Origin of the sequence: Microlunatus parietis (genome assembly GCF_013407955.1) — a bacterium.
GTDB classification, from domain to species: domain Bacteria; phylum Actinomycetota; class Actinomycetes; order Propionibacteriales; family Propionibacteriaceae; genus Microlunatus; species Microlunatus parietis.
In genome coordinates this window covers 5805481-5861589 of sequence record NZ_JACCBU010000001.1, presented here as the reverse complement: position 1 = coordinate 5861589, position 56109 = coordinate 5805481, and the positions used below count along the sequence as shown (strand labels likewise).

General features: G+C 70.2%; 58 protein-coding genes (2 of these 58 cut by a window edge). 24 read left to right on the top strand and 34 right to left on the bottom strand.

What is annotated here, in order from left to right; translation table 11 throughout:
• Positions 1-297 carry the 3' portion of a MarR family winged helix-turn-helix transcriptional regulator gene (locus BKA15_RS28295; protein ID WP_179756650.1) on the top strand. It extends 156 nt beyond the left edge of the window, so the window shows 297 of its 453 coding nt (coding positions 157-453); its start codon lies beyond the left edge, outside the window; the stop codon is at positions 295-297.
• A 2-nt stretch (positions 298-299) separates the two neighbouring features.
• The gene (locus BKA15_RS28290; RefSeq protein WP_179756648.1) at positions 300-722 is read left to right on the top strand and encodes an ester cyclase; all 423 of its coding nucleotides are present in this window, start codon (positions 300-302) and stop codon (positions 720-722) included.
• An 18-nt stretch (positions 723-740) separates the two neighbouring features.
• Here the strand turns inward: BKA15_RS28290 and BKA15_RS28285 are convergent, their stop codons facing one another.
• The 5 genes from BKA15_RS28285 to BKA15_RS28265 form a co-directional block, all read right to left on the bottom strand.
• The gene (locus BKA15_RS28285; protein ID WP_179756646.1) at positions 741-1259 is read right to left on the bottom strand and encodes a hypothetical protein; all 519 of its coding nucleotides are present in this window, start codon (positions 1257-1259) and stop codon (positions 741-743) included.
• Between the two features lie 109 nt (positions 1260-1368).
• The gene (gene coaD / locus BKA15_RS28280) at positions 1369-1833 is read right to left on the bottom strand and encodes a pantetheine-phosphate adenylyltransferase (protein ID WP_179756644.1); all 465 of its coding nucleotides are present in this window, start codon (positions 1831-1833) and stop codon (positions 1369-1371) included.
• A 5-nt stretch (positions 1834-1838) separates the two neighbouring features.
• The gene (gene rsmD / locus BKA15_RS28275; protein WP_179756643.1) at positions 1839-2426 is read right to left on the bottom strand and encodes a 16S rRNA (guanine(966)-N(2))-methyltransferase RsmD; all 588 of its coding nucleotides are present in this window, start codon (positions 2424-2426) and stop codon (positions 1839-1841) included.
• A 13-nt stretch (positions 2427-2439) separates the two neighbouring features.
• Positions 2440-4680 (bottom strand): ATP-dependent DNA helicase RecG, encoded by a 2241-nt coding sequence (locus BKA15_RS28270; RefSeq protein WP_179756641.1) that lies wholly within the window; start codon positions 4678-4680, stop codon positions 2440-2442.
• Positions 4677-6167, bottom strand: coding sequence for a DAK2 domain-containing protein (locus BKA15_RS28265; RefSeq protein ID WP_179756639.1), 1491 nt, complete (start codon positions 6165-6167; stop codon positions 4677-4679). The genes BKA15_RS28270 and BKA15_RS28265 overlap by 4 nt, the downstream gene beginning before the upstream one ends.
• A gap of 158 nt (positions 6168-6325) precedes the next feature.
• Between BKA15_RS28265 and rpmB the strand changes: the two genes are divergently transcribed.
• Entirely contained in the window at positions 6326-6514 is a 189-nt protein-coding gene (gene rpmB / locus BKA15_RS28260) for a 50S ribosomal protein L28 (RefSeq protein ID WP_179758754.1), read from the top strand.
• Positions 6515-6659: 145 nt separating this feature from the next.
• Here the strand turns inward: rpmB and BKA15_RS28255 are convergent, their stop codons facing one another.
• From BKA15_RS28255 to BKA15_RS28235, 5 genes are all read right to left on the bottom strand, one after another.
• A complete protein-coding gene (locus tag BKA15_RS28255; RefSeq protein WP_179756637.1) occupies positions 6660-7325 on the bottom strand; it encodes an aminoglycoside phosphotransferase family protein in 666 nt (221 codons plus the stop codon).
• Positions 7322-8311, bottom strand: coding sequence for a phosphotransferase (locus BKA15_RS28250; RefSeq protein WP_179756635.1), 990 nt, complete (start codon positions 8309-8311; stop codon positions 7322-7324). Before BKA15_RS28250 ends, BKA15_RS28255 begins: the two co-directional genes overlap by 4 nt.
• Before the next feature lie 2 nt (positions 8312-8313).
• Complete coding sequence (locus BKA15_RS28245; RefSeq protein WP_179756633.1) at positions 8314-9153, bottom strand: NAD-dependent epimerase/dehydratase family protein; 840 nt, start codon at positions 9151-9153, stop codon at positions 8314-8316.
• Complete coding sequence (locus BKA15_RS28240) at positions 9093-10778, bottom strand: ribonuclease J (RefSeq protein ID WP_179756631.1); 1686 nt, start codon at positions 10776-10778, stop codon at positions 9093-9095. Before BKA15_RS28240 ends, BKA15_RS28245 begins: the two co-directional genes overlap by 61 nt.
• A gap of 2090 nt (positions 10779-12868) precedes the next feature.
• Positions 12869-13417: a GNAT family N-acetyltransferase gene (locus BKA15_RS28235; protein WP_179756629.1), complete on the bottom strand. Its 549-nt coding sequence runs from the start codon at positions 13415-13417 to the stop codon at positions 12869-12871.
• A gap of 23 nt (positions 13418-13440) precedes the next feature.
• Between BKA15_RS28235 and BKA15_RS28230 the strand changes: the two genes are divergently transcribed.
• On the top strand, positions 13441-14391 hold the full coding sequence (locus tag BKA15_RS28230; RefSeq protein WP_179756627.1) for an aminoglycoside phosphotransferase family protein: 951 nt from the start codon (positions 13441-13443) through the stop codon (positions 14389-14391).
• Here the strand turns inward: BKA15_RS28230 and BKA15_RS28225 are convergent.
• Positions 14375-14854, bottom strand: coding sequence for a DUF3291 domain-containing protein (locus tag BKA15_RS28225; protein ID WP_179756625.1), 480 nt, complete (start codon positions 14852-14854; stop codon positions 14375-14377). The genes BKA15_RS28230 and BKA15_RS28225 overlap by 17 nt on opposite strands.
• Positions 14855-14886: 32 nt before the next feature.
• A complete protein-coding gene (locus BKA15_RS28220) occupies positions 14887-15513 on the bottom strand; it encodes a helix-turn-helix transcriptional regulator (RefSeq protein ID WP_179756623.1) in 627 nt (208 codons plus the stop codon).
• A gap of 57 nt (positions 15514-15570) precedes the next feature.
• Between BKA15_RS28220 and BKA15_RS28215 the strand changes: the two genes are divergently transcribed.
• Positions 15571-15876, top strand: a complete 306-nt coding sequence (locus BKA15_RS28215) for a glycosyltransferase family 2 protein (protein ID WP_179756621.1) — start codon at positions 15571-15573, stop codon at positions 15874-15876.
• A 113-nt stretch (positions 15877-15989) separates the two neighbouring features.
• Here the strand turns inward: BKA15_RS28215 and cds1 are convergent, their stop codons facing one another.
• Positions 15990-17084 carry an L-cysteine desulfhydrase Cds1 gene (gene cds1 / locus BKA15_RS28210; protein WP_179756619.1) on the bottom strand — a complete coding sequence of 365 codons (1095 nt, stop codon included), beginning with the start codon at positions 17082-17084 and terminating at the stop codon, positions 15990-15992.
• 209 nt (positions 17085-17293) lie between these two features.
• Here cds1 and BKA15_RS28205 point away from each other — a divergent pair, with 209 nt between their 5' ends.
• A complete protein-coding gene (locus BKA15_RS28205; protein WP_179756617.1) occupies positions 17294-18367 on the top strand; it encodes a 3-deoxy-7-phosphoheptulonate synthase in 1074 nt (357 codons plus the stop codon).
• Here the strand turns inward: BKA15_RS28205 and BKA15_RS28200 are convergent.
• Both BKA15_RS28200 and dapB read right to left on the bottom strand, forming a co-directional pair.
• Complete coding sequence (locus BKA15_RS28200) at positions 18351-19073, bottom strand: LmeA family phospholipid-binding protein (protein ID WP_179756615.1); 723 nt, start codon at positions 19071-19073, stop codon at positions 18351-18353. The genes BKA15_RS28205 and BKA15_RS28200 overlap by 17 nt on opposite strands.
• Positions 19074-19084: 11 nt before the next feature.
• Positions 19085-19828 (bottom strand): 4-hydroxy-tetrahydrodipicolinate reductase, encoded by a 744-nt coding sequence (gene dapB, locus BKA15_RS28195; RefSeq protein WP_179756613.1) that lies wholly within the window; start codon positions 19826-19828, stop codon positions 19085-19087.
• A gap of 202 nt (positions 19829-20030) precedes the next feature.
• On the opposite strand from dapB, the gene BKA15_RS28190 reads away from it, so the two are divergent.
• The 5 genes from BKA15_RS28190 to BKA15_RS28170 all read left to right on the top strand — a co-directional run bounded on the left by BKA15_RS28190 (position 20031) and on the right by BKA15_RS28170 (position 25539).
• Positions 20031-20639, top strand: coding sequence for a PadR family transcriptional regulator (locus tag BKA15_RS28190; RefSeq protein ID WP_179756611.1), 609 nt, complete (start codon positions 20031-20033; stop codon positions 20637-20639).
• Between the two features lie 8 nt (positions 20640-20647).
• Entirely contained in the window at positions 20648-22453 is a 1806-nt protein-coding gene (locus BKA15_RS28185; RefSeq protein ID WP_218871609.1) for a sulfatase, read from the top strand.
• A gap of 194 nt (positions 22454-22647) precedes the next feature.
• Positions 22648-23610, top strand: coding sequence for an MFS transporter (locus tag BKA15_RS28180; protein WP_179758753.1), 963 nt, complete (start codon positions 22648-22650; stop codon positions 23608-23610).
• A 5-nt stretch (positions 23611-23615) separates the two neighbouring features.
• A complete protein-coding gene (locus BKA15_RS28175; protein ID WP_179756607.1) occupies positions 23616-24446 on the top strand; it encodes a TIGR03619 family F420-dependent LLM class oxidoreductase in 831 nt (276 codons plus the stop codon).
• A gap of 7 nt (positions 24447-24453) precedes the next feature.
• Complete coding sequence (locus BKA15_RS28170) at positions 24454-25539, top strand: dienelactone hydrolase family protein (RefSeq protein ID WP_179756605.1); 1086 nt, start codon at positions 24454-24456, stop codon at positions 25537-25539.
• Positions 25540-25603: 64 nt separating this feature from the next.
• Here the strand turns inward: BKA15_RS28170 and BKA15_RS37410 are convergent, their stop codons facing one another.
• The 6 genes from BKA15_RS37410 to BKA15_RS28145 form a co-directional block, all read right to left on the bottom strand.
• On the bottom strand, positions 25604-25837 hold the full coding sequence (locus tag BKA15_RS37410; RefSeq protein ID WP_376766818.1) for an AAA family ATPase: 234 nt from the start codon (positions 25835-25837) through the stop codon (positions 25604-25606).
• Positions 25838-25921: 84 nt separating this feature from the next.
• On the bottom strand, positions 25922-27184 hold the full coding sequence (locus BKA15_RS28165) for a M16 family metallopeptidase (protein WP_312879457.1): 1263 nt from the start codon (positions 27182-27184) through the stop codon (positions 25922-25924).
• 59 nt (positions 27185-27243) lie between these two features.
• Complete coding sequence (locus tag BKA15_RS28160; protein ID WP_179756601.1) at positions 27244-29463, bottom strand: polyribonucleotide nucleotidyltransferase; 2220 nt, start codon at positions 29461-29463, stop codon at positions 27244-27246.
• A gap of 284 nt (positions 29464-29747) precedes the next feature.
• Positions 29748-30011, bottom strand: coding sequence for a 30S ribosomal protein S15 (gene rpsO / locus BKA15_RS28155; protein ID WP_376766844.1), 264 nt, complete (start codon positions 30009-30011; stop codon positions 29748-29750).
• A gap of 363 nt (positions 30012-30374) precedes the next feature.
• Positions 30375-30719 carry a type II toxin-antitoxin system PemK/MazF family toxin gene (locus BKA15_RS28150; protein WP_218871608.1) on the bottom strand — a complete coding sequence of 115 codons (345 nt, stop codon included), beginning with the start codon at positions 30717-30719 and terminating at the stop codon, positions 30375-30377.
• Positions 30707-30916, bottom strand: coding sequence for an antitoxin MazE family protein (locus BKA15_RS28145; RefSeq protein WP_179756597.1), 210 nt, complete (start codon positions 30914-30916; stop codon positions 30707-30709). Before BKA15_RS28145 ends, BKA15_RS28150 begins: the two co-directional genes overlap by 13 nt.
• Positions 30917-31038: 122 nt before the next feature.
• Here BKA15_RS28145 and BKA15_RS28140 point away from each other — a divergent pair, with 122 nt between their 5' ends.
• Positions 31039-33108: a HelD family protein gene (locus tag BKA15_RS28140; RefSeq protein WP_179756595.1), complete on the top strand. Its 2070-nt coding sequence runs from the start codon at positions 31039-31041 to the stop codon at positions 33106-33108.
• A 62-nt stretch (positions 33109-33170) separates the two neighbouring features.
• A complete protein-coding gene (locus tag BKA15_RS28135) occupies positions 33171-34709 on the top strand; it encodes a glucoamylase family protein (protein WP_179756594.1) in 1539 nt (512 codons plus the stop codon).
• Between the two features lie 38 nt (positions 34710-34747).
• On the opposite strand, the gene BKA15_RS28130 is transcribed toward BKA15_RS28135, so the two are convergent.
• From BKA15_RS28130 to BKA15_RS28115, 4 genes are all read right to left on the bottom strand, one after another.
• The gene (locus BKA15_RS28130) at positions 34748-35170 is read right to left on the bottom strand and encodes a hypothetical protein (RefSeq protein WP_179756592.1); all 423 of its coding nucleotides are present in this window, start codon (positions 35168-35170) and stop codon (positions 34748-34750) included.
• 99 nt (positions 35171-35269) lie between these two features.
• Positions 35270-35836 (bottom strand): hypothetical protein, encoded by a 567-nt coding sequence (locus BKA15_RS28125; protein ID WP_179756590.1) that lies wholly within the window; start codon positions 35834-35836, stop codon positions 35270-35272.
• A 16-nt stretch (positions 35837-35852) separates the two neighbouring features.
• Positions 35853-36113 (bottom strand): hypothetical protein, encoded by a 261-nt coding sequence (locus BKA15_RS28120; RefSeq protein ID WP_179756588.1) that lies wholly within the window; start codon positions 36111-36113, stop codon positions 35853-35855.
• Positions 36114-36165: 52 nt separating this feature from the next.
• Positions 36166-36774 (bottom strand): TetR/AcrR family transcriptional regulator, encoded by a 609-nt coding sequence (locus tag BKA15_RS28115; protein WP_312879455.1) that lies wholly within the window; start codon positions 36772-36774, stop codon positions 36166-36168.
• Positions 36775-36905: 131 nt separating this feature from the next.
• Between BKA15_RS28115 and BKA15_RS28110 the strand changes: the two genes are divergently transcribed.
• Positions 36906-37628: an NAD(P)-dependent oxidoreductase gene (locus tag BKA15_RS28110; protein WP_179756584.1), complete on the top strand. Its 723-nt coding sequence runs from the start codon at positions 36906-36908 to the stop codon at positions 37626-37628.
• Here BKA15_RS28110 and BKA15_RS28105 read toward each other — a convergent pair.
• The 3 genes from BKA15_RS28105 to BKA15_RS28095 all read right to left on the bottom strand — a co-directional run bounded on the left by BKA15_RS28105 (position 37606) and on the right by BKA15_RS28095 (position 40479).
• Positions 37606-38589 (bottom strand): helix-turn-helix domain-containing protein, encoded by a 984-nt coding sequence (locus tag BKA15_RS28105; RefSeq protein ID WP_179756582.1) that lies wholly within the window; start codon positions 38587-38589, stop codon positions 37606-37608. The genes BKA15_RS28110 and BKA15_RS28105 overlap by 23 nt on opposite strands.
• A 39-nt stretch (positions 38590-38628) precedes the next feature.
• Complete coding sequence (locus BKA15_RS28100) at positions 38629-39615, bottom strand: alpha/beta hydrolase (RefSeq protein WP_179756580.1); 987 nt, start codon at positions 39613-39615, stop codon at positions 38629-38631.
• 108 nt (positions 39616-39723) lie between these two features.
• Positions 39724-40479, bottom strand: coding sequence for an SDR family NAD(P)-dependent oxidoreductase (locus BKA15_RS28095; RefSeq protein WP_179756578.1), 756 nt, complete (start codon positions 40477-40479; stop codon positions 39724-39726).
• Between the two features lie 95 nt (positions 40480-40574).
• On the opposite strand from BKA15_RS28095, the gene BKA15_RS28090 reads away from it, so the two are divergent.
• The 3 genes from BKA15_RS28090 to BKA15_RS28080 are packed head-to-tail and all read left to right on the top strand — an operon-like array spanning position 40575 to position 43119.
• Complete coding sequence (locus BKA15_RS28090; RefSeq protein WP_179756576.1) at positions 40575-41186, top strand: TetR/AcrR family transcriptional regulator; 612 nt, start codon at positions 40575-40577, stop codon at positions 41184-41186.
• Positions 41187-41196: 10 nt separating this feature from the next.
• Positions 41197-42066: a phosphotransferase gene (locus BKA15_RS28085; protein WP_179756574.1), complete on the top strand. Its 870-nt coding sequence runs from the start codon at positions 41197-41199 to the stop codon at positions 42064-42066.
• 27 nt (positions 42067-42093) lie between these two features.
• Positions 42094-43119, top strand: a complete 1026-nt coding sequence (locus BKA15_RS28080; RefSeq protein ID WP_179756572.1) for a BUD32 family EKC/KEOPS complex subunit — start codon at positions 42094-42096, stop codon at positions 43117-43119.
• Positions 43120-43179: 60 nt separating this feature from the next.
• On the opposite strand, the gene BKA15_RS28075 is transcribed toward BKA15_RS28080, so the two are convergent.
• Entirely contained in the window at positions 43180-43698 is a 519-nt protein-coding gene (locus tag BKA15_RS28075) for a GNAT family N-acetyltransferase (protein WP_179756570.1), read from the bottom strand.
• A gap of 204 nt (positions 43699-43902) precedes the next feature.
• Between BKA15_RS28075 and BKA15_RS28070 the strand changes: the two genes are divergently transcribed.
• From BKA15_RS28070 to BKA15_RS28040, 7 genes are all read left to right on the top strand, one after another.
• A complete protein-coding gene (locus tag BKA15_RS28070) occupies positions 43903-44829 on the top strand; it encodes a 1-phosphofructokinase family hexose kinase (RefSeq protein WP_179756568.1) in 927 nt (308 codons plus the stop codon).
• Positions 44826-46208 carry a sulfatase family protein gene (locus BKA15_RS28065; RefSeq protein WP_179756566.1) on the top strand — a complete coding sequence of 461 codons (1383 nt, stop codon included), beginning with the start codon at positions 44826-44828 and terminating at the stop codon, positions 46206-46208. Before BKA15_RS28070 ends, BKA15_RS28065 begins: the two co-directional genes overlap by 4 nt.
• Complete coding sequence (locus BKA15_RS28060; protein WP_179756564.1) at positions 46205-46867, top strand: DsbA family protein; 663 nt, start codon at positions 46205-46207, stop codon at positions 46865-46867. Before BKA15_RS28065 ends, BKA15_RS28060 begins: the two co-directional genes overlap by 4 nt.
• Complete coding sequence (locus BKA15_RS28055; protein WP_179756563.1) at positions 46864-47694, top strand: cytochrome c biogenesis CcdA family protein; 831 nt, start codon at positions 46864-46866, stop codon at positions 47692-47694. Before BKA15_RS28060 ends, BKA15_RS28055 begins: the two co-directional genes overlap by 4 nt.
• Positions 47695-47757: 63 nt before the next feature.
• A complete protein-coding gene (locus BKA15_RS28050; protein ID WP_179756561.1) occupies positions 47758-48282 on the top strand; it encodes a M15 family metallopeptidase in 525 nt (174 codons plus the stop codon).
• A 9-nt stretch (positions 48283-48291) separates the two neighbouring features.
• Positions 48292-48981, top strand: coding sequence for a response regulator transcription factor (locus tag BKA15_RS28045; protein ID WP_179756559.1), 690 nt, complete (start codon positions 48292-48294; stop codon positions 48979-48981).
• A complete protein-coding gene (locus BKA15_RS28040) occupies positions 48974-50083 on the top strand; it encodes a sensor histidine kinase (protein WP_179756557.1) in 1110 nt (369 codons plus the stop codon). The genes BKA15_RS28045 and BKA15_RS28040 overlap by 8 nt, the downstream gene beginning before the upstream one ends.
• A gap of 767 nt (positions 50084-50850) precedes the next feature.
• On the opposite strand, the gene BKA15_RS28035 is transcribed toward BKA15_RS28040, so the two are convergent.
• The 5 genes in view from BKA15_RS28035 to infB are tightly spaced (at most 10 nt apart) and all read right to left on the bottom strand, a layout consistent with a single transcriptional unit that may run on beyond the window.
• The gene (locus BKA15_RS28035; protein ID WP_179756555.1) at positions 50851-51753 is read right to left on the bottom strand and encodes a bifunctional riboflavin kinase/FAD synthetase; all 903 of its coding nucleotides are present in this window, start codon (positions 51751-51753) and stop codon (positions 50851-50853) included.
• Positions 51750-52709, bottom strand: coding sequence for an ion transporter (locus tag BKA15_RS28030; RefSeq protein ID WP_179756553.1), 960 nt, complete (start codon positions 52707-52709; stop codon positions 51750-51752). Before BKA15_RS28030 ends, BKA15_RS28035 begins: the two co-directional genes overlap by 4 nt.
• A 10-nt stretch (positions 52710-52719) precedes the next feature.
• A complete protein-coding gene (truB, locus tag BKA15_RS28025) occupies positions 52720-53655 on the bottom strand; it encodes a tRNA pseudouridine(55) synthase TruB (protein ID WP_179756551.1) in 936 nt (311 codons plus the stop codon).
• Positions 53630-54067, bottom strand: a complete 438-nt coding sequence (gene rbfA, locus BKA15_RS28020; RefSeq protein ID WP_179756549.1) for a 30S ribosome-binding factor RbfA — start codon at positions 54065-54067, stop codon at positions 53630-53632. The genes truB and rbfA overlap by 26 nt, the downstream gene beginning before the upstream one ends.
• Positions 54064-56109, bottom strand: the 3' portion of a protein-coding gene (gene infB, locus BKA15_RS28015) for a translation initiation factor IF-2 (RefSeq protein WP_179756547.1). Its footprint extends 1011 nt past the window's final position; the window shows 2046 of its 3057 coding nt (coding positions 1012-3057); its start codon lies beyond the right edge, outside the window — the gene reads right to left on this strand; the stop codon is at positions 54064-54066. Before infB ends, rbfA begins: the two co-directional genes overlap by 4 nt.

The following is a 56109-nucleotide window of genomic DNA, read 5'->3' as shown; positions in this document are numbered from 1 at the left end:
CTGGCAGCCGTACTGGAGGTCAGCCCGCGGAACGTCACGGCGCTGGTGGACGGGCTGGTGGCCAGCGGGCACGTGAGCCGGGACCGGCATCCGGAGGACCGGCGCGCGTTCCTGATCACGCTGACCGAGCACGGCTCGGCAGCGATGGCCGCGATGGCCGTACGGCACGAGGAGTTCGCGGAGGCCCTGTTCGGACCGGTCTCAGCCAGGGATCGAGCCGCCACGGCACGGGCGCTCGATCACGCGAGGACCCGGCTCGCCGCACTCATGGATGAACACCACAGAGAAGGAAGTTGATCATGACCACGACGACCACCGACCGCAACGCCGAACTGCTCCGGCAGGCGTTCGATCACCTGAATGCACGAGATTTCGAGGCCTGCAACGCCCTGATGGTCGAGGACTTCGCGATCAACATCGCCGGGGCACCGAGCCCGCGCTACGGGCTGGACACCTGGCGGCAAGGGATCGAGATGGCGATGCAGGCGTTTCCGGACCTCCGCGCCGAGGTCAAGGACTGCTTCGCGGCCGGCGACCGGGTGGCCGTCCGGCTGGTCTTCCACGGGACGCACACGGGTGAGTTCCTGGGGATTCCGGCGACCGGTCGCGCGGTGAGCTACGACAGCAACGAGATCTACCGCGTGGTCGACGGCAAGATCGTCGAGGAGTGGATCTGCTCGGACCTGGCCAGCCTGATGAGGCAGCTCACCGCGTCCGAGTAAGCGATCAAGGAGGGAGGGTCAGCCGGCGCTCTGGATCCGCGGCATCTGCATGGTGTGCTGCGTCTGGTCCGCGTCCAGGTCGCTGCGCTCGGCCAGCCGGAGCCGGGCGGTCTTCACCTGGCTGGTGGTCTTGTGCAGGACGGACTCGAAGCTGGCCATCCGGGAGTCGATGAAGCCGTCCGTCTCCCGGCGCAGCGCCTCGGCCTCGGCCTCGGCCTCGGACCGGATCCGGTGCGCAGTCTCCTCGGCGACCCGGACGATCTCGCTGTGCTGGGCGAGCTCGAGGGCCTTCTCGCGGGCGTCCCGGATCATCCGGGCCGCCTCGGCCTCGCCCTCGGCGATCTTGGCGTGGGACGCGTCGATGACGGCCTGCGCCTCCTCGATCTCGTCCGGGAGGTGTTCGATCACGTCGTCGATGGCACTCAGCACCTCGCCGCGGTTGATCACGCAGGACGCGGACATCGGCATGGCCCGGGCCTGGGCGATCATCTCGCGGAGCAGAGTGAGTTTCTCCTCCACCGTCTCTCGATCAGCCATGATCCCCCTTGCTCGCTTTCGACAAATGACCACTCAACATGCAAACGAGCAGAGTCCCCCGACTCGTGCCCACTGTGATGGTACGCCCGTTTCGGCCGGGTCGCGCCATTCACGCCAACCGGTCGACCACCGGCCGTGGGACGAACGCCGTCACGTCACCACCGTAGCCGGAGATCTCCCGGACCAGGGACGACGAGACGAAAGACCACTCCGGCGCCGACGGCAGCAGCACGGTTTCGACGCCGGTGAGCCGGCGGTTCATCTGGGCCATCGGGAACTCGTAGGTGAGGTCGGCGCCGGTACGGACACCCTTGACGATGGTGCCGATCCCGCGCTGCCGGCACAGGTCGACCAGCAGGCCGGTGAACTGGATCGCCTCGACGTTCGGCAGGTCCCGGCACGACTCGGCGACCAGCTCGACCCGCTCCTCGACGGTGAACCGGCCCTTCTTGGCCGGGTTGTGCCCGATCGCCACGATCAGCTCGTCGAACATCCCGGCCGCCCGGCCGATGACGTCGAGATGCCCGAGCGTGATCGGGTCGTAGGAACCGGGGCAGACCGCGCGACGTACCACGCTCCTCACGCTACCGGTCGGCTGAACGTGGACAGCACGGTCTCGCCGTAGCGCCGCGTCCCGACCTCGGTGTACGGGCTCGGCGGGGTCAGCTCGGGCGAGCGGCGGGAGCGTTCGACCACGATCAGTCCGTCGTCGGCGACCCAGCCGTGGCCGACCAGGTCCGCCAGCACGGCGGACAGGTCCGGGCTGCCGAGTTCGTACGGCGGATCGACGAAGACGAGGTCGTACGCCAGCGGCGCCGGACCCTTGACGACCTGCTCGACCCGGCCGGCCCGGACCGCCGCCCGGGCGCCGAGGGAGGCGATGTTGGACCGGATCACGCCGCGCACGGTCCGCTGATCGGCCTCGACCATGAGCACCGGATCGGCGCCGCGGGATGCCGCCTCGAGCCCGACCGCGCCGGAGCCCGCGTACAGGTCGAGGAAGGAGAGCCCGGCCAGCGACTCCCCCGCGTCACCGCCGGCCCCGGCCCAGGACGCGAGCATCGCGAACAACGCCTCGCGCGCCCGGTCCGTGGTCGGCCGGGTCCGGTCGCCGACGGGATGCTTGAGCCGGCGGCCGCCGTACCGTCCGGCGACGATCCGGCTCATCCGGCGAGCGCGTTCATGTGCGGTCCAGCCAGTCGCCGGCGGCGCGCCGCTCGACCTGGGCGACCAGGTCGGCCAGGCCCGGCCGCTTCAGCTCGGGGTCCTTGGCCAGCTCCCGTTCGGCCAGCTCGCGGGCCCGCTCGATCAGGTCCCGGTCGTCCAGCACCCGGAGCAGCCGCAAGCTGGACCGGACGCCGGACTGGCTGGCGCCGAGGACGTCGCCCTCGCGGCGTTGCTCGAGGTCGATCTGGGCCAGCTCGAAACCGTCCCGGGTCGCGGCCACCGCGGCCAGCCGCTCCCGGGCCGTGGTGTCCGGCGGAGTCCGGGTCAGCAGCAGACAGACACCCGGGTGCTCGCCCCGGCCGATCCGGCCGCGCAGCTGGTGCAACTGCGAGATGCCGAACCGGTCCGCGTCGCAGATCACCATCACCGACGCGTTCGGCACGTCCACGCCGACCTCGATCACCGTGGTCGAGACCAGCACGTCGAGGTCACCGGCGGCGAAGGAGCGCATCGTCTCGTCCTTCTGGTCCGCCGGCTGTTGGCCGTGCAGCAGCCCGACCCGCAGGTCCTTCAACGGGCCGGCGGTCAGCTCCTCGTACAGGTCCTCGGCGGCGATCGCCGGCTCGGCGTCCTCGGGGGTCGGCAGGTCCTCCCCCGTCCGGCCGCTCTTGCTCTCGGCCGAGATGCGGGCACAGACGATGAACGACTGCCGGCCGGCCGCGGCCTCCTCGACGACGCGCTGCCAGGCCCGGTCCACCCAGGCCGGCTTCGCCTTGGCGTCGACCAGCACGGTGGAGACGTCGGCCCGCCCGGCCGGCACCTCGGTCAGGGTCGACACCTCGAGATCGCCGAAGACGGTCATCGCGACCGACCTCGGGATCGGGGTGGCGGTGAGGACCAGCACATGCGGCCGCAACTCCGCCTTCGCGGCCAGCGCGGCCCGCTGCTCGACGCCGAACCGGTGCTGCTCGTCGATCACCACCAGGCCGAGGTCGGCGAACTGGATCCGCTCGCCGAGCAGGGCGTGGGTGCCGACGACGATGCCCGCGTCGCCGGAGGCCGCCCGAAGCATCGCCTCCCGCTTCTGGGCGGCCGACATCGAGCCGGTGATCAGCGCGACCTCGGTGCCGCCGGCCGCCCCGGCGAGCAGCCCGCCGCCGTGGGCCAGGTCGCCGAGCAGCTTGGTGATCGTCTGGAAGTGCTGGGCCGCCAGCACCTCGGTCGGCGCCAGCAGCGCGGCCTGGCCGCCGGAATCGATCACATTCAGCATCGACCGCAGCGCCACGACCGTCTTGCCCGAGCCGACCTCGCCCTGGAGCAGCCGCTGCATCGGGTAGGGCCGGCTGAGCTCCTCCATGATCACGTCGGAGACCTCGGTCTGCCCGTCCGTCAGCCGGTACGGCAGCCGGGCGTCGAACGCGTCCAGCAGTCCGTCCGCCCGCCGCGGTCTCGGGGTCGCGCCGTGCGACCGGGCGTCGGCCCGGCGCCGGGCCATGGTCAGCTGCAGCGCGAAGGCCTCGTCGAACTGCAGCCTGCGCCGGCCGTCCGCCGCCTCGGCCTTGGTCGCCGGCCGGTGCACCGCGCGGAACGCATCGGTCAGGCCGATCACGCCCGCCTCCAGCCGCAGCGCCGGCGGCAGCGGGTCCTCGACGTCGTCCAGGAAGTCCAGCGCCAGCCCTATGGTCGCGGCGATCGACCAGGTCGGCAGCTTCGCCGTCTGTGGGTAGAGGCCGAGCAGCTTGGTCCCGGTCACCTTGGCCAGATCGGCGTTGCGTTTCGCGCCGGCGATCACTGCGCCGTTCTCGTCGATGATCACGAAGTCGGGGTGGGCCAGCTGGAGCGCACCGTTGAACTCGCGGACCTTGCCGGCGAAGATGCCGCGGGCGCCGGGCTGCAGCACCCGCTGCCAGTGCATGATCAACGGCGGCTTGCCGAAGAACGCGAGCTTGAGCCGGCCCTTCCGGTCGGTGATCGTCGCCTCCAGCCGCGGCTTCCGGGCCGAGTAGCCGGGGCCGCTGTCCAGGTTGTACGCCCGCGCGTCCAGCACCTCGGCGACGACGGCCACCTCCTCGCCTGGGGTGAGGGCGGACAGCTCACTGAGCTCCGTACCGTCCATGTAGCGGCGCGGCATGTGCATCAGCAGGTCGCCGACGGTGTTGATCTTGAGCTTCTCGAACGGCGTCGCCTTGCCGATCACGGACGACAACTTCGTCTCCAGCCGGGCGAACGTCTCGGTCTGCCACTCCCCGATCATGGTTCGACCCCGATCAGGAAGGCGTCGCCGCGATGCCGGCCGGTGAGCAATTCGACCTCGGCGCCGGGATAGGCGGCGGCGATCCGGCGGCCAAGATCGACATTGAGCGACGCGGCGGACGGGTCGGCGATGACCGTGATCAACTCGGCCCGGCCCGCGGCCAGCCTGGTGATCATGGTCCAGGCATCGTCGGCCGAGCCCGCCGATCCCGTACGCACTCGGGAGGCGGCGCTCCGCATCGCCGCAGCGGCCTCGGCAAGCCCGGCGGTCGGCTCGTGCACCGCGAGCGCGGAAAGTGCCGGCACCGACCCCTCGCAGCGGACCAGCTCGACCCGGCGGTCCCGATCGCCGATGTCGATCGCCGTCCGGGCGGCCGGCTCGGCGACCCCCGGCAGCACGATGACGGCCTCGGTCCCGGTGCGGGCCAGTGCGGCGGCCAGCCGGGCCGGCAGCGGCTCGGCCGGGTCGGAATCGTCGTACGGCAACGGTTCGCTGCCGTGGGCCCGGACCAGGTCCTCCTGCCCGGGATCGTCGATGATCACCAGCGGCCGGCGTCCGGACGGCGCAGGCTGCTCAGCGAGCGGTGTCACCCGGAGCGCGCTGACCGTGCCAGCGGCGAGCCCGGGCGCGATCGCCCGCGCCGGCCGGGTCAGGTGGGCATGGACCTTGGCCGTCCGGCTCGGCGCCGAAGGAGAACCAGCCCCGGTGGTCACGACGACCACGCTAGCGGCGAGCTCGGACAGTCGGTTCCGGAGCCGGTCCAGCGCGACCGCGTCGGCGCCGTCGAGCAGGTACATCACCTCGTACTCGCACGAAACGGCCGGGCCGGCCGCCGGCGTGCCGCGCTCGGCCGTGGGAGCCGGCAGCGGCTTGGCCCGGTCGCCGCCGAGCGTCTCGACCAGCGCCCGGAGCAGCAGCAGATAGGCCAGCCCGCCGGCGTCGACGACCCCGGCGGCGCGCAGCACCGGCAACTGGTCGGTGGTCCGCTCCAGGGCCTCGCTCGCCGCCCGTTCGGCGGTCCGGGCCACCCGCAGCGGATCGTCTCCCGCCCCGACGGCCGCGTCGGCGGCGGCCGCCGCAACGGTCAGCACGGTGCCACGGACCGGTTCGGCCACCGCCGACGTCGCCATGGCACTCGCCTCCCGCAACGTCGTGGCCAGCCAGCGGCCACAGCTTCCGCCGGATCCGAGGTCCGCCAGCCGGGCGGCGGCGACCGCGATCATCTGGCCGATCACCGCACCCGAGTTGCCGCGCGCCGACACCACCGCGGCGCCGGCCAGCGCGTCCGGCCCGGCCACTGCGGCGTCGACCACGGCGGTCAGGGTGAGCGTGACGTTGGTCCCGGTGTCCGCGTCCGGTGCCGGGAAGACGTTGATCGCATCGATCGCCGGCGCCGATGCGGCCATCAGGTCCCGGGCACAGCGGAGCCAGTCGACCAGAGCGGCGTAGGCCGGCTCTGGCACCATGGGCCGTGATGGGATGGACACGCTCCTCACCTTATTGAGCCGGTCGCGGCAGCGGCGGCTTCCACGCAGGCGAGGGCTCGATTCGCTCTGGCCTCGGGCGATCGGGTACGATTCAGCGGTTGCCCGAGAGGGCCGACCGCTTCGCTGACCGTACCGAGAACGTTTGTGGGAGAAATCCAGTGGCTGCCGTATGTGACATCTGCGCCAAGCGCCCCAGCTTCGGCAACAACGTGCCTTGGTCGAAGAAGAAGACCAAGCGTCGTTGGAACCCGAACATCCAGCGGGTGCGGGCCGCGGTTCCCGGCGGCTCCACCAAGCGCGTCAACGTGTGCACCTCCTGCCTGAAAGCCGGCAAGGTCGCTCGCTGACCCCAGCTTCATCATCAGGCCCGTTCCGTTCGGAGCGGGCCTTTTCCTTGTCAGGGGACTCCAGGACGAGGTACGGGCTCGCGGTCAGTGGAGCAGACCTTCCGAGATCGCCAGGCGGAAGTCGTAGTTGCGGGTCCGCGGCACGTCACGGCGGCTCAGGTCCCACAACAAGGCGGTCACGGCCCGGGCGTGAACGCAGCGGCGGGTCAGGCTCGAAGTGCAGGATGTTTCCCTGGTGGAGATCGCCGTGCATCATGGTCGCCGTCCGGTCTTCGCCGAGATCACGTACGGTCTCGAGGGCGGCACCGAACACCCGCCCGGTCAGCGGGAACCCGGCGGCCCGATGATCATCGTGCAGCTGGTGCTCCCACTCCGCGGTGGTGTCGGCGAGCCGGTTCATTCCGTCGGGCGCGGGCACCGCCAGCCGGGCCGACAGCTCACCGCCGATCGTGATTCCCTCGTCGACGCCGACGTCGAGCTGCCGGTCCCCCACCCGTTCGAGCAGCAGCGCGAAACCTTCCGGATCGCAGTCGAGCAACCGCACCGCGCCGTCGCCGTTCCACAGCCGGAGCGCCTGGTGCTCGTCGGCGTTGCCGGGATGCGGTGGGGAGATCTTGATCACCGCGGGCCCGTACGGCGAGCGGACCGGGATCACGATGGCCACGCCGCCCGCACCGACCTCTCCCTCGAGCTCGCAGTCCCAGCGAGCGAGATAGCCGCGGGCGAGGTCGGGGAACCCGGCGACCCAGTCCGCGACGCCGTCGACGTCCTGCCGTGCCAGCTCGACGAACCGTTCGGGAATCTTGATCATGCGGCGCCGCCCAGCCCGGCGAGTGACTCGGGATAGCCCGCGTGCCGGCGCAACTCGTCGTCCGGCATGTAGGGGATCAGCCGGTGCCACGAGTTGTAGCGGTGCAGCCGGGCGACGGTCAGGGCCGGCCCGATCAACTCGCGCAGCTCGTGCGCCGGTGCCAGCGCGGTCCACCCTTCGACGTAACGTTCGACCAGTCGCCGGATCCGCGGGTCGTCCCGGCTGCACTGCCAGGCTTGGGCGATCCGGTGCAGCGCCACGTCCAAGACACAGAACGGGTGGCTCCACACGGCGTCACCGAAGTCCAGGAACCGGAGAGCGCCGCCGGGCGATGCGACGGTGTTGGACGGCTGGACATCGTTGTGCTGCAGGGAATCCGGCAGCGGCAGCCCGGCCAGCCGTCGCGCCGCCTCGGTGATCACCGCGCTGTTCCGGCCCGCCGCGGCGATTACCTCCGGTCCGACCCGGGACGGATGATCATGAGGCAACCTGGTGAGCTCGCGTAGTTGATCTTCGAAGTGCTCCGCGGCCCGGGACACCGGCAGGGCCGCCAGCCCGGTCCCGACAAGATCATCGCGATGCCCGGCCAGGGTCCGCTGCAGTTCCCCGTACTCGACGAGCACCCGGCCGTACGTCTCGTCCGTCACGTCGCGTCGCTCAAGCGTCGGACCGCCGTCCGGGGTCAGCAGCCAGCCGCGATCGGCGTCGACGGCCAGCGGCTCGAGCACACGTCCCGGCACCAGCTGAGCGAGTCGCTCCACCAGTCCGGCTTCGAAGCGAACCGGCGGGCAATTCTCCTTGAACCAGTAGCCTCCGCCGCTCGTCGGCACCGTGAGATGCACCGACCAGGGCCGAAGCCGCGCCGGTTCGATCGGGCCGGTCTGCCGCAGGCCGGCATCGGCCAGCCGCGCCGCGATCCAGTTGTCGGCCTGCGCACGCCAGGCTTCGCTCCCCCACCGCGTGATCAGTGCCGACCCGCCGGACACGGTCACTGGTCCGGGTCGGCGAGCCAGAGCCGGCACCGTTGCGGTTCCGGTGCACCGCCGGGCAGGCCGTCGCCGGAGACCCGCACCCGCGGCTGCCAGCCGAGCTCGCGGCCGGGACCGACGTCGTAGCGCGGATTCGGGCCGTCGGAGGCACCGAAGTAGCTGCCGAAGCGGCGGTCGGTCTCGAGCGAGGCGGTGACCAGGGTGCGCAGGTCCTCGTCGGCGAGATAGGCGCCGGCGTCCGGACGCCAGGTCAGCGGGTGGCCGACCAGGGCGAACCGCAGGCAGACGACGTGGGCGTCGGCGATCTCGTCGGCGTACAACCGGGCCTGCACCTCCATGGCACCCTTGCTCGCACCGTACGGGCAGCACGGCCGGACCGGCCAGGACGGGTGCACCGGCCAGTCCGCCGGCGAGTTGTAGCCGCCGCAGGCGTGCACCGAACTGGCGATCACCAGCCGTGGCACGCCACGCCGTCGGGCCGCCTCCAGCAGGGTGGCGGTGCCGCCGACGTTGACGTCGTACAGGTCCGCCGGGTCGGCGCCGGGGCTGGCCAGCCCACCGAGGTGCACGATCGCGTCGACATCCTCGGTGAGCTGGTCCACGTACCCGGCGTCACGCAGGTCACCGGGCAGGAAGGTCTCCCCGTCGACCGGTGGCGTCGGCGGCTGCCGAAGATCAGCCAGAACGACCTCGCCCCGGTCCCGCAGCAGTGGGCGGAGCAGTTGCGCGACCACGCCGGCGCCGCCGGTGAGCAGCAGCCGACCGTGCGTGATCATGGTCAGGTCGGAATGATCAGCGGAATGATCATCGGCCGGCGACGGTGGGTGTCGCTCACCCACTTGCCCAGCTGCCGGCGCATCACCTGCTGCAACCGGTGTACGTCCTCGACCCCGTCGCGCAACGCGTCCTCGAGCGCGGTGACGATCAACGGCCGTACCTCCTCGAAGACGCTCTCGTCCTCGACGAAGCCGCGGGCGTGGATGTCGGGCCCGGAGATGATCTTCTGCGCATGGGTGTTGACGACCGCGATCACCGAGATGAACCCTTCCTCACCGAGGATCCGGCGATCGGTCAGGGCGTCCTCGCTGATGTCGCCGACGGTGGAGCCGTCGACGAAGATGTAGCCGGCGTCGATCTTGCCGGTCACCCGCGCGACGCCCTTGACCAGGTCGATCACGGTGCCGTCCTCGGCGATGATCGTCCGCTCGGACGGTACGCCGGTCGCGATGGCCAGGTCGGCGTTGGCGATCAGGTGCCGGATCTCGCCGTGCACCGGCATCACGTTCTTCGGCTTGATGATGTTGTAGCAGTAGAGCAGCTCGCCCGCGGACGCGTGGCCGGACACGTGCACCAGCGCGTTGCCGCGGTGCACCACCTGGGCGCCGAGCCGGCTCAGCCCGTTGATCACCCGATAGACGGCGTTCTCGTTGCCGGGCACGAGCGAGCTGGCCAGCACCACGGTGTCGCCCGCCTTCAGGCTGATCACCGGATGCTCCTTGTTGGCCATCCTGGCCAGCGCGGAGAGCGGCTCGCCCTGCGACCCGGTGGAGATGATCACCACCTGATCCGGTCGGTAGTTGTCGATGTCCCGCAATTCGATCAAGGTGTTGTCCGGCACCTTGAGATAGCCCAGATCGCGGGCGACACCCATGTTGCGCAGCATCGAGCGGCCGACGTACACCACCTTCCGGCCGTGCAGGACGGCCGCGTCCATCACCTGCTGCACCCGGTGCACGTGGGAAGCGAAACAGGCGACGATGACCCGTTGCTTGCTGGTGCTGAAGACCCGCTGCAGTGCCGGGTTGATGTCCTTCTCCGGCGTGGTGAACCCCGGCACCTCGGCGTTCGTCGAGTCGATCATGAGGAGGTCGACGCCTTCCTCACCGAGCCGGGCGAAGGCGCGCAGGTCGGTCAGCCGGCCGTCGAGCGGCAACTGGTCCATCTTGAAGTCGCCGGTGTGCAGGACCAGGCCGGCGGGAGTCCGTACGGCGACGGCGAGGGCGTCCGGGATCGAGTGGTTGACCGCGATGAACTCGAGCTCGAACGGCCCGGCCGTGAACCTGCTGTTCGCGCTCACCTCACGAGGATGCGCGCCCCGGATCCGGTGCTCCCTGATCTTCTCCTGGACCAGCGCCAGGGTCAGCTTCGACCCGATCAGCGGAATGTCCGGCCGCTGTTTGAGCAGGTACGGAACCGCACCGATGTGGTCCTCGTGCCCGTGCGTGAGCACCAGCCCGACGATGTCGTCGAGCCGATGGGCGATCGCGTCCAGGCCGGGCAAAATCAGATCGACACCGGGATGATCGTCCTCGGGAAACAGCACTCCGCAATCGATCAACAAAAGCTGGCCGCCGTACTCCAGCACGGCCATGTTCCGTCCGACGTCGCCGAGGCCGCCGAGCGGGATGATGCGCAGACTTCCCGACTTCAACTTCGGCGGGGTCTGCAAACTTGAGGCTGCCACAAGGACGAACGTTACAAGAAGCGGAGTATCCGGCGAACCAGCGGGACCCACGGCCCGAGCGCGCGGGACGAGGCGAGGTCGGCGGGCGAGACGAAGCGAAGCCGGCAAGGCAAAGGCCCGAGCGGGCCAAGGAGAGGCCCGGGAGCGAGGCGAGGCGACGCGGTCGCGCGGGCAAGCCGGGTGGGCGCGACGGCCGAGCCGCGCAAACCGGACCGAGGCAAGGCAAGGCCGGCGAGCCAGGACAAGACAGACCGCTCGCGCTGGGCAAGCGCGGACGGGCGCGGACGGCCGAGCGAGCAAGCCGGCGCGAGGCAAGGCGAGGTTGGCAGGGCGAAACGAAGCAAAGGGCCAAGGCAAAGGCCGGAGCGGGCAAGGGGAGGCCCGAGAGCCAGGCGACGCGACGCGGTCGCACGGGCAAGCCGGGGCGGGCGACGGCCGAGTCGAGCAAACGCGGCGCGAGGCAAGTCGAGGGCTGCGGGCGAGACGAAGCGAAGCCGGCAAGGAAGGCCGGACCGGACAAGGCGAGGGCTGCGAACAGGGCGAGACGAAACGTCGCCTGGCAAGCCAGGGCGGGCTCGACGGCCGAGCAAGCCGGCGCGAGGCAAGGCGAGGTCGGCAGGGCGAGTCGAAGCAAAGGGTCAAGGCAAAGGCCGGAGCGGGCAAGGGGAGGCCCGAGAGCCAGGCGACGCGACGCGGTCGCACGGGCAAGCCAGGCAGGCGCGACGCCCGAGCCCAACAAACCTGCGCGAGCCAAGGCAAGACCGGCCAGCCAGGACGAGACGGGGCGGTCGCGCGGGCGAGCCGGGGCGGGCACGAGGGCCGAGCGGAGAGTTCCGGCGTGAGGCGCAGCAGCCGGAGCGAGACGGTCAGCGCGAGGCGCTCGCTGGCGCTGGACGAGCATCCGCACACACGCCCGGTCCTGACCGGGGAGCGAAATGCTGTGGCTTTTCGACAGGGAGCGATGAAGCCGGACCACACCCCGAGCTGCGATGGGGCCTGGGCCTTCGACAAGCTCAGCCCGAATCGACGCGGCCGGCGTTGCCGAGGTGCGGGCGCAGTTCACTGAGCGGATTTGACTCACTGAGCGGACGGTTTGACCTCGGTTTCGGCGGGTTCTGCCGGTCAAGCGGTCCGCTCGGTGATGGTGAGGCTGCGGTGGTGAGGCGACAGTCGCGGTATGCGGATGCGGAGGTCGGGGTGTCGCGATTTCTCTTCGCATCAACGGCTACAACGTTGTACCGGCCCGTTGCGGTCGACATCAAGAGGTTTCGCGACATCACCCGGGCAGGAACAGCGGCCGGTGGTCCGGGGTGCCGGCAAATGACGGGCAGCGGTGGGTCCGGCTCAGGGAGCGGGTGAGCGATGCGTGTTAGGCCCGGGTCGCTCCATGCGCACCGAGTCGGGATCCATCGCTCAAGTCCGCCGGGCCGGACCGTTGATCATGGTGGCCGGTGGCCGGCGTCCGGCAATTCCCTGCCCCGTCCGTCCAGCCAGATGCCCGCGTAGCTCGGGTCGTTGACTCATCCGAAGATGCCCGGGTGGAGGTGAGTTTGCCGCGGCGCTCGACCGACGACCTCCGGTCCAGAGGTCACTCTAGAACCGCCGGCCGCCCCCAACGGCCCGCCTTCACGCCGAGCGGGACGAGCTCGGGCGGGCGGTCAGCGCCGGGGATGGCTGGCCCAGGACGAGCGTCCACACGACGCTGGCCCAGACCGGGAGCGGATGGTTGGGCACCTCGACAAGGGGCTGATGAAAGACGAACCGCGCTGGGGCTTAGCCCTTCGACAAGCTCACCTCAGGCCTCACCGCGACTTCGACCCCGACACCAACAACCCGCGAACCGCACCCGAACACCCAACCCAACCCAACACCCAACCCAACGCCGCGGGGGCCTGCGGGGGCTCGGCCCCCGCATAGAAACAACGAACCCCCTAAGGGAAGCCGCAAACCGCGGCGACCACAGGGGGTTGGGGTGAGTCCGCGGTTACCTGCTCGGGGGTTCAGGTAACCGCGGACTCGTGATGAGGATCTTGCCAGTTCTCTTGAGATCGCACAAGTGGCAATCTTGAGCAATTCCTGAGCCGCTCGGGTCACTCCTCGGCGATGGCCGCGTGCAGCCGGATCTGCTTGATCCGAACGGCCTCGTCGTCGGTGCCGATCTCTCGATGGCCGCCGTCCGGAGCCCAGCCGGCGGCGGTCAGGAAGCTCCGGAAGTCGTCCTGGGTGGTCATGATCCAGAGCGTGGCGCGGGTGAAGCCGTCGGCCCGCAGCGTGTCGACGGCGGCGTTCAGCATTCGCGAGCCGTGGCCGCGGTTCCGGGCGGCGGGGTCGATGGCGAATTCGTCGATCAGGCCGTCGCCGGCGGCGTCGGCGTCCGGGTCGTCGCTCGGCCTGGTGGTCGCGAACCCGGTCAGCCGGTCGGACTCCACCGCGACCAGGACCCGGCAGCGGGCCTGCGGCGGCCGGGCGATCGCGGTGTGCCAGGCTTCGGTGGCCTGCTCCTGGCTGATCGCGTCGAGCATCGGCTGGGCCAGTTCCGGACCGAGTTGATCAAGCCAGACGCGGCGCTGGATCTGGGCGATGGCGTCGGCCTCGCCGGGCAGCGCCAGTCGGACCGAATCGGCGATCTCGTTGTTCACCAGCCCGACGCTACAGTGACGCGGTGACCGGATCCGACGCCGACCTCGGCCGACCACCGTGGGAGCTTCCGGAGACCTACCGGGAGCAGGTCGCCGCCATGCCGGGCTCGGCCGACTGGCTGCCGACCCTGCGCGACATCGCGGCGCGGTACGCCGAGCGCTGGGGTCTGTCCCCGGACGGCCCGGCCATGCACGGCTGGATCTCGCCGGCCTGGCCGGTGGTCGATTCCCACCAGCACAAAGCTGTGCTCAAGATCACGCCACCGGTCAGCTGGATCGACGGCGAGGCCGCCGCGCTCGAAGCCTGGTCGAAGCAAGATCATCGCGACGGCGAGCCGAGGATGATCATCCCGGCGGCAGTGGCGCCCGAGGATCGGGTCGTCCTGCTCCCCCGGCTCGATCCGACCCGATCGCTCGAAGATCATCCGGACGTCGACGAAGCGGTCGAGATCATCGGCCGGATCCTGGCCAGCATCGCCGGCACGCCACCGGTACCGGGCCCGGGCACCCTGGCCGCCGAGCTGGATCAGATCGCGGACGGCCTGGCCGACGACGGACCGGTGCCGGCCGACCAGCTGGATCGGGCTCGCCGAGCCATCGCCGAGTTGCGTGATCATCTTGGGACCACCCGACAGACCCTGTTGCACAACGATCTTCACTTCGCCAACGTCCTGCACGCCCGGCCCGGCGACAAACCCGCATGGTTCGGCATCGACCCGTTCCCGCTGATCGGCATCGGCGAATGGGAGGCGATCCCGCTGCTGCGCAATCGGTGGCCGGCGGCGGCCGCGAGCGGCGACCCGGACCGTTCACTCCGGCGCCGGGTCGATCAGCTCTGCGAGATCACCGGGTACGACGCGGAACTGGTCCGCCGTTGCGCCCAGATCGTCGCCGTGTCGAACCTGCACTGGATCCTGCCGGACCGCCGTGATCATCTGCACGCCTCGGCGTACTTGATCATGGCCGGTTGGTGATCACCTCGGCCGCGGCCGGCGGATGGATCTCCCGGAACGAGAACGCCTCCGGCGTCGACCCGTACTGCCGAAGCAACGCGAGCCGCCGTACCGCGTCGTCGACGGTCGGCAACTGGCCGACCGGCAGCCACCACAGCACCGTCGAGGGTTCGCCCGGGCGCGGGCGTTCGAACCAGTCGGTACGGCGGCGCAGGTAGTCGAGATGATCACTGCGGAACACGTAGTTCCGCAGGGATTCGACGTCCGTCCAGACCGAGAGGTTGATGATCACGTCGGCACCGAGCGGGCGCAGCGACGTCGCACTTACCGCCGAGTCGTCGACCAACCGCCAGACGTAGCCCGGTGAGCGTTCGGCGAGGGCATTGATCGGCGCCAGGTTGGCCGTGAAGTCGATCATGCGGGGGTCTTCGAGCGGGAACTTCAGGGTGCCGACGTTCAACTCGGCGAGGTGGTGGCTGCTCACCGCTTCACTTCAGCACACCAGCAATCTCTATGTCAATCAGTATTAGTTTTAGAAATCGCCACGCAGCACAGGCCGGGCCTGGCGTCCATTGCGGCTTCGAAACCGGTCCCTTCGAGCAGCCCCTCGAGCAGGCCGAGATTCATCCCGCAGACCAGGGGCGGATAGGCCTCGGCCAGGACGTGGAAGGGACAGTTCCGCAGCCGCAGGACGCCCTCGTCGTCGAACGGCTGATAGCCCCGGGCGACCAGCAACTCGATCACTCCGGTGTCGGGCTCGCGCAACGCCCGGCCGCGGGCCCGAGCGGCCTGCTGCAGCTCGATGTCGAGGCGGGCCTCCTCGGCCACCTCGGCCAACAGGTCCGCGGCGATCCGGTAGTCACGCGGCGGCACCGAGAGCTCCAACTCGGTCCCGGCTCGCCGGTACAGCTTCGCCGGGCGCCCCGCGCCGGGTCCGGATCGCCCAGTCAGCCGGCGACTCTCGGTCTCCAGCAGTCCCGCCTCGACCAGCTTGTCCAGGTGGTGCGCGGCCAGGGTCCGCTGGATACCGACCGCCTCCGCCGCCGCGTTCCGACTCACCGGCTCCGGTTCGCCGGCGACGAATTCGTACAACCGGCGTCGCACAGGTTCCTGCAGGACGCCGATGACGTCGATGTCCTTCACCCGGTCAGTCTAGGAAACCGATCGACGCCGGGACGTCGCGACGCCGACGATGGCGCGATGAGGATCGCCGCCGTACTCGTCAATCACAACACGTCCGCGTACGCCGAGCTCGCGATCCGGTCGCTGTTCCTGCAGCACCCGGGCCTCGACCTGACCCTCACCGTGTACGACAACGGCTCGACCGACGACCGGACCGGGCTGTTGGCGGCAGCCCGGGCGCACGACGTCGCGGTGATCGATTCGGGCTTCCCGGTCACGACACCGGGCAACTCGCACGGTGAGGTGTTGCGCCGGTTCGCCCTCGATCCCGCCCAGCGGGGCGCCGACCGGCTGCTGTTCCTGGACTCGGACATCTGCTTTTGATCATGCACGCCTTCGCGATCTCCTACCCGGACGAGTCCAGTCCGCTGCTGCCGCAGAAGGAGGCCCGGCGTGATCACTGGCTGACGATCATGCGGGACCGCGACGGAGCATGATCACGAAAGGTCGGGATCGAACTCGCCGGTCGCCTCGAACTTGGCCAGCCGGGCGGCCGGCTCGGTCAGGTCGAGACCTTGATCATCGACCCAGCCGTCGTCGTAGTACGTGCCGGCATAGCGTTCGCCACCGTCGCAGAGCAGGGTGACCACGCTGCCGGTCGCACCGTCGGTACGCATCCGGGCGATCACGCCGAGCGCCGTCCAGACGTTGGTCCCGGTCGAGCCACCGACCTTGCGGCCCAGCCGGTCCGAGGTCCAGCGCATGGCGGCGATCGAGGCCGCGTCTGGCACCCTGACCATGTCGTCGATCACGCCGCCGACGAAGGACGGCTCGACCCGCGGCCGGCCGATCCCCTCTATCCGGGACGGCATCCCGGTCGTGTAGTCCGACGTGTCCAGCTGCCAGCCGTCCAGGAACGCGGAGTTCTCGGGGTCGCCGACCATGATCTTGGTCGGGTGGCGCCGGTAGCGGACGTACCGGCCGATCGTCGCGGAGGTGCCGCCGGTGCCGGCGCTGACCACGATCCAGGCCGGGATCGGATGCGGCTCGGCGGCCAGTTGCTCGAAGATCGACTCGGCGATGTTGTTGTTGCCGCGCCAGTCGGTGGCCCGCTCGGCGTAGGTGAATTGATCGAGGTAGTGACCGCCGCACTCCTCGGCCAGCCGGGCCGCCTCGGCGTACATCTCCGGCGCCCGGTCGACGAAGTGGCAACGACCCCCGTACCACTCGATCAGGGCGATCTTCTCCCTGCTGGTGCGGCGCGGCATCACCGCGACGAACGGCAGCCCGAGCAGCCGCGCGAAGTAGGCCTCGCTGACCGCGGTGGAGCCGCTGGAGGCCTCGATCACCGTCGTGTCCCGGCCGATCCAGCCGTTGCAGAGTGCGTACAGGAAAAGGGATCTGGCCAGTCGGTGCTTCAGGCTGCCGGTCGGGTGCACCGACTCGTCCTTGAGATAGAGCTGGATGTCGCCGACCTGTTCCGGCAGTGGGAACACGTGCAGATGGGTGTCGGCACTCCGGTTCGCGTCGGCCTCGACCCGGCGCACGGCCTCGTCGATCCACGCCCGGTCGGTTCGGTCACAGCTCGCCACGGCTTCAGGGTATGCGCTACAGTCGTCGCCGTGAGTTGTCGTTGGCAGGCGTATTTTGGGTTGGCTCTGGAGGAGCCCGCCGCCTAGTACGCACGCCTGCGAGACCTCCAGAGCCAACAAGGCAGAGACCGATGTCTCTGCCTTTCGTCATTCCTTGACGGGTTGGCAGCGGAGACTCACCAGCCCGTCGGACAACCGATAGGACTGTCATGATCAAGACCCACGATCTGCGGATCCGTGGCTTCGAACCCCTGCCGTCGCCGGCCGAGCTGCGCGGACGGCTGCCGCTGAGCACCGAGACCGAGGGGCTCGTCACGACGAGCCGGCGCGAGGTCGAGGCCGTGCTGCGCGGCGACGACGACCGGCTGCTGGTCGTCGTCGGCCCGTGCTCGGTGCACGATCCCGACGCCGCGCTGGAGTACGCCCGCCGGCTGGTCGCCGAGGCCGAGCGGCACGCCGACCGGCTGCTGATCGTGATGCGGGTCTACTTCGAGAAGCCGCGCACGGTCGCCGGCTGGAAGGGCCTGATCAACGATCCGCACCTGGACGGCACCCACCGGGTGGCCGAGGGGCTGGAGCTGGCCCGCAGCGTGTTGCGCGACATCACCGCGCTCGGACTGCCGGTCGGCTGCGAGTTCCTGGAGCCGATCAGTCCGCACTACATCGCCGACGCGATCAGCTGGGGCGCGATCGGGGCCCGTACCACGGAGAGCCAGGTGCACCGCCAGCTCGCCTCGGGCCTGTCGATGCCGATCGGCTTCAAGAACGGCACCGACGGCGATGTCGGCGTCGCCGTCGACGGGGTACGGGCAGCGGCGCAGAGCCAGGTCTTCTTCGGCGTCGACGACTCCGGCCGGACCTGCGTCGTCTCGACCACCGGCAACGAGTACGGCCACGTCATCCTGCGCGGCGGCCGGACCGGGCCGAACTACGACTCGGCCTCCCTGGCGGCCGCGGCGGCCAAGCTCACCGCGGCAGGGCTGCCCGGTCGGGTGGTCGTCGATGCGAGCCACGCCAACAGCGGCAAGGACCACGTCCGGCAGGCCGAGGTGATCGGCGAACTCGCCGGCCAGATCGCCGCCGGCGACCCGATCTCCGGGGTGATGATCGAGAGCTTCCTGGTGCCGGGCCGGCAGACGCTGACCGATGCCGGCCGGGCCGGCCTGGTGTTCGGCCAGAGCGTCACCGACGCCTGCCTCGGCTGGGAGCAGACCGAGACCGCACTCGACCTGCTGGCGTTCGCGGCGACCCGGCGCCGGGGCGGCGTCAGCGCGCGATGCTGATGTCGCGCCCGGCCAGGCCGAACTCCAGCCCGGACTCCCGCGCGGTGACCGCGGTCAGGGCGAGGTCGAACGGCAGCTGAGGCAGCGTGAACGAGCGCAGCAGCGAGCTGAGTAGGACGTCGACCAGGGTCTGCGGCAGGTCCACGCCGCCGACCTTGAGCTGCGGCTCGATCAGCGACAGCCGGCCGGATTCGATCACCGGCCGGCCGGTCAGGGTGCCGGAGACGGTCTGGCCGCCGACCGGCGCCGTGAAGTCGATCGTGACCCGGCCCTCGGGCACGTACCGGATCTCGGCGCCGCCGAGCGAGCTGAGCGAGGCGTAGTCGGCGAAGGCGGTGCCGTTCACCGTGCCGGCGGTCAGCTGCCGGTCACCGATCCGTACGTCGTCCAGGGCCAGGTCGAGGCGGTCCAGGGTTCCGGAGGCGCTGGCGCCGGTCACCGGAATCTGCTCGGCGCTCAGGTTCACCCGGCCGAACCGCTGGGCGACCAACTGGGTCAGGAACGGGACCTCGGCGACCTCGACCTTCGGCCGCTCTGCGGTGCCGATCCGCTCCTGTAGCCGAGCGCCGACCTGGTCCTCGGCGACCCGCTCCCCGATCCGGTCGGCGGCCACCACGAGACAGACCAGCACGATCAGGGCGATGATCAACACCGTCAGCGGCCGGCCCCGCCGCCGCGGCTTGGGCGGCGGTGGCTGGATCGTCATCGGAGGAATCGTCATCCGCCGAGACCCAGAATCGATTCGATGCCGACGGTCAGCCCGGGCCGCGAGGGTACGGCACGGACGGCGGCCACCACGCCCGGCATGAAGGAGACCCGGTCCAGCGAGTCGTGCCGGATCGTCAGCGTCTCGCCCTCGGCGCCGAACAGGACCTCCTGGTGGGCGACCAGGCCGCGCAGGCGCACCCCGTGCACCCGAATCCCGTCGACCTGGGCGCCGCGGGCTCCCGGCACCTCCTGGACCGTCGCGTCCGGCGGCGCGGCCAGGCCGGCGGCGGCCCGCGCCTCGGCGATCTTGCGGGCCGTCGTGCTCGCCGTACCGGACGGTGCATCGGCCTTGCCGGGGTGGTGCAGTTCGATCACCTCGACGCTCTCGTAGAACGCGGCCGCCTGCTGCGCGAAGTGCATCATCAGGATCGCGCCCACCGAGAAGTTGGCGGCCACCACGATGCCGACCTCGGGCTTCGCGGCCAACTGCTCGCGGAGGGTGGCCAGCCGGTCGTCGGTGAAGCCGGTGGTGCCGACCACGGCGTGGATGCCGTGCTCGACGCACCAGGCGAGGTTGTCCATCACCGCGTCCGGATGGGTGAAGTCGACGATCACCTCGGCGCCCTCGACCGCCGACCGGTCGTCGCCGACATCGATGCCGGCGACCAGATCGAGCCCGTCGGCGGCCTCGACCGCCCGGCACACCTCGGCACCCATCCGGCCCCGCGCACCGAAGACCCCTACCTTGATCATCTCGCCCTCACGTTGGTTCGGTTCAAGGGGACGACCCCTTTCCAGCCCCGCACCGCTCCGCGGGATTCAGGTCCGGTTCAGCACGATATAGGGTCCTGCCGCCGGAGTCGGACCGCCTCGCGGCTCTTGACATGACTACTCCACAAGTGGAACCCTCATTCCATTCCACTTGTAGACTACTCTCCCAACGACGGGATCGGCGATGAAGCTCGAATACATCCTGCTCGGAGTCCTGCTGGGCCGCCCGCGGACCGGCTACGACCTGAAGAAGTTCCTCGACGCCCACGGGCGCTTCCTGCGCTCCAACACGCAGATGAGCCAGGTCTACCGATCACTGACCGCGATGGCGGAGCGGGAGTGGGTCAGCTACCGGACCGAGAGCCGGCCCGGCGCGCAGGACGCGAAGATCTTCCGGGTCACCGCCGAGGGCGCGACCGTGTTCCTGGACTGGCTGACCGGGCCGTATCATCCGCCGACCCGGTTCGAGGATCCCGAGTTCGGCGTCCGGCTGCACTTCGCCGGCTTCCTCACCGTTGATCAACTTCTGGCGCTGCTGGACACCGAGCTGGAGGCCCGGCAGCGGCAGGTCGCGAAGTACCGGTTCCGGGACCGGACCGAGGTCTTCGAGCCGGAAGTGCCGTTCGACGCCGAGCTGGCGGTCGCCCTCAATGATCGAATGCACCAGTACGGGGCGGCCGCGATCGACCAGCACATCAAGAACCTGATCGAGCTGCGGGCCGACCTGCTCGACGGCAGGCTTCCCGTACGTACTCCCGAAACCGACCCCGACCGGAAGGCCAGCACCCGATGAGAGCGATCATGATCATGTTCGACAGCCTGAACCGGCACTTCCTGCCGCCGTACGGGTGCGACACGATCATCGCGCCGAACTTCCAGCGACTGGCCGAACGCACGGTGACGTTCGACAACTGCTATGCCGGATCGCTGCCCTGCATGCCGGCCCGGCGGGAGTTGCACACCGGCCGGTACAACTTCCTGCACCGCAGCTGGGGGCCGTTGGAACCGTTCGACGACTCGATGCCGGAGCAGCTGCGGCAGGCCGGCATCCACACCCACCTGACGTCGGACCACCCGCACTACTGGGAGGACGGCGGCGCGACGTATCACACCCGCTACGGCACCTGGGAGTTCCATCGCGGCCAGGAGGGCGACCCCTGGAAGGCCGTCGTCGACGAGCCGACGGGGCCCGGGAACCCACGTGGCGGGATGCGCCGGCAGGACAAGATCAACCGGCGGTACATGCCGACCGAGGCCGACCACTGCCAGACCCGGACCTTCGACGGCGGCCTGGAATTCCTGGAGACCAACGTCGACGCCGACCACTGGTTCCTGCAGATCGAGACGTTCGACCCGCACGAGCCGTTCTTCTCGCACCAGGCCTACAAGGACCTCTATCCGCACAGCTACGACGGGCCGGAGTTCGACTGGCCGGAGTATCGGCGGGTCACCGAGCCCGAAGATCAGGTCCGGCACGCGCGGTACGAGTACGCGGCGCTACTGTCCATGTGCGACCGGTCGCTGGGCCGGGTGCTCGACTTCATGGACGCCCACGCGATGTGGGACGACACGATGCTGATCGTCAACACCGATCACGGATTCCTGCTGGGCGAGCACGGCTGGTGGGCCAAGGTGGTGCAGCCGTGGTTCCAGGAATTGGTCCATCTGCCCTTGTTCTGCTGGGATCCGCGACGCCGGCAGGCCGGCGTGCGGAGCGACGCGCTGGTCCAGACGATCGACCTCGCGCCGACCTTGATCAACTTCTTCGGACTGCAGCCGCCGGCCGACGTGCAGGGAGTTGATCTTGCCGCGGTGCTGGACGGCGACGCGCGTCGCGAGGCGGCACTGTTCGGCGTGCACGGCGGCCACGTCAACGTCACCGACGGCCGGTACGCCTATCTGCGCGGGCCGCGGCGGTCCGACAATGCGCCACTCGAGCAGTACACCCTGATGCCGACCCACATGCGCGGCCGGTGGAGCGTCGACGAACTGACCGACGCCGAGCTGGCGCCGCCGTTCGGCTTCACCAAGGGCCTGCGAACGCTCCGGACGGCCCGGTCCACACTGCTGAACCCGTACGCCTTCGGGACGCTGCTGTTCGACCTGGAGAACGATCCCGGCCAGCTGAATCCGTTGGTCGACGACGAGCTCGAGCAGCGGATGGCCGGGCTGCTGGTGGAGGCGCTGCGGGCGTCGGATGCGCCGGCCAGCCAGTACGAGCGGCTGGGGCTGCCCGCCGAGGGGCCGGTCACGAGCGAGCACCTGCTGGCGAGGGAACAGGCGGGGCGGGCCGCCGACGCGGTCGTGCCGCTGCCGCCGCTGGACGACTTCACCGCCGGGACGTACGGGCTGCACACGCCGATCGTCGAACTGCTCGCCGTGCCGGCCGCGGCCGCGGTGATCGCCGAGCATCTGCCGCAGCTGCACCAGACGGAGTTGATCACCGCCGTCGCCGGAACGTCGATCCACGAACTCGCTGCCTCCGTGCCGATTCCCTATCGGACGCTGGCCGCGGTCGCCGATGATCTTGCCTCGCTCACTCCTCCACCGCTGAAGGATGATCATGACCAGTCTCAGAACGGACGCGCCGGAACCCACCGCCCGTAGGCCCAGGACCGATCGGGTCCCATACCGCTGGCGCAACCTCGCCACGATGACCGGCGTCACGGTGATCGACAACGGCGAGGGCAGCGTCACCACCGCGCTGTTCCCGACCATCGCCGCCGCGCTCCGGCTCGACACCGGCGCACTCGGTCTGCTGTCGGCGCTGGGCCGGCTGGTCGCCATCCGTTCGGACCGTTCTGGGTCTGGCTGGGCGGCGAAGCGTCATCGCCGACACGTTCCCGGACAAGAACCGGGGCCGCGCGACCGGCTACTTCTACGGCATCACCTCGCTGCTCGGCTCGTTCATCGCACCGGTGCTCGGCCAGTTGTCCGGCATCCCGGACGGGTGGCGCTGGGGCTGGTGGCTGATCGGCGGCATCCTGATCGTCGTCGGGTTGTTGATCTTGGTCCTGTTCAAGGAGCCGAAGGTCGGCGGCGCCGACGAGGAACTGGCCGGCGCCGCGGAGCTCGCGCTGCCGAAGCTGCGCTGGCAGGACGCGCTGCGGCTGTTCCGGATTCCGTCGTTCAGCCTGATGCTGCTGTCCCGGCTGCTGTCGGGCCACCTGCTGATCGGCGTTTTCGGCGTGCAGTTCCTGGTCACCGAGCGCGGCTTCAGCAATGCGGTCGCGGCCGTCGTCCTGCTGCCGTTCGGAATCGGCTACTTCCTCGGCACCGTCGGCGGCGGGCTGACCGTCTCCGCACTGGACCGGCTGGTGCCGGAGCGCGGCCGGATCGCCTACCTGCAGGCGGCGCAGGTGATCTTCGCCCTGGTCGCGTTCTTCCGCACCCAGTTCCACTACGCCTCGATCGGGACGTATGCGATCTTCTGGGCCCTGATGGGTGCCGCGCAGGGGCTCAACCCGGGCGTCAACCGGCCGATCGTCATGTCGGTGGTGCTGCCGGAGCTGCGGGCCCAGGCGTTCGTGATCTTCCTGGCGATCTTCGAGACGATCGGCTGGGCCGCGTTCAGCTACCTGGCCGGCGCGCTGGCCGGCGTGATCGGGATCCAGTCCGTGTTCTGGTGGCTGCTGGTGGTGCTGATGGTGATCAACGCCGCGGTGCTCACCGCCCTGTACTGGGTCTATCCACGGGACCGGGCGCAGGTGCGTACCGAGTTGCTGCGCCGCCGCGAGGGTGCCGTCGAGTCTGACCTACGCTGAACCTCGTGCATCTCGAGATCGTTCTGCCCGACGAGTCGCCCGATCAAACGCCCGACCTGCTGGTCGACCTGGCCCGGACAGCGGACCAGGCCGGCTTCGCGGGCCTCTATCTGCCGGACCACGTGCTGCCTCCCGGCGAGTACGGGACGGCGTCCGGCTTCGGCGGCGTTTACGAGGCCTTGATCACCCTGGGCCATCTGGCCGCGGTGACCCGGCGGATCCGGCTCGGCACCTCGGTCCTGGTGCTGCCGCTGCGCAACCCGTTCGTGGTGGCGAAGCAGGTCGCGACCATCGACCGGCTGTCCGGCGGAAGGGTCGTGCTCGGCGTCGGCGCGGGCTGGAGCGAGCAGGAGTACGCGGCCGTCGGCGTCCCGTTCGGCGAGCGCGGCGCCCGGCTGGACGAGGGCATCGACCTGCTCCGGGCCCTGTGGCGCGGCGAGACCACGTTCACCGGCCAACGCTTCGGCTTCGAGTACGGCGTGTTCGAGCCCAAGCCGGGCCGGGCGATCCCGATCATGGTCGGCGGGCTCAGCCGCCGCGCGTTCCGCCGGGTCGCCGAGCGGGCCGACGAGTGGCAGGGCCTCGGCCACACGCCGGAGACCTTCGCCCGCGACGCCGAGTTGATCAAGGAGCTGACCGACCAGCCGCTCCGGCTGTCCACCCGGATCCAGTGGGAGCAGCAGTCCGTGGCCGAGATCGTCGAGACCGCACACGGCTTTGCCGAGGCCGGCACGGACGCCCTGGCGATCTGGCTCGGTGATCAGGACCAGGCCCGGGCACGCCTCGACGACCTGGCCGGGCAACCGGAACTCCGCCCCTTCCTCACGGCGGATTGAGCTGATCATGTCCTACCTGCATCTCGGCCCGTACAGTGACTGGCCGGCCTGGAGCGAGGCCGTGGCCGCTCGGGCCACTCCGCCGGCCCGGGACCGGACCCGGCAGCGGGTACACGAAGCGCTGGCGGTCGTCGACGAGACACCGGCCGATGTCCGGGTGGAGCGGACCTGGCGGCTCGACGGCATCGACGGCGAGGAACTCAGCTGGTCGGTCGGCTTCGGCCCGCGGACGCACGCCTGGCTACTGCGCCCGTCGGGCAGCACGGGTCCGCTGCCCGGGGTCGTCGCGCTGCACTCGCACGACGGGATCAAGTTCTACGGCAAGGAGAAGATCGCCGACGCGCCGGAGCCGACGCCGCCGTCGATGGCGGCGCTGCGGACGAAGGCGTACGGCGGCGAGGCGTTCGCCAACCGGCTCTGCCGCCGCGGCTACGTGGTGCTGGTGCCGGACGTGTTCTGCTGGGGCAGCCGGCGCTTCCCGCTGGACGCCGTCCCGGAGCCGATGCGCCGCGACGGCACCGACGAGGAGGTCGCCTACAACGAGACCGCCCGTGATCACGAGCATCTGGTGGAGAAATACTGCCGCCTGCTCGGCACCACGTTCGCCGCCCTGGTCAACCGGGAGGACCGGATCGCCCTGAACTACCTGCGGTCCCGGCCCGAGGTGGCCGACCGCCTCGGCTGTGTCGGGCTCTCCGGCGGTGGCTGCCGGGCCGCGATGCTGCAGGCGACCAGCGACGTGGCGGCCTCGGTCGTGGTCGGCATGATGAGCACGTACGACGGCCTGCTGGACCGGCACGTGGCGCAGCACACCTGGATGTTCTTCCCGGCGGACCTGCCCACCGACACCGACTGGCCGGACGTCGCGGCCTGCCGGGCGCCGAGCCCGCTGCTGGTCCAGTACAACCGGCAGGATCCGTTGTTCGACCTCGGTGCCGCCGAGGCCGCGCACGCCCGGATCACCGAACATTACGCCGACGCCCCGGACGGCTATGCCGGCGCCTTCTACGACGGGCCGCACAAGTTCGATCGTGAGATGCAGGACGACGCGTTCGCCTGGCTCGACCGCAAGCTCGAGGCGGCTCAGGCCTAGCAGCAGGACAGGGCCCGGCGCAGCGATCGAGTTCCGCCCGAGGTGCCGACCACGGCGAGCATGCTCACTGCCGGACCAGTCGGCCCGCTTCGACGAGTGGACGCAAGGTCAGGCTCGGATCCGCGAGCCGAGCAAGATCACGAGGATCCTCCAAGTCGAACCGGTGACTGCGAGGGACCTCGACAATGCTCCGCGCCAAGGTTGACTTGCCGACCTGACGAGGCCCCGAGAGGACGACGACCGGCGATCGTCCGAGTGCATCTCTCAGCCGCGCCGCATCGGCCTCTCGATCAATCACACGCAGATTTACCTTGAAAATCGCAAGTCGTGCGTGCGATTTTCAAGGTACCAAGAAAGGGGGCACGCTCCGGGTCGCCCGAGATCAGGCCAGGGCGCGGCGGAGGGCGCGGAGGCCGGGGGTCGGGCCGACGACGGCCAGGACCTGGCGGCGGCCGAGCAGGTCGCTCGCGATCCGGCGGACGTCCTCGCCGGTCACGGCGTCGTAGTCGGCCAGCAGGTCTGAGACGGAGCGGGTGTCGCCGAGGAGTTCGGCGACGCCGATCCGGCTCATCCGGCTCTGCGGCCCCTCGAAGGACAGTACGGTCTGGCCGCGCATCTGACCCTTGGCGCGGGCCAGCTCGTCCGGCGTCACGCCGTGCTCGGCGATGTCGGCCAGGCACTGCCGGACCAGGATCAGGATCTCCGGCACCCGGTCCGGGGCGCACTGCCAGTCGACGCTCCACAGTCCGGCGTCGGAGTAGCTGGTCTCCCCCGCCTCGATGCCGTACGTGAGCCCGCGCCGCTCCCGTACCTCGACGAACAGCCGGGAGGCCATGCCGCCGCCGACGATGATCGACAACAGACCGATCGGGAAGCGGTCCGGGTCGAACAGGCCCGGGCCCGGGCGGGCCAGCACCACGGTCGACTGCTCGAACCGGCGAGCCTTGGTGATCACCAGGGGGTCGCCCGCGTTCGGCGATTCTGGCTTGCTCTTCGACAGGCTCAGGGAACGTGAGCCGCTCGGTTCCCGGGGTGCGGTGAGAGACTCGTACTCGGCAAGGCGGGCCACCAGGCGATCATGATCAACTCGCCCGGAGGCGCTGACCACCAGCCGCTCGGGCGTGTAGCGGCGCCTCCAGTAGCCCAGGATCTGGTCGCGGCGCAGCGCCCGGATGCTGTCCGGCGAACCGATCACCGGTTTGCCCAGTCCGGAACCGGCGAGCAGCTCGCCGGCGATCAGCTCGTGCGCCACCTCGCCCGGATCGTCCGCATGCATGGCGATCTCGTCCAAGATCACCGCACGCTCGGACTCGATCTCGGCCGAGCGCAGGGTCGAGGAGGTGATCATGTCGGCCAGCACGTCGATCGCCAGGTCGGCGTCGCGGGCCAGCACCCGGGCGTAGAAGCAGGTGTGCTCCTTGGCCGTGTAGGCGTTCAGCTCGCCGCCGACCGCCTCGATCTCGGCCGAGATCTGCTCCGGCGTGCGTCGTTTGGTTCCCTTGAACAGCACGTGTTCCAGGAAGTGCGAGGCGCCGTGCAGGCGCTCGGTCTCCCAGCGCGACCCGACCGCGGCGAAGAAGCCGAGGTTGAAGGTGTGGCTGCCGGGCATCCGCTCCGTGACGACGCGCAAACCGCTCGGCAGCACCGTGCGGCGGACTTCTCCGCCGAGGTGCGGCCGAGCGGCAGCGATGGATCTGTTCCGGGTCAGGAGACCGCGACCCCTTCTTCTGCCACCGAGCTACCTTCCTCGACCACCGGGGACAGGGACAGCTTGCCGCGATCGTCGATCTCGGTGATCTCGACCTGGATCTTCTGGCCGACGCTGACCACGTCCTCGACCCGCTCCACCCGCTTGCCACCGGCGAGGGTGCGCAGCTTGGAGATGTGGAGCAGGCCGTCCTTGCCCGGCAGCAGGGAGACGAACGCGCCGAACGCCGCGATCTTCACCACGGTGCCCAGGTAGCGCTCGCCCTTCTCCGGCATGGTCGGGTTGGCGATCGCGTTGATCATGGTCCGGGCAGCCTCGGCGGCCTCGCCGCTCTCCGCACCGACGTAGATCGTGCCGTCGTCCTCGATCGTGATCTCGGCGCCGGTGTCGTCCTGGATCTGGTTGATCACCTTGCCCTTGGGGCCGATCACCTCGCCGATCTTGTCGACCGGGATGCGCAGCGTGATGATCCGCGGCGCGTACAGGCTCATCTCGTCCGGCTCGTCGATGGCCTCGGCCATCACCTCGAGCAGCGTCGTCCGGGCGTCCTTCGCCTGGTTCAGCGCTGCGCCCAGCACCGAGGCGGGGATCCCGTCCAGCTTGGTGTCCAGCTGCAGGGCGGTGATGAAGTCCTTCGTACCGGCGACCTTGAAGTCCATGTCGCCGTACGCGTCCTCGGCACCCAGGATGTCGGTCAGCGCGACGTACTCGGTCTTGCCGTCGATCTCGTCGGAGACGAGGCCCATCGCGATGCCCGCGACCGGAGCGCGCAGCGGCACGCCGGAATTGAGCAGCGCCAGGGTGGACGCGCAGACCGAGCCCATCGAGGTGGAGCCGTTGGAGCCGAGCGCCTCGGACACCTGACGGATCGCGTACGGGAACTCCTCGCGGGTCGGCAGCACCGGCACCAGGGCACGCTCGGCGAGCGCACCGTGACCGATCTCCCGCCGCTTCGGCGAACCGACCCGGCCGGTCTCACCGGTCGAGTAGGGCGGGAAGTTGTAGTTGTGCATGTAGCGCTTGGTCTTCTCCGGCGCCAGCGTGTCGAGCTTCTGCTCCAGGCCGAGCATGTTCAGCGTGGTGATGCCCAGGATCTGGGTCTCGCCCCGCTGGAACAGCGCCGAGCCGTGCACCCGCGGCACCACGCCGACCTCGGCCGACAGGGTGCGGATGTCGCTCAGGCCGCGGCCGTCGATCCGTACCTTCTCGGTGATGATCTTCTTGCGGACGATCTTCTTGGTCAGCGACCGGTAGGCGCCCTTGATCTCGTCCTCGCGCTCCGGGAACCGCGGCGCCAGGTCGGCGACGATCTTGTCCTTGAGCACCTCGGTCGAGGTCTCCCGCTGCTGCTTGTCGGCGATGGTCATCACCTGGGACAGCTCGGCCGTCGCGGCCTCCTCGACCGCCGCGTACACGTCGTCCTGGTAGTCCAGGAAGATCGGGAACTCGGCGGTGGGCTTCGGGAAGTGCGCGGCCAGCTCGACCTGCGCGTCGCACAGCGCCTTGATGAACGGCTTCGCCGCCTCCAGGCCCTGGGCCACGATCTCCTCGGTCGGCGCGGTCTTGCCGGCCTGCACCAGGTCCCAGGTCTGCTCGGTGGACTCGGCCTCGACCATCATGATCGCGACGTCGCCGTCGGGCAGCACCCGGCCGGCCACGACCATGTCGAACGTGGCGTCCTCGAGCTGGCTGACGTCGGGGAAGCCGACCCACTGGTCGCCGATCAGGGCGACGCGGACGCCGCCGACCGGGCCGCTGAACGGCAGGCCGGCCAGCTGGGTGGACATCGACGCGGCGTTGATCGCCACGACGTCGTACATCTTGTCCGGGTTCAGCGCCATCACGGTGATGACGACCTGGACCTCGTTGCGCAGCCCCTTGACGAAGCTCGGCCGCAGCGGCCGGTCGATCAGCCGGCAGGTGAGGATCGCGCCCTCGGACGGGCGGCCCTCGCGGCGGAAGAACGAGCCGGGGATCCGGCCCGCGGCGTACATCCGCTCCTCGACGTCGACCGTCAGCGGGAAGAAGTCGATCGAGTCGCGCGGCTTGCTCTGGGCGGTGGTCGCCGACAGCAGCATCGTGTCGTCGTCGATGTAGACGGTGGCCGAGCCGGCCGCCTGCTGGGCCAGCAGTCCGGACTCGAACCGGACGACGTGCTTGCCGAGGGCGCCGTTGTCGATGACGGCCTCGGTGAACTTCAGGTTGGGTCCCTCCACGGGATTCTCCTGTTCTGCCGTACGTCCTCGCAGGGACGAACGACGATCAAGATTGCATCCGTGCGGCACCGCCCGGGCTGGGTACTCGCCCGGTCTTCGATCGAGATCCGCGGCCGTCCCCTCGATCGAGGGGACTCCGAGGATCACTACCGAGGACCGAGCCTGCTCGCTGGGGCGTGTGTCCGGATGCAATCGATGGTTTCGATTTGCTCTGTTCAGTTGTAGGTCATGCGGGCCGAAATGTCAGTGAAGCGGCCCTCCGAAGGGAGGACCGCTTCGCTCGCTCAGCGCCGCAGGCCGAGTCGCTCGATCAGCGACCGGTACCGCTCGATGTCGGTCTTGGCGACATAGTTGAGCAGTCGGCGACGCTGACCGACCAGCAGCATCAGCCCGCGCCGGCTGTGGTGATCGTGCTTGTGTTCCTTCAGGTGCTCCGTCAGATGCGAGATCCGGCGGCTGAGCAGCGCGATCTGAACCTCCGGAGAACCGGTGTCGCCCTCAGTCGTCGCGTACTCGTCGATGATCTTCTTCTTTGTAGCAGCGTCGATCGACACGTGCTCTCCTCTCGGTTTCCCGGTGCGCGGCGCCCCCTGAAGCCTCGAGCATCGAGACCTTGCACTCGGTGTGCGTGGGAGCTCTTGGGCATCCGCGGCCGAACGTACGGCGGGACAAAGGCTAGCAGCGCGGGCCACCCGGAACGAAATCGGCACGGGCGCGCGGCGGCGTCGAACCCGGTCGGACAGCACCGCCGCCGCCCCGGTCAGGCGAGCGGGGTCCGGCAGGTCGTCCAGCAGCCCGGGTGGCCAGCCGCCAGCGTAGCCCCGATCCTGCTCGCTCGCCGCCGGATCCACCAGTCGTCCCAATCTGTTCGGCCAGAAATCGAGCCTCGCGGGCCCTGAGGACCCAACCGATCAGGATGCAAGGCCGATAAAGACGACCAGCGCCCGCTCCAGCGCGAGCAGGTACTCGCCCTCGAGCACGCCGATCCGTTCTCGCAGTTGGCTTCGTCGCGCCGTCGTGACTTTGTCCACCATGAGCCTTGACTTCACGCGCAAGCCGTTCGAGGACGTCGGATCGATGGGGATCCGGAGAATCGGTGCATCGGTCGGGTCAGACGTCAGCGGGCACAAGGTGACGGAATCGGTCTGGTCGAACAAGTCGGACTGGATGACGACGACCGGCCGGGGCTTGCCCGCATATCCAGGTCCGGCGGCAGTCCAGATCTCTCCGCGGCGCACGCGGGTCAGTCGTCCCACTCGGCGAGCGAGTCCACGAAGGCCTGATCCGCTTCGGCCGCCCGGCTTCGCGCCACCAGTTGTGACTGCCGCCGAGCTTCAGCCGCGAAGCCGGGGGCGCGGGTGTCGGGGACCCAGATCTGGATCGGCCGCAGTCCCCTCTTGCGCAACAGTTCGCGGTGCCGCCGCACCCGATCGCGTGAAGTCGCTCCAGCCATGAAGCCATGTTACATGCAACGCTCGAGGACCGGTCACGAAAACCAGTTGCGCAATCCGGACCGATCGGTAGATTCAGCAGTTCGCCCATTTTTCGACTCGATCCCGCAGGGGGAGTCTTGCCATGTCCGAAAGTGAGCCCGATCAACCCGACGCCCTGACCGAGGAACAAGATCATCTCGAGCGGTCCCGCGCGACGCTGAACCGGATGCACGTCCACGCCGGCGGGCTGAAGGCCGTCGGCGCCGCGGCCGTCAGCGAGACACCGAACGTCTCGACCGAATATCTCAAGCAGGTGCTGTACCGGCGCACGAAGTCGCTCATCGACGACCCGACCGTGCCGCTCTTCTTCGGCCGGATCGACTACGACCGGCCCGATCTGCCGGGCAAGGTCCACATCGGCCGCCGGCACGTGACCGGCGAGGCCGGCGGCGAACCGATGGTGATCGACTGGCGCGCACCGGTCGCCCTCCCCTTCTACCGAGCGACCAAGGACGACCCGATGGGAGTCCGGCTGCGCCGCCGGTTCGGGTACGCCCACGGCGAGCTCACCGCGTACGAGGACGAGGACCTGGTCGCCGGCGACGCGCTGGAGCACTCGGAGATCCTGGAGGCTGAGATCGCCCGGCCGCGGACCGGGCCGATGCGCGACATCGTCGCCACCATCCAGCCGGACCAGGACGTGATCGTCCGGTCCGACCTGGAACGGTCCGTCTGCATCCAGGGCGCGCCGGGCACCGGCAAGACCGCGGTCGGGCTGCACCGGGCCGCGTTCCTGCTCTACACGCACCGTGATCAACTCGGCCGGTCCGGCCTGATGGTGATCGGGCCGAACGACAGCTTCCTCACCTACATCGGCGACGTGCTGCCGGCGCTCGGCGAGGTCGTCGCGACCCAGGAAACCGTTGCCTCGTTGGTGTCCCGGGCCACCGGGTTGACCGCGACCGGCGAGGAATCCGTCGAGTCGGCGGTGATCAAGGGCGACGCCCGGCTGGCCGAGGTGATCAAGAGGGCGATCTGGAGCCACCTCCGGCCGGCCACCGAAACGCTGCTGGTGCAGCGCGGTTCGCGGCAGTTCCGGGTGCCGGCCTACCTGGCCGACGAGCTGGTGCAGTCGATCCGGGCCCGGGGCGTCCGCTACGCGGCCGGCCGGGAGATGGTGCCGCAGCGGCTGGCGCACCAGGTGCTGCTGCGGATGGAGGCGTCCGGCGACTCCCCCGACGACCGGGTGCAGAACGCGGTGGCCCGGAGCCGCGGCGTGAAGACGTATGCGGAGGCGCTCTGGCCGGCCGTCGACCCGGCGAAGTTGATCTTGCGGCTGCTGACCGACGCCGAGTTCCTGGCCGAGCACGCCGATGGCCTGCTGACCGACCAGGAGCAGGCGGCGCTCCGGCCGGCCAAGCCCCCGCGTTCGGTGAAGTCCGCGCGCTGGACGCCGGCGGACCTGATCTTGATCGACGAGGCCATGGACGCGCTGTCCCGGACCCCGAGCCTCGGCCATCTGATCATCGACGAGGCGCAGGACCTGTCCGCGATGCAGCTGCGGGCGATCGGCCGACGGGCCAGCACCGGTTCGGTCACCGTCCTCGGTGATCTTGCCCAGGCCACCACGCCCTGGGCCGCCCGCTCCTGGGCCGAGGCGCTGGACCACCTCGGCCAGCCGACGGCCGAGCTGAAGGAACTCGTCACCGGCTTCCGGGTGCCGGCGGCGGTGATCGACTTCGCGGCCCGGCTGCTGCCGTCGATCGCGCCGACCCTCTCCGCTCCGTACTCGATCCGGCGGTCCCGCGGCGACCTGACCATCACGCCCAGCAGCACCCCCGCCGACGATCTCGTCCGGGCCGTCGAGGCGGCGCTGACCCTGGAGGGCAGTGTCGGCCTGATCGTCACCGATGCCGCCGTCCCTTCCGTACAAGGGACTCTGGAGGATCGAGGGCTGTCCCACGGTGTGCTCGGGCAGGACCAGGACGCGGCGGCGGACGGCGTCTTCGACCGTCGGCTGGATCTGGTGCCGGCCTCACTCGCCAAGGGTCTCGAGTTCGACCACGTGGTGCTGCTGGAGCCGGCCGCGGTCGTCGAGGCCGAGCCGGACCGGCCCACCGGCCTGCGCCGCCTCTACGTCTGCCTGACCCGCGCCGTCACCTCGTTGCGGATCGTGCACACCGAGCCGTTGCCGGCGGAGCTGATCGGCTGAGCCCGGATCGGGTGTTAGGTTGAGGCGATCCGCGTTGTGCTGCCGGGACGAAGGAGTCTCCGATGACCGCGATCTCGCGACGACTGCTGCTTGCTGGGGCGGCCGGGACAGCCCTGCCGCTGGCGCTGGCCCCGTCCGGCACGGCCGAGGAACGCTTCGGCGGCCGGTTCCGCCGCTGGGCCGCCGACACCTGGCGTTCCATGATCGCGATGACCGACGAGCGGACCGGGCTCAGCGCCGACAACATCGACGGCACCCTGGACCCGGACAGTCGCAGCGGCTACACGTCGCCGACCAACATCGGCGGCTACCTGTGGAGCACCGTGGTCGCCCACCGGCTCCGCCTGATCAGCGACCGGGAACGGTCGCACCGACTCGGCCAGACGCTGCGCACACTGGACCGGATGGTGCGCCACGAGCCGAGCGGCATGTTCTACAACTGGTACGACGAGCGCACCGCCGACGTGCTGACCAGCTGGCCGGGCAGCGGCGACAAGGTCTACCCGTTCCTGTCCAGCGTGGACAACGGCTGGCTGGCCGCGGCCCTGATGGTGATCATGGGCGCCGGGACCGATCACCGCCGGGAAGCGGAACGACTGCTGGACAGCATGAACTTCGCCGTGTTCTACGACGCCGCGGCGCGGCCGGCGTTCGGCACCGGGCTGCTCAGGGGCGGGTTCTGGGACGGCGAGGTGCCGCCGGACAAGCCGTGGGTCGACGGCGACTACCTCGGCACCGGGACTGCGGTGCACTACACGACGAACCACTACGACACGACCGTGTCGGAGACCCGGATCACCTCCTATCTGGCGATCGCGCGCGGCCAGGTGCCGGCCAAGCACTACTTCGCCACCTGGCGGACGTTCCCGGCCGGCTGCGACTGGGACTGGCAGGAGCAGGAGCCGGTCGGCCGGACCCGGAACTACCTCGGCATCGACGTCTTCGAGGGCGCTTACGCCTACCGCGACTCGCTGGTCGTCCCGGGTTGGGGCGGGTCGATGTTCGAGGCGTTGATGCCCGACCTGTTCGTGCCGGAGGCCCGCTGGGCGCCGCGTTCCTGGGGTGTCAACCATCCGCTGACGGTCCGGGCGCACCGGCTGCACGGCCTCGAGGACGCCGGCTACGGCGCCTGGGGCTTCTCCCCCGCCAGCGAGCCGGGCGGCGGCTACCGCGAGTACGGCGTCGACCCGATCGGGCTGAACCCGGACGGCTACTACTCCGACGCCGAGCAGAGCAACGTCGACCTCGGCTACGGCAACTGCCGGGCGCCCGGCCCGGCTCCCACGTTCGGGGACGGGGTGGTCACGCCGCACGCCGGTTTCCTGGCGCTGCCGTACGCCCGCATCGAGGGTTACCGGAACCTGATCAAGATCGCCGACGAGTTGGACTGCTACGGCCCGGGCGGGTTCTACGACGCGGTCGCGGTGCGGTCCGGCACGCTGGCCCGCCGCTATCTGGCGCTGGACCAGGCGATGATCATGGGCGCACTGGGCAACCTGATGGCCGGCGACCTGCTCCGGAAGGCCTTCTGCGGCAGGGAAGTGACGGCGGCGATCAAGCCCTTGATCGGGATGGAGACCTTCGGCGCCGGCTGGGCCTGACACATCGCATCCCAGGCCACCCTCACTCCTGATCTCACTCATGCCAATTTCGCGGGATGCCAGGCTGGCAGGTGCTCGTCATCGCGAGGGTACAGTTCGTGATCGTGCAGCAAGACGTCACGAACGTCCGCACTGCCTTCCTCCTCGGCGTCATACGGCATGCCGTCGTAGTCGAAGTCGCTGGCAAGTTGCCCACTCGCGTCAATACGGAACTGCGCTCGGTACCAGGTGCCGGTCTTCGGCCGATACATCGCCTCGCGGAGATCAAGGCACGCGAGACCGCCAGATCCACCGAGGTTGAACGGCGTTTCGGATTCATCGGTGTGAGCGACCGCGTCCACGCGTGCGCTGTCCCCCATGGCGTCGATCACGACCGTGATCCACGTCCAACCGGGTGGCGCCTGATCGACCGCCGCGCGGCCGATCTGGTCCATCAACGCGCCTTGCTCGCCTAAACTCACGACGACTCCTTGTAGTCCGGTTTGCGGTTCCTGATGAACTCTGGTGGAAAGGCCTTGTCTCCAGCTCGGTAGACCACGTTGAAGCCCGCGGGCCGTATCTCACCCTCTCGGTAAATGGTCGCCCGGCAGCTTTCCAGGAACCTTGCCCTGAGCACTCTTGTCCCGAGGATGGGTCGCGTCTCGGACGTCCAGAGTGGCCCTGACCCTGATCACTCGGCCGAGGTGGTCGGTGTCGTAGGTGAAGCGGCCGTCGACGACGATCGTGGAGTTGGCCGGCGGGTTGGCCAGGAGTTGCTTGTCGTTCGGATCGCTGGTCGAAAGGCTCAGCGGGCCGGGGTCGGGGTCCGGGGCGGCGACCGCGGGACGGTCGGGGACCGGAGCGGGACCGCCGGCGACACCTCCCCCGCTCACGGCGGCGACGGCCCAGTCGCGCCCCTTGGTGTACGCGGGCTGCACACGATTGGCCGCATCATCACACCGCTGTGCGGCGTGGAACAGCAGGTCGGCGATGTGCAGGCCCTCGTAGCTCCGTCCGGACAGATCGACCACGTGGCTGGCCCGCTGCCGGAGTTCCTGGGAGAGCCGGTGCAGGCGCTCGACATGCCCCGGGATGGTGTCGATGGTCGCGACGAGCTGCTCGGCGAGACGTTCCAGGTCCGAGGCCATGATCGACTTCCGACCGTCAGAGCTGGTTGGCGTAATCGGCACAGGCGTGGGAGGCGGCGGCACGCGCGTCCGCGGCGCCGTCGGCCGCCCTGATCGCTTCCTGGAGGAGCTGGGCGATGGCCCGGTCGGTGTTGGTGGCGGTGCCGCCGATCGCCGCGAAGACTCCGGACGCCCGCTCGGCCATCGACTGCTTGAACGACTGCAGGTCCCCGGTCGCGTGGTCGGTCACAGCCGCGAGCTCGGACAACTCGGTCCTGAGTTCGAACGCTTGAGACATGGGCCTTCCTGGGATCGACGGCTCCGGCGAGGGACCGCTCCAAGCGCCGGACCTACCCGTCGGGGCGCAGCGCGTCCAAGATCAGCGTCAACCCGAACTCGAACTCGTCGGCGTAGGAATACTCCGGTCGCAGCGCGTAGTCGGTGATCAACTCGGTCAGATGCGGGTACGCGTCGGCCGGTTGATCCGCGAGGATGCCGCCGGCGACCTGATCCAACTCGGCCCGGTCGGAGAACGGGAGGCTGGACTCCTGCAGGACGAACCCGTACAGATAGCTGTCGATCAACGAGAAGGCGTGCGCCGCCATCGACACCGAGAAGCCGCCGCCCCGCAGCGCGCCGAGCACCGCGTCGTGGTGGCGGAGCGTCGCCGGGCCGGGCGTGCTCCGCGAGTCCAGCAGTCCCACCGCCCACGGATGCCGCCGGAGCACCTCGCGGGCGGACCGGGCGCGCTCCCGCATGGCCTGCTTCCAATCCGTACCCGCGGCCGGGAGCTCGATCTCGTCGAACACGGCGTCGACCATCCCGTCCAGCAGGTCCTCCCGGCCGCCGATGTGGTTGTAGAGCGACATCGCCTCGACGCCGAGCCGGCCGGCGATCGCCCGCATCGTCAGTCCGGCCTCACCCTCGGCATCGGCCAACTCCACAGCTGCGGTGATCACCCGCGCCCGGTTCAAGGGTTCGCGTTTCGACCTGGTCCGCCCGGCCATCGATTCCTCTCGCCGATTGCACAACTTACGACGTAAGCTTACTATTACTTACAGCGTAAGTCTCAGACGTCAGGAGTACGGAGATGGAGAACGAGAACCGCCGCAAGGTCTGCACCGTCGGCGCGTCCGGCAAGCTCGGGCAGTACCTGGTCCGGCACGCCCTCGATCGCGGGTACGAGGTCGTCGGCGTCTGCCGGGAGCGCAGCGTCGAGAAACTGGCCCCGTTCGCGGACCGGATGACGATCATCCCGGGTCCGACCAACGATCGCGAGGTGATCCGGCGGGCGGTCGCCGGCTGCGACGCCGTGCTCACCGTCCTGGTGCCGTGGGGCGTGCAGCAGTATGCGTCGGGCACGGCGCAGGCGGTTCTCGATCATGCCGAGCCGGGCGCCCGGCTGGTCTTCTCCTGTGGCTGGCACATCTCCAAGGACGGCCGGGACCGCTACTCCTGGTGGTTCCGGGTCATGGTGCGGATCATGACGGCGCTCGCCAAGCTGGCCCGCGCGGTCGAGATCGACGATCAGGTCGAGGCCTGCCGGCGGATCTTCGCCAGCGACCGCCGCTGGACCGTCGTACGCGGCAGCGATCTCGAGGAGGGCGAGAGCCAGGGGCTGCCGGTGTGGAGCCGCCACGTCGGCGATCCGGTGCTGGCCAGCAATCTGACCCGGCGGACCGACTTCGCGCTGTTCATGATCGAGGCGATCACCGACGACACCCTGATCGGGGAGGCGCCGGCGATCGTCGGCCGCCGCTCCCCCAGCGCGCTCGCCCACGCGGGCGGGACTACCGCTGCCGCAGGCGATTGATCAAGAACGCCGCGGCCAGTCGGTGCGCACCCAACGGCGTGTCCGGACCGTAGCCGAGGCGCTCCTGCACGGTCCTGACCCTGGCCTGCAGGGTCGCGTGATGGATGCCGAGCAGCTTGGCAGCGGCCCGCAGGCTGTCGGTGTTGATCAAGGCCTCCACGGTATCCTCCGCCCAGGATCGTTCCTTGATCAACTCGGCCAGGGCCGTGACATCGCCATGATCATCCGGTACGTCAGCGAGCCGCACCAGCACACCCAGCGAGCCGGCGTCGACGGTCGGGAACAGGTCGCCGGCCAGCCGGAGCGCGATCACCGCGGTCCGGGCCGACTCGGCCGCGGCGACCGCCGGGACTTCGATCCCCCGGCCGGCCCGGCGCGGATCGCCGAGCCGGTTCCGGTCATCCGTCAGCACCAGCCGGGCCCGGGCCGCACCGGAGCCGGTGATCACCGAGGGCGGGCCGGCCGGCAGGTCATGATCATCGGGCACGGCCCAGATCCGGAGCAGCTGGTCTGGCCGCAACCGGAGCCGGGCCAGAGCGACTCGCTGCGCGCCCTGGGGCGACTCCGGCTCGACCAGCACCGCCAGCGGGTCCAGGTCGGAGGCGACCCGCCGCCGGCCGCCGATCCCCACAGCAAGCGCGAGGCGTTCCAGCACCATGGCGTCGGTCGGGTGCCGCCTCCCGGAGCGCTCGAGCCAGACGACGCCGTCCGCGGTCGTCCGGGTCAGGGCGTCCGACGGAGGTTGCCGTCCATGATCATGACGGCGGCCGTCGGCCGCGATCCGTACCCCATGGGCCTGATCGGCGTAGCCGGCCGGGCAGCCACTCAGCATCACGGCCGCCCGGAGCAGCGCCTCGAGGCCGACCTGGGCGTCCACCAGCGCGTCGAAATGCGCCACGACCCGAAGACCCTCGCCGGCCTCCGGGTCCAGCGACATCAGCCGGCCCGTCAGCTCCTGCATCGTGATCGAAATCTACCCTGACCGGGAAGGACGCCCCGGCTACAGGCGCAGCACCCGGCGCAGCCAGGAGTTCACCGCCGCGGCGGCCGCCACCGCGACGCCGGCTTGGGCGGCCATCGAGAAGCCGTGGAAGCCACCGGCCCAGATGTGCAGTTCGGCCTGGCCGCCGGCCGCCCAGAGCCGGGACGCATAGTCGACCGCCTCGTCCCGGAACACCTCGGCCGACCCGGCATCGATGAACGCCGGCGGCAGCCCGGCCAGGTCGGTGGCCCGGGCGGGTGCGGCGTACGGCGAGATGTCGTCGCGGTCGCGATGACCGTCGCCGAGCAGCGCGGACCAGCCGAACAGGTTGTTCTGCCGGTCCCACAGCCCGACGCCGTCGTACTGGTGGCTGGAGACGGTGATGTTGCGGTCGTCGAGCATCGGGCAGATCAGCAGTTGCCCCGCGAGCCGGGGCCCGTTGCGGTCGCGCGCCAGCAACGCCGTACCGGCGGCCAGCCCGCCGCCGGCGCTGCCGCCCGCGATGATCAGCCGGTCAAGATCGATCCCCAGCTCGTCGGCGTGATCGGCAGTCCAGCACAGGCCGGCATAGCAGTCCTCCACCGGTGCCGGATCCGGGTGTTCGGGAGCCAGCCGGTATTCGACGCTGACCACCACCGCCTCGCCGGCCTCGACCAGATCGAAGAAGCCGTCGACACCCATCAGCCGGTCGCCCATGATCATTCCGCCGCCATGGGTGTGGTAGATCCCGGCCGCCGGGCCGGTGCCGGTCCGGGTGGTCCGGAAGATCGCGACGGTGATCTCCGGCGCGCCGGCCGGGCCGGGCACGGTGCGATCCTCGTACGCGATCGCACGGCCGGCCAGCCGCTCCTCGATCGGCGGCATCAAGATCACGTCTCCGCCGGAGCGCAGGGCGGCAAGGGTCTCCGCCGTGAGGTCGAGGTGCGGCCGGCCGCCGAGCACCTCGGCGAGCACGGGTTCGAGCTCCGGATCGAACGGCGGGCGGGCGACGTCGGTGTCGGTCATGATCACTCCTAGGCCATCGGGTGCTTCCATGATCATCCGAATCGCCCGCCCGCGGCGCCCGCCATCGCGGTCAGGTTCCGGCGTTCCGGACCGCCGGATGGCGGGTGGTCAGGCGTTCGTGCCGCCGTCGATCGTCAGTGTGGCCCCGGTGATCTGCCGCGCGGAGCCGCCGGCCAGGAAGACCACCGCGGCCGCGATGTCGTCGACCGAACCGTACTCGCCGAGCGCCATCAGGCCGCGCTGCAGGTCGGCGCTGTCACCGACGGCCGGGTTCATGTCGGTCTCGGTCGACCCCGGCTGGATCAGGTTGACCGTGATGCCGCGCGGTCCGAGTTCACGGGCGAGGGCCCGCGTCAGGCCGAGGTTGGCGGCCTTGCTCATCACGTAGAGCGCGATGCCGCCGAACGCCGCTCGCTCCGCGAGGTTGCTGCCGATGGTGATGATCCGGGCGCCACGGCCGAGATGGGGCACCGCGGCGCGGACCGCCAGGAACGGGGCCCGGACGTGCACCGCGATGGTGCGGTCGATCTCGGCCAGGTCGGTCTCCTCGACCGGCCCGTACGGGAAGATGCCGGCGTTGTTGATCACGATGTCGAGGCGGCCGAACTCGGCGACGGTGCGGTCCACGGCGGCCTGGATCGCGGAGGCATCGGCGCTGTCGGCCGGCAGGGCGAGCCCACGGCCGCCTCGCTCCTCGAGCCCCGCGGCGACCTTCTCGCCCAGGTCCCGGCTGCGTTCGTACGTGAGCGCGACGTCGGCCCCGGCCGCCGAGAGGGCCCGTGCGATCGCGGCGCCGATCCCACGACTGCCGCCGGTGACCAGCGCCACGCGGCCGGTCAGGTCTGCCTGGAGGGACGTACCCAAGGTTTCTGTAGTGATTGACACATAAATAGCGTGACACGATCGACAGCCGGAGTCAACGGCTATTCTTAACAATCGATACAGAAAGGATCTGAGCCATGGCGCAGCGCGGACGGCCGCGAGCCTTCGACCGCGAGGTCGCCCTGCAGCGCGCCATGGAGGTCTTCTGGGAACACGGTTACGAGGGCACCTCGCTGGCCGACCTGACCGCCGCGATGAAGATCAACTCGCCCAGCCTGTACGCCGCGTTCGGCGGCAAGGAGGACCTGTTCCGGGAGGCGGTCGGGCTGTACGGCGCGACCGAGGGCGGGCTGACCGCGCGGGCGCTGACCGAGGAGCCGACGGCCGAGCGGGCCATCGAGGCGATGCTCCGGGACAACGCCGCCGCCTACACGACCGGCGACGGCCCGCGCGGCTGCATGATCGTTCTGGCCGGCTCGACGTACACGACCCGGAGTGAGTCGGTGCGGGATTTCCTGCTGGAGAAGCGGATCGAGACGGTCGGGCAGGTGCAGGCCCGGCTCGACCGGGGCATCGCCGACGGCGACCTGCCCGCCGGGCTCGACACCGCGATGATCGCCGACTTCTACACCACGGTGCTGTACGGACTCTCGATCCGGGCCCGGGACTGCGCCAGCTCCGAGGAACTGAACAAGATCATCGACGGAGCGATGGCCGCGTGGCCCGCGCTGACCGGCCGTTCCGCGTAGGGTTCGGCGGGTGACGCGGTGGGACACGACTCTGACCCCGGCGGCGCTGGCCGCCTTGGTGGCGAAGGCGCGACGGAGCCGGCCCGAGCTCGGTGACGAGGAACCGGAGCTGATCGGCGAAGGGATCAGCACGCTGACGTACGGCTGGGCCGAGTGGGTGCTCCGGATCTCGCGGCGCCACCCCGAGCCCTGGACCTGGCGCGGCGGCCGCCGGCACGAGCTCCGGCTGCTGGCCGAACTGCGGCGGCGAGGTCTGCCGGTGCCAGCAGATGGCACGGTGATCGAGGAGGTCGGCGGACTGCCGTCGGCGATCTTGGAACGCCGGATCGTCGGGACGCCGCTCGCTCCGGACCTGGTCCGGACGGATCCCGGGCTGGCGACCAAGATCGCGATGATCTTGGATCGGCTGCACGCAGTCGGTGCCGACGAAGCCGCCTCGCTCGGCGTACCCCTCGACGATCCGACCGGGGAGTTCCGGGACGCGTTGGCCGTGGTGGAGCTCGACGGCGGGCTGCGGCGGCACGTCGAGTCCGCGCTCGAGCTGCTCGACGGGCGGGCTCGGATCCGTACCCTCTGTCATCGGGACTTCCGAGTCGATCACCTGATCAGCTCGCGGGACGGCGACATCACCGGGCTGCTCGACCTGGGCGACCTCGGCGTCGACGACCCGGCCATCGACCTGGCCCACCTGCACGGCGAACTCGGCCCGGACGCGGTGGCCCGGATCTGTGCGGCGATGGAGACCGCGGACCCCGGTCTGGCCGAGGCGGCGCGCACCTTCCATGCCCTGTGGCCGTTGCTCGAGCTGGCCCCCGGCGGCGACTGGTGGGGCGACCCGGCGACGGCGCGGGACCGACTCGCGGCGCTGCTCCGACCATGATCAACAGTTCCCTGGCATGATCACCGAATGGAGTTGGAGAACAGACGCGCCCGTCATCGATTGATCTCCGACTCGCTCGCCGCGCGGACCGACGCCGAACTCGCCGAACTGGTCGGGCCGGGCGGTTCGGGCATCGTCGAGGTCGCCGGAGCCGCGGTGTTCGCCAAGCGGATCCCGCTGACCGACCTGGAGCTGGCGCACCCGCGGTCGACGGCGAACCTGTTCGACCTTCCGCTGGTCTGTCACTTCTTCTTCGGCGTACCGTCCGTCACCCGGTTCGGCTTCGGCGGGCCGTCACTCAACGCCTGGCGCGAACTGGCCGCGAACCTGATCATCACCGACGGCGTGCTGGCCGGCGAGACCGAGGCCTTCCCGATGCTGCACCACTGGCGGGTGCTGCCCGGTCGACCCCCGCTGAGTGCCGGTCCCGCGGAGTTGGCGGACCTGGTCGCCGAGCTGGATGGCTCGCCCGCCGTCCGGACCCGGCTGGAAGCTCTGCGGGACGCGACCCACAGCCTGGTCCTGTTCAGCGAGCAGCTGCCGTACCCGGTGAGCGACTGGCTGCGGGAGGATCCGCTCGCGAAGGCGGAGGTCTTCGAGCGCCAACTGCTGGAGATCGTGAGCTTCCTGCGGGACCGGGAGCTGCTGCACCTGGACGGGCAACTCGGCAACATGCGATCGGACGGCGAGCGGCTCTACTTCACCGACTTCGGCCTGGCCGCCTCGCCGCGGTTCGAGGTGACGGGGCCCGAGCGGTCCTTCCTCGCCAGCATCGCGACCAGCGACGCCGACTACGCCGCCCTGCGCCTGGTGCACTGGCTGGCCGTCGCTGTCTGCGGTGTACCCGACCCGAAGGCGCCCGGCCAGGACTGGCGCCCGCGGGCCGAGTTCGTCCGGCGGTGCGCCGAGGGCGACCTCCCCGACGACCTGCCACCCGTCGCCGTCGGGATCCTGACCCGCCATGCCGCCACCGCCTGGCGCACCTTCAGCTTCTATCGCCGGCTGTTCAACGACGACCGGCACGCGGAGTATCCGCAGCCGTTGCGCGCCTGATACCGCCCCGCGGAGCGGTTCGCCCGTCGCCGCCCGACGGATCCCAGGTACGCAGCAGGTTCATGTCGATGTCTTTGCCGAGACCAACCGCTCGAGCCGGACCACGACCGTTCGGTGCGATGCGTCCGTCCGTCGCTGACCGGGGGCGCCGCCGACCAACGCCTCGCCGCGAGGAACGAAGCCGCGCTCCAGGTAGTACTTGACCAAGCCCGGGTTGTCGGCAACGCAGTCGAGCCGGACGAACTCGCAGCCCGCCGCCCGTGCGAGTTCGTCAACCCACGAAAGGATCCGGGTTCCGAGGCCGCCGTACCCGCGCCGCACGGCCATGCGATGGACGTAGCGCGCCGCACTCGGACGGTCCTGCCAGATCGGATCCGCTGCATCGACGGTCACCGTGGCAGCGGACCGGTCCCCGACCCGAACCAGCCAGGTCTCGCCCGCTTCGACGGCCGGCCGGACCAGATCGGGGGCGAACCGTTCGGGCCACTGGCGGATTCCACGCCCCCGCAGCCAGCGGGCCGCTTCGTCGAGGATCGCAACAACCTCGGGCAGACCCACCACCTGCGCCCGTTCGAACACGACGGCAGGGCCTGGCCAAGGAGTGCACATCAGGACAGTCTGTCCCGAACTGTGTTCGGGGCCGGTAGCGGAGTGAGCCCCACTGACCCGCCGAGTGGTCACAAGTGCAGCGACACGCCGCCAAAACGGCTGCTTTGTTGACTGGTCGGCGGAGTCGGTGCTCCCTCGGATGTCGGCGGGAGGTGTCCCGCTAAAGTGCACCGGGTGATCACCGTCGCCGGTCTGAGCCCGTCGCTCGACCTGACCTATCTGGTCGATCGGTTGGAGCCGGGAGCGATTCATCGGCCGTCGGAGGTCGTTCGGTGTGCGGGCGGGAAGTCGCTCAATCTCGCTCGGGCGGCGGCCTCGCTGGGAGCGCAGGTGGAGATCGTGGCGCTGCTCGGGGGCTCGACAGGCGACTATCTCGCCGAGCAGTTGCTGGCGGAGGGCGTCTCCGTGATCATGGTCGCGACGCCGGCGGAGACCCGGACCTGTGTGTCGATCGCGGCGGCGGACACCGGGCGGCTGACCGAGCTCTATCCGCGGGCCGACCCGGTGCCGGCGGACGTCTGGCAGACCTTCCATGATCAACTCGGGACGTCGCTGCGACGGCGGCCGGGCTGGTTGGCGATCACCGGGAGTGCGCCGCGCGGGCTGGAGCCGGAGGCCTTGGCCGGGTTGGTCCGGTTGGCCACCGACGCCGGGGTACGGGTCGCGGTGGACACCCACGGGCCGGCGCTGGCGGCGGCGATCACGGCCCGGCCCGAGCTGGTCAAGATCAACCGGTACGAGGCCGCCGAGCTGATGCAGGTCGCCCCGGACGGCGACCTGGCCGAACGTGCCGAGGCGGTACGAGAGCGCACCGGCGGCACGGTCGTGATCACCGACGGCGAGCACGGGGCGGTCGCGACGGACGGGCGGGGTCGCTGGCGGGTTGCGGCGTCGCCGGAGCGCGGCAGCTTCCCGGTCGGCAGCGGGGATTCCTTCCTCGGCGGGCTGCTCGGCGCCCTCGACCAGGGCTCGGACCTGCCGACGGCGCTGCGGCGCGGGACCGGGGCCGGCACCGCGAACGCGCTGATCCCCGGGCCGGCGCGCTTCCGTACCGACGCCGTGGAGCGGATCGCGAAGGAACTCGACGTGGAGGAACTGTGAGTCACCCGAACATCGTCCTGATCGTCTCCGATGATCATGGTTACGGCGACCGCGGCTACCTCGGCCATGATCAACAGGTACGCACCCCGGCACTCGACCGGCTCGCCGCGACCGGCGTCGACTGCACCAACGGCTACGTCAGCGCCCCGATCTGCAGCCCGTCCCGGGCCGGGCTGATCAGCGGCCACTACCAGCAGCGCTGGGGCGCCCGCTGGTTCAACGACTCGCGGTTCGGTGATCACCTGCCGAGCCTGGCCGAGCGGCTCGGTGCGCTCGGCTACCGGACCGGCTACTTCGGCAAGGTGCACTACGGACCGGAGGACATCGGCGACCGGGCCTGCCCGCCGCACCACGGCTTCGACGAGACGTACTACGGCCTGGCCGGGAAGCAGCAGGGCCGGTTGAACTATCTGCGGCATTCGGCGGCCGCGGTCGAGGAGTACGGTCCCGAGGCGTCCTGGCGGATGGCGGTGCAGCCGATGCTGACCGGGGACACCGAGGTCGAACTGGAGGGGTTCCTGACCGAGGAGCTCGGCCGCCGGGCCGGCGCCTTCATCGAGGCCGATGATCAACGGCCGTTCTTCACCATGATCGCGTTCAACGCCGTCCACAACTTCTGCTGGCAGCTGCCGGAGGACGAACTCTCGGCCCGCGGCCTGCCAGTCCGCGCGGACTGGCACGACGCGGATGATCAAGGGTACGGCGACTGGTACGACGGCTCGATCACCCCGAATCTCGATCATGGCCGGGACTACTACCTGGCCCAGCTGGAGTTGATGGACCGCGAGATCGGCCGGCTGTTGGACCGGCTGGACCAGCTCGGACTGGCCGACGACACGATCGTGGTCTATCTGACCGACAACGGCGGCTCACCCTGCAACTACGGCGACAACACCCCGCTGCGCGGCTCCAAATACACCCTCTGGGAAGGCGGCATCCGGGTCCCGTACCTGGTCCGCTGGCCCGGCGGCGGCTGGTCCGGCGGCCGTACCGTCGATGCGCCGGTGAGCTCGCTGGACCTGCTGCCGACCCTGGTCGGTGCCGCCGGCGCGGCCCCTGAGATCGTCGCGCAGTCGGACGGAGTTGATCTTGGTCCGATGCTGGCCGGCGCCGAAGGTGATCATGATCGGGTCCTGCACTGGGACTGCGACTTCCAGTGGGCGGTCCGGGCCGGCGATCTCAAGCTGCGCTGGTGCGACGGCGATTCCCCACGGGCCAAGGGAATCCGAGCCGTCGAGCGAGCCGAGCCGGGCAACGGCACGAGGCTGTACGATCTCCGCGACGATCCCGGCGAGCAGCGTGATCTCGCCGCAGAGCGGCCGAACGACGTGGCCCGGCTGACCGCCCTGCACCACGACTGGGTTGACTCCCTGCGATGACCGTCATCGGCAGGCGTCGATGGTTGGCTGCGGCCGGAGCGGTCGCCGTCGTCCTCCTGTTCGTCGCGGGTTCGCTCTGGTCCGATCGTCTGGACTCGCCCGGGCAGCACCGGGACACGGCCCGGCGGATCGAGGGCGATGTCACCGCGTACGGCTCGGTGGACGCGCGGGTGGTCATGATCGAGTATGCGGACTACCGGTGCCCGACCTGCGCCCACTTCGCGGGCGAGACGTTGCCGCTGTTGATCACCGAGTACGTCGAACCGGGGCTGGTTCGCTACGAGTGGCGCGACCTGCCCGTGCTCGGCCCGGAGTCGTTCGACGCTGCGGTCGCCGCACGGGCCGCGGGCCGGCAGGGTCACTACTGGGCCTACCACAACGCGCTCTTCTCCGATGAGTCCGCAGCGGCCGATCGCGAGCACTGGCTCGTCCTCGCGCGCGTGGCGGGCGTACCGGACGTCGATCGGTTCGCCCTGGATCTGTTCGATCCGGCGTTGGCCGCGGAGGTCCAGGCCGACGTCGACGAGGCCGGGCGCCTCGGAGCGGCCGCGACGCCGACCTTCATGATCGGCGAGACTCCGGTGGTGGGTTCGCAGCTCATCGAGGTGTACCGCCAGGCGATCGAGCACGAACTGCGCCGGGCCGGAGTCCGACGGTGACCATCGGCTATGCGAGCGCGCTCGTCGGGGGCGTACTGACGTTGCTCAGCCCGTGTTCGGTGATGGTGCTGCCGGCCTTCTTCGCCTATGCGTTCGGATCGCCGGCCAAGCTGATCGGACGGACGGCGGTGTTCCTGCTCGGCCTGCTCGCCACCCTGGTTCCGCTCGGTGTCTTCGCCGGGACCGTCGGAGTGCTGCTGACCAGCTTCCGCGAGTGGCTGATCGCCGGCGCGGGAACACTGATCATCGTGGCCGGAGTCGTCCAGATCGCCGGCGTTCCGATGCCGGGGCTGCGCCGTCGCCAGAACTCCCCGGCCGAGTCGACCTCGGCGGTCTCCGTGTTTCTGCTGGGCACCGTCTACGCCGTCGCCGGTGTCTGCGCGGGCCCGATCCTCGGCACCATCCTGATGATGTCGACGGTCTCGCGCACCCCGTTGTACGGCGGGCTGTTGCTGGTCTGCTACGCCGTCGGCATGGTGGTCCCACTGTTCGTCCTGTCCGCGGTCTGGCCTCGGCTCGGCCGCCGGGGTCGCAGCCTTCTGCCCGCCAAGCACCTGCGCATCGGCCACTGGAGCAACAGCTGGACCATGATCATCTCGGGACTGCTCTCGGTCGCCCTCGGCGTCGTCGTCATCGTCACCGACGGCACCGCCGGGATCGCCGGGATCATCTCCGCCGGCACACAACAGAACGCGGAGTCCTGGGTCCTCGACCGGCTCGGCCAGGTGCCCGATCTGCTGGCCGTGGCGATCGGAGTCGCCCTGCTGCTTACGGTCCTGGGGATTCGGCGACTGCGCCGACGACGCCCTGCCGAATTGCAACGTTGAGTATCGCGCGCGTATGGAAATCCGGATACGCCGCCACAACGGCTCCCTGGCTTCAGTTGAGGCATGGACCAGAGCGTGCGGACAGCCACGGTCGAGGCCGTGTTGGGCGAGGCGGACGGTGTCATCCCGGACGGGACCTCGGTGTCGGTGTACGCCGACGTACCGGCGGTCAACGGGCTCGATCCCGCGCTCCTGAAGGCGTTGCGGCGGGCCGCCCGGGCCGCGGCCCTGCACGGGATCGGGCTTCGGATCAACGGCGGCTGGCGGTCGCCGGCGCGGCAGCTGCGGCTGCTCGAGAACGCGATCGAGCGGCTCGGGAGCGAGGAGGCCGCCCGCTGGGTGGCGACGCCCGAGACGTCGGCCCACGTTGCGGGCCAGGCGGTCGACGTCGGTCCGGTGCAGGCCGCCGCCTGGCTGTCCGAGCACGGCGCCCGGTACGGACTGTGCCGGGTCTACCGCAACGAGCCGTGGCACTTCGAGCTGTGTCCGGAGGCGGCTCGCTACGGCAACCCGCCGCTGTACGCGAACCCGAGCGAGGACCCGCGACACCGAACCGTCCATACGTCCCCGATAGCCACGGGTCCCTAGGCTGCAGGCATGCGCGTGCTGATCGTGGAGGACGAGCCGTACCTGGCCGAGGCGGTCCGGGATGGATTGCGGCTGGAGGCGATCGCGGCCGACATCGCGGCTGACGGCGACACCGCGCTGGAGCTGCTCTCGATCAACTCCTACGACCTCGCCGTGCTCGACCGCGACATCCCCGGCCCGTCCGGCGACGAAGTCGCCCGGCGGATCGTCGCCTCCGGCAGCGGGATGCCGATCCTGATGCTCACCGCGGCCGACCGGATCGACGACAAGGCCACCGGGTTTGAGCTCGGCGCGGACGACTACCTCACCAAGCCGTTCGAGCTACGGGAACTGGTGCTCCGGCTCCGGGCCCTGGACCGCCGTCGGATGCACAACCGGCCGCCGGTCCGCGAGATCGCCGGGCTGCGGCTGGACCCGTTCCGGCGCGAGGTCTACCGCGACGGCCGCTACGTCGCGCTGACCCGGAAGCAGTTCGCGGTGCTCGAGGTGCTGGTCGCGGCCGAAGGCGGTGTGGTCAGCGCCGAGGAACTGCTGGAGCGGGCCTGGGACGAGAACGCCGACCCGTTCACCAATGCCGTCCGGATCACCGTCTCGGCCCTCCGCAAGCGGCTCGGCGAGCCCTGGGTGATCGCCACCGTCGCCGGCGTCGGCTACCGCATCGACACGGGTCCCGGCGACCACGGCGCCGCCGATGGATAGACGGCCCGGACTGAGCGTGCGGCTCAAGCTCACGCTCAGCTATGCCGGCCTGCTGATGCTGGCCGGCTTCATGGTGCTCGCGGTCGTCTGGGTCCTGCTGCTGCGGTACGGGCCCGAGGGCGCGGTCACCACCCCCGAGGGCATCGATCCGGGCCGGATGATGGTCAACGGCGACCTGCTGACGGCGCTCCGCCTGATGGTCGGCGTGATGCTGCCGACCGCGAGCATCGTGATGGCGTTCCTGCTGGTGTTCGGCCTGCTCGGCGGCTGGGTCCTGGCCGGCCGGATGCTCGCGCCGCTGGACCAGATCACCCGCGCCGTCCGGCAGACCACGGACGCGTCGCTGTCGCGCCGGATCCGGCTGCCGGGCCGCAAGGACGAGTTCCGCGAGCTCGCCGACGCGTTCGACGGCATGCTCGAACAGCTCGAGGCCCACGTCACCGAGCAGCAGCGGTTCGCCGCGAACGCGTCGCACGAACTGCGCACCCCGCTCGCCATCTCCCAGACCCTGATCGAGGTCGCCCGGGCCGGCCCCGCCGATCAGGACGAACTCATCGATCGCCTGCACACGGTCAACACCCGGGCGATCGACCTCACCGAGGGCCTGCTGCTGCTCAACCGGAGCGACCGCCGGCTGTTCACCACCGAGCCGGTCGACCTGTCACTGCTCGCCGAGGAGGCCGCCGAGACCCTGCTGCCGCTCGCCGAGGAACGCAAGGTCGCGCTCGACGTCACCGGCGAGCCGGCCCGGACCGTCGGCTCGGCGGCGCTGCTGCTGCGGATGGTGACCAACCTGGTCCAGAACGCGATCGTGCACAACCTGCCCGAGCACGGCACCGTGACGGTCAACACCGCCGCGCACGACGACGGCGTCGTGGTCCGGGTCGAGAACACCGGCCCTCCGGTCCCCTCGGCCCTGCTGCCCACGCTGCTCGAACCGTTCCAGCGCGGCACCGACCGGGCCCGGACCGAAACGTACGCCGGCGTCGGGCTCGGGCTGGCCATCGTCAACAGCATCGTCCGCGCCCACGACGGCACGCTGGACCTGATCGCCCGCCCGGCCGGCGGCCTGATCGTCACCATACGGTTGCCGCCCGCCTGAAGCCCGCGTTCGCGAAGTCCCGCCGGTACACGTGCGTTGTTGCGGCTGCGGCGCCATTGGGGTTCACCGTAGATCTTGCGGTCCGTAATCCGCGGGCCAGGGTCGTGCATCGAGTGTGCGGATAACGACCTCGATCTGGCCCGAGGAGGTCGTTATGTCGCCACTCGACGCCCGTGGCGGAGCGCCCGCTGGAATGGATCCGCTCGGGACCGCAGATTCTTCGGTTCCCGCGATGTGCCTTGATCCCGTGGGCGGCGCCGGGGGTTCGGCGACTTCGTCGAGTGGACTCTTTGACCGGCGAATCGGCCGCCCGAATCGAGGTCAAGGCGTCCGCTCACTGACGGCCGATCAGGCGTGCCCGCGCGAGGCCCGTGGAGCTGTCGAGTGCGGATATCGGCGTTGGGCCACCCGGACCGAATCACAACTGGGCAACCGGCCGGAATTCACCGACGGAAGTCGCCGCCACCCTGATCCGGACGGTCTGCCGAGACGACCGGCGGGATGGGACTTGCGACCGCTCCTGTCACAAATCTGCAATGCAACGCCCCCGGGAGGCGAGAAACCGGTTGCGGAATCCGTTGCCTTGCAGATCTGTGACACAGGCCCGAGCCCTCGACCGGATCAGGCGACCGAACCGCCGGTCGTACGCCTCGGTCCCGAGACCCTCGAGATGTCGCCGGTCCGGAGGTGGCGTCATCTCGGCATTCCTGGCCACTTTCCGCCCGGCTCGGGCGGGCCACCCCATCCGCCCTGGCCCTTCGAGAGGCTCAGGGGGCGTGGTGGCCGGCGAGGATGTCGCGGATCTGCTCGACGTCGCGGTGCATCTGGGCGATCAGCGCCTCCCGGCCCTCGTACTTCACCTGGCCGCGGATCCGCTGGTCGAAGTCGATCGCGATCTCGACGCCGTACAGCTCGAGATCGGTCCGGTCCAGCACGTAGGCCTCGATCCGCCGCTCGACGCCGTCGAAGGTCGGGTTGGTGCCGACCGAGATCGCGGCCGGCCAGCGCGGCGACGGGATGTCCAGCCGGGTCACCCAGCCCGCGTAGACCCCGTCCGCGGGTACGGCCAGCGTCGGGTCGACGGCGACGTTGGCGGTCGGGAAGCCCAGCTCGCGGCCGCGGTGATCACCCTCGATGACGACCCCGGAGAACCGGAACACCTGGTCGCTCAGCTCATGGAACCGTTCCAGATCGCCGTCCGCGATCGCCTGCCGGATCAGGGTCGCGGAGCTGGGCGCGGAGGCGTCGCCGACCAGCTGGACGACCTGCACCTTGAAGTCGCCGCCGGCCAGGTCGGCCAGGGTGCCCACGTCGCCGCTGTTGTCGCGGCCGAACCGGAAGTTCTCCCCCACCACGATCCGGACCGGATCCAGCGGCCGGAGGGTCCCGTCGACGAACTCGGCCGGCGTCTGCCGGGACAGTTCGTGGGTGTAGTCGACGACGACGACCTCGTCGACTCCGGCGGCGCGGAGCAACTCGACCCGGCGCTCCAGGGTGGTCAGCAGCGGCGGCACCCGGTCCGGGTGGTGGATCACCCACGGGTGCGGCCAGAACGTCACGGCGATCACCTTCGCACCGGGCTCGGCCTCCCGGGCCGCCCTGATCAGCGCGACATGACCGCGATGCACGCCGTCGAAATTGCCGATGATGATGACGCTGCCGTCGCTCACTCGGTAAGTCTCCCATCCTGTCCCGCGGCCCCGTCGCCGACCGTTGCCCTGTCCGCGGCCGGTGACCGGTCCAGCGGGTGATCGGTGAACCGGTGCCGCAGTTCGTCGGTGCCGACCGTCGCGTCCTTGGCCAGGCCGGTGCCGGCCAGCTTCGCCTCCAGCTCGTCCAGAGCCTTACGGTGATTGTGGATCGTCTCGGTCAGCTCCTTGGTCTCGGCCCGGTCGTCGACCCGGTTCCGGTACGCCTCGTCCAGGCTGTTGATCACCACGCCGACGACGAGATTGATCACCACGTAGGTGCCGATCAGGACGAACGAGATCGTGTACGGCAGCCCCCACGGCGACACCTCGCGGAGGTCGTACAGCACCGAGTTCCAGCCCTCCAGGGTGAGCAGCGTGAACAGGGTGAGCACGCCCTCGCCGAGATTGCCGAAGTACTGCGGCGCGACGTCGCCGAAGAGCAGGTTGCCGATGATCGCGTAGATGAAGCAGAGCAGCGCGGTCAGGGCGAGCAGGCTCGCCGCGGGGCCGGCGGCGCGGCGCAGGCCGTCCAGCAAGACGTGTACGTCGGGCATCAGCCGGAGCAGCCGGACCACCCGGAGCAGCCGGATCAGCCGCAGTGCCGTGGTGTTGCTGGACAGGCCGGGCACGAACGCGGCGGCCACGACGAGCGTGTCGAACACGTTCCACGGGTCGCTGAAGAAGCGGCGCGGATTGAGACCGTACGCGACGAAGCGGAGCACCAGTTCGACCACGAAGACGGCGAGGAAGGCGTAGTCGATCACCTCGATCGCCCGGTGCACGCCGACCGGAAGTTCCTTGTAGGTCTGGATTCCGATGGTGATCGCGTTGGCCAGGATCACGCCGATGACGAGGTTCTGGAACCAGGTGGCGTTGACGAGGCGGTGCGCGGCGCGCTGCCAGCGCGGGGCGCCCTCGGGCGGCACGTACGGCATCGAGGTCCTGTCAGTCGACGAAAACGGCATCGGCCACGGCGTCCGGACCGGACGGCCGATAGAGGGCCAGGAAACGGCCGTCCTCGGCGAACACCGCGGTCGGGTCGGCGGGCAACGAGAGTCCGGTCAGCCGACGACCGTGCCGGACCGCATCCGCCTGGCCGGCGTCCAGCGTACGCGTCGGGAACTGTTCGGCCGCAACCCGATCGATCCCGATCAGCCGCAGCCCGTCCGCCTCGGCCGACTCCAGGGTCTGCGCCCGGTCCTCGGTGAACGAGCCGACGGCGGTCCGGCGCAGCGCGGTCAGGTGTCCCCCGGTGCCGAGGGCGGCTCCGAGATCGCGCGCCAGGGCCCGGATGTAGGTGCCGGCGGTGCACTCCACCGCCACGTCCAGGTCGACCACGGCGATGCCGGTGACGTCGTGGCCGTCGCGTCGTTCCAGCAGCGCGAACTCCGAGACCCGGACCGGTCGCGCGGAGAGTTCGACCGACTGGCCCTCCCGGACCCGGGTGTAGGAGCGGACGCCGTTGATCTTGATCGCGGACACCGCGCTCGGCACCTGCCGGATGTCGCCGGTGAGCCGGGCCATCGCGGCGGCGATCCGGTCCGGCGCGACGTCGGCGGCGCCGAGCCGGCCGACCACCTCGCCGTCGGAGTCGTCGGTCACCGTACTGACACCGAGTCGGATCGTCGCCGTGTAGCGCTTGATCGTCGCGGTCAGGTGGCCGAGCAGCCGGGTGGCCCGGTTGATCCCGATCACCAGCACACCGGTGGCCATCGGGTCGAGCGTCCCGGCATGGCCGACCCGGCGAGTGCCGGCCAGCCGGCGCACCCGCGCGACCACCTGGTGCGAGGTCAGCCCGCCGGGCTTGTCGATGATCACCAAGCCCGAGCCGGTGGTCCCGGAGGCGCCGCCGGCGTCAGTCCTCGTCTTCGGTCTCGTCATCGGCACGCTTGTACGGATCCGGGTCGACGGCGTAGCTGGCTCCGGCGGCCCGCTCCGCCACCTCGGCGTCGCCGGCCTTGGCCTGGGCCAGCAGATCGTCGATCTGCCGGGCGGTCTCCGGCACCGCGTCCTCGAAGAACGCCAGCGTCGGGGCGAACCGCAGGCCGAGCTGCTTGCCGACCTGGGACCGGATCAGGCCGGTCGCCGACCGCAGCGCGGCCGCCGTCCCGGCTCGATCCTCGTCACTGCCCAGCACGGTGTAGAAGACGGACGCCTCGCGGCTGTCGCCGGTCAACCGGACGTCGGTCACGGTGATGAAGCCGAGCCGCGGATCCTTGACCCGCCGCTCCAGCATCTCCGCGACGATCACCTTGATCTGGTCGGCCAGCTTCAGCACCCGCGGCGAGCTCACACCCGCTCCTTCTCCCGCATCTCGAACGTCTCCACCACGTCACCGACCCGGATGTCGGAGTAGTTGGCGAGGGTGAGGCCGCATTCGAAGCCTTCCCGCACCTCGGTGACGTCGTCCTTCTCCCGCCGGAGCGAGGAGATGGTGGTCTCGGTCAGCACCACGCCGTCGCGGATCAGGCGGGCCGACGCGTTGCGCCGGACCAGCCCGTTGGTGATCATGCAGCCCGCGATGACGCCGGCCCGGGAGGACCGGAAGATGTTCCGGATCTCGGCCTGGCCGAGCTGGGCCTCTTCGTAGACCGGCTTCAGCATGCCCTTCAGTGCCGCCTCGATCTCGTCGATCGCGGCGTAGATCACCGAGTAGTAGCGGACGTCGACGCCGAGCCGGTCGGCCAGCTCGGACGCCTTGCCCTGGGCCCGGACGTTGAAGCCGATGATCACCGCGTCGAACGCGGCCGCCAGGTTGACGTTGGTCTCGGTGATGCCACCGACACCGCGATCGATCACCTGCAGTGCGACCTCGTCGCCCACGTCGATCTTGGACAGCGCCTCTTCCAGGGCCTCGACCGAGCCGGAACCGTCGCCCTTCAAGATCAGCTTCAGTTCCTGCTTCTCGCCCTTCTCCAACTGCTCGAACAGCTGGTCCAGGGTCTTCCGGCGGGCACCGGCGGCCTGCGCCGCGGCACGCAGCCGGGCGGACCGGCGGTCGGCGATCTGCCGTGCCGTACGGTCGTCGGACACCACCAGGAACGAGTCGCCGGCACCGGGCACCGCGGTCAGGCCGAGCACCTGGACCGGCATCGACGGCGGCGCCTCCTTCACCGACTCGCCGGCGTCGTTGATCATGGCGCGGACGCGGCCGTGGGCCGGTCCGGCGACGATCGAGTCGCCGACCCGGAGCGTTCCGCGCTGCACCAGGACGGTGGCGATCGGGCCGCGGCCGGTCTCCAGATGACCTTCGATCGAGATGCCCTGCGAATCCATCGAGTCGTTGGCACGCAGGTCGAGCGCCGCGTCGGCGGTCAGCACGATGGCCTCGAGCAGGTCGTCCAGGCCGTCCCGGGTGATCGCGGAGACGTTGACGAACATCGTGTCGCCGCCGTACTCCTCCGGCACCAGGCCGTACTCGGTGAGCTGACCGCGCACCTTGGACGGATCCGCCCCCGGCTTGTCGATCTTGTTCACCGCGACCACGACCGGCACCTCGGCCGCCCTGGCGATGTTCAGGGCCTCGATCGTCTGCGGCATCACACCGTCGTCGGCCGCCACCACCAGTACGGCGATGTCGGTCGACTTGGCGCCACGGGCCCGCATGGCGGTGAACGCCTCGTGGCCCGGGGTGTCGATGAAGGTGATCTTGCGTTCCTGATCATCGACCTCGGTCGACACCTGGTAGGCGCCGATCTTCTGGGTGATGCCACCGGCCTCGCCGGCGACCACGTTGGTCTTGCGCAACGCGTCCAGCAGCTTCGTCTTGCCGTGGTCGACGTGACCCATGACGGTGACGACCGGCGGCCGGGCCACCAGTTCCTCCTCGCCGCCGGTGTCCTCGCCGAACTCGATGTCGAAGCTCTCCAGCAGCTCGCGGTCCTCGTCCTCGGGCGAGACGACCTCGATCTCGTAATTGAGCTCCGAGCCCAGCACCTGCAGCGTCTCGTCCGGCACCGACTGGGTGGCCGTGACCATCTCACCGAGGTGGAACAGCGCCTGCACCAGGGCTGCCGGATCGGCGCCGATCTTCTCGGCCAGGTCGGTCAGCGAGGCGCCGCGGGCGAGGCGGACCTTCTCACCGTCGCCCTGCCGGACCCGGATGCCGCCGAGCGACGGGGCCTCCATCTCGTTGAACTCTTGCTTGCGTTGCTTGCGCGACTTGCGGCCACGCCGGGCCGGACCGCCCGGACGCCCGAAGGCACCCTGGGTCCCGCCACGACCACCGCGACCGCCACGCCCGGCGGGCGGACCGCCCGGAGCGCCGCCGCCACCACCGGGACCGCCGCCCGGACCGCGACCCGGAGCACCGCCACGGCCGCGACCGCCGCCGCC

Excerpts from the sequence above, each read along its gene's own strand:
- BKA15_RS28060 (WP_179756564.1), top strand. The coding sequence starts at position 46,205 with ATGACCGTCATCGGCAGGCGTCGATGGTTGGCTGCGGCCGGAGCGGTC.
- BKA15_RS28100 (WP_179756580.1), bottom strand. The coding sequence starts at position 39,615 with ATGACCGACACCGACGTCGCCCGCCCGCCGTTCGATCCGGAGCTCGAA.
- BKA15_RS28170 (WP_179756605.1), top strand. The coding sequence starts at position 24,454 with ATGTCCTACCTGCATCTCGGCCCGTACAGTGACTGGCCGGCCTGGAGC.
- BKA15_RS28030 (WP_179756553.1), bottom strand. The coding sequence starts at position 52,709 with ATGCCGTACGTGCCGCCCGAGGGCGCCCCGCGCTGGCAGCGCGCCGCG.
- BKA15_RS28215 (WP_179756621.1), top strand. The coding sequence starts at position 15,571 with ATGAGGATCGCCGCCGTACTCGTCAATCACAACACGTCCGCGTACGCC.
- truB (WP_179756551.1), bottom strand. The coding sequence starts at position 53,655 with ATGACGAGACCGAAGACGAGGACTGACGCCGGCGGCGCCTCCGGGACC.
- BKA15_RS28125 (WP_179756590.1), bottom strand. The coding sequence starts at position 35,836 with ATGGCCTCGGACCTGGAACGTCTCGCCGAGCAGCTCGTCGCGACCATC.
- BKA15_RS28145 (WP_179756597.1), bottom strand. The coding sequence starts at position 30,916 with ATGGCTGGAGCGACTTCACGCGATCGGGTGCGGCGGCACCGCGAACTG.
- BKA15_RS28200 (WP_179756615.1), bottom strand. The coding sequence starts at position 19,073 with ATGACGATCCAGCCACCGCCGCCCAAGCCGCGGCGGCGGGGCCGGCCG.
- BKA15_RS28190 (WP_179756611.1), top strand. The coding sequence starts at position 20,031 with ATGAAGCTCGAATACATCCTGCTCGGAGTCCTGCTGGGCCGCCCGCGG.
- BKA15_RS28120 (WP_179756588.1), bottom strand. The coding sequence starts at position 36,113 with ATGTCTCAAGCGTTCGAACTCAGGACCGAGTTGTCCGAGCTCGCGGCT.
- BKA15_RS28050 (WP_179756561.1), top strand. The coding sequence starts at position 47,758 with ATGGACCAGAGCGTGCGGACAGCCACGGTCGAGGCCGTGTTGGGCGAG.
- BKA15_RS28080 (WP_179756572.1), top strand. The coding sequence starts at position 42,094 with ATGGAGTTGGAGAACAGACGCGCCCGTCATCGATTGATCTCCGACTCG.
- BKA15_RS28090 (WP_179756576.1), top strand. The coding sequence starts at position 40,575 with ATGGCGCAGCGCGGACGGCCGCGAGCCTTCGACCGCGAGGTCGCCCTG.
- BKA15_RS28255 (WP_179756637.1), bottom strand. The coding sequence starts at position 7,325 with ATGATCAAGATTCCCGAACGGTTCGTCGAGCTGGCACGGCAGGACGTC.
- BKA15_RS28110 (WP_179756584.1), top strand. The coding sequence starts at position 36,906 with ATGGAGAACGAGAACCGCCGCAAGGTCTGCACCGTCGGCGCGTCCGGC.
- BKA15_RS28285 (WP_179756646.1), bottom strand. The coding sequence starts at position 1,259 with ATGGCTGATCGAGAGACGGTGGAGGAGAAACTCACTCTGCTCCGCGAG.
- dapB (WP_179756613.1), bottom strand. The coding sequence starts at position 19,828 with ATGATCAAGGTAGGGGTCTTCGGTGCGCGGGGCCGGATGGGTGCCGAG.
- BKA15_RS28140 (WP_179756595.1), top strand. The coding sequence starts at position 31,039 with ATGTCCGAAAGTGAGCCCGATCAACCCGACGCCCTGACCGAGGAACAA.
- BKA15_RS28045 (WP_179756559.1), top strand. The coding sequence starts at position 48,292 with ATGCGCGTGCTGATCGTGGAGGACGAGCCGTACCTGGCCGAGGCGGTC.
- BKA15_RS28135 (WP_179756594.1), top strand. The coding sequence starts at position 33,171 with ATGACCGCGATCTCGCGACGACTGCTGCTTGCTGGGGCGGCCGGGACA.
- BKA15_RS28270 (WP_179756641.1), bottom strand. The coding sequence starts at position 4,680 with ATGATCGGGGAGTGGCAGACCGAGACGTTCGCCCGGCTGGAGACGAAG.
- BKA15_RS28185 (WP_218871609.1), top strand. The coding sequence starts at position 20,648 with ATGATCATGTTCGACAGCCTGAACCGGCACTTCCTGCCGCCGTACGGG.
- BKA15_RS28105 (WP_179756582.1), bottom strand. The coding sequence starts at position 38,589 with ATGCAGGAGCTGACGGGCCGGCTGATGTCGCTGGACCCGGAGGCCGGC.
- BKA15_RS28205 (WP_179756617.1), top strand. The coding sequence starts at position 17,294 with ATGATCAAGACCCACGATCTGCGGATCCGTGGCTTCGAACCCCTGCCG.
- BKA15_RS28040 (WP_179756557.1), top strand. The coding sequence starts at position 48,974 with ATGGATAGACGGCCCGGACTGAGCGTGCGGCTCAAGCTCACGCTCAGC.
- rsmD (WP_179756643.1), bottom strand. The coding sequence starts at position 2,426 with ATGAGCCGGATCGTCGCCGGACGGTACGGCGGCCGCCGGCTCAAGCAT.
- BKA15_RS28290 (WP_179756648.1), top strand. The coding sequence starts at position 300 with ATGACCACGACGACCACCGACCGCAACGCCGAACTGCTCCGGCAGGCG.